Source organism: Paenibacillus sp. YSY-4.3, assembly GCF_054767475.1.
Genome location: NZ_BAABMC010000009.1, coordinates 57,672 through 115,342, shown reverse-complemented (window position 1 = coordinate 115,342; position 57,671 = coordinate 57,672). Strand labels below are relative to the sequence as shown.

General features: G+C 48.7%; 43 protein-coding genes (1 of these 43 only partly in view). 39 read left to right on the top strand and 4 right to left on the bottom strand.

Annotated elements, in window-relative coordinates; genetic code table 11:
* The 32 genes from ACYUJT_RS22095 to ACYUJT_RS21940 form a co-directional block, all read left to right on the top strand.
* A protein-coding gene (locus ACYUJT_RS22095) for a flagellin N-terminal helical domain-containing protein (protein ID WP_460326398.1) crosses the window boundary here: on the top strand, nt 1–329 show its end. 514 nt of this gene lie to the left of the window's left edge; 329 of the gene's 843 nt are visible here — the last part of the coding sequence; its start codon lies off the left edge, out of view; its stop codon occupies nt 327–329.
* 83 nt (nt 330–412) lie between these two features.
* Nucleotides 413–760, top strand: a complete 348-nt coding sequence (locus ACYUJT_RS22090) for a flagellar protein FlaG (RefSeq protein ID WP_460326396.1) — start codon at nt 413–415, stop codon at nt 758–760.
* A 12-nt stretch (nt 761–772) separates the two neighbouring features.
* Nucleotides 773–2,209 (top strand): flagellar filament capping protein FliD, encoded by a 1,437-nt coding sequence (fliD, locus tag ACYUJT_RS22085; RefSeq protein WP_460326393.1) that lies wholly within the window; start codon nt 773–775, stop codon nt 2,207–2,209.
* A 30-nt stretch (nt 2,210–2,239) separates the two neighbouring features.
* Entirely contained in the window at nt 2,240–2,623 is a 384-nt protein-coding gene (fliS, locus tag ACYUJT_RS22080) for a flagellar export chaperone FliS (RefSeq protein ID WP_460326391.1), read from the top strand.
* On the top strand, nt 2,623–2,940 hold the full coding sequence (locus ACYUJT_RS22075) for a hypothetical protein (RefSeq protein WP_460326388.1): 318 nt from the start codon (nt 2,623–2,625) through the stop codon (nt 2,938–2,940). The genes fliS and ACYUJT_RS22075 overlap by 1 nt, the downstream gene beginning before the upstream one ends.
* 27 nt (nt 2,941–2,967) lie before the next feature.
* Entirely contained in the window at nt 2,968–6,123 is a 3,156-nt protein-coding gene (locus ACYUJT_RS22070) for an IPT/TIG domain-containing protein (protein WP_460326385.1), read from the top strand.
* Nucleotides 6,124–6,238: 115 nt separating this feature from the next.
* Nucleotides 6,239–7,495 (top strand): flagellin lysine-N-methylase, encoded by a 1,257-nt coding sequence (fliB, locus tag ACYUJT_RS22065; protein WP_460326383.1) that lies wholly within the window; start codon nt 6,239–6,241, stop codon nt 7,493–7,495.
* Nucleotides 7,476–8,594 (top strand): glycosyltransferase, encoded by a 1,119-nt coding sequence (locus tag ACYUJT_RS22060; RefSeq protein WP_460326381.1) that lies wholly within the window; start codon nt 7,476–7,478, stop codon nt 8,592–8,594. The genes fliB and ACYUJT_RS22060 overlap by 20 nt, the downstream gene beginning before the upstream one ends.
* A 252-nt stretch (nt 8,595–8,846) precedes the next feature.
* A complete protein-coding gene (locus ACYUJT_RS22055) occupies nt 8,847–10,178 on the top strand; it encodes a glycosyltransferase (protein ID WP_460326379.1) in 1,332 nt (443 codons plus the stop codon).
* Between the two features lie 7 nt (nt 10,179–10,185).
* Complete coding sequence (locus tag ACYUJT_RS22050) at nt 10,186–11,265, top strand: DegT/DnrJ/EryC1/StrS family aminotransferase (RefSeq protein WP_460326377.1); 1,080 nt, start codon at nt 10,186–10,188, stop codon at nt 11,263–11,265.
* Between the two features lie 288 nt (nt 11,266–11,553).
* Complete coding sequence (locus ACYUJT_RS22045; RefSeq protein ID WP_019635628.1) at nt 11,554–11,751, top strand: cold shock domain-containing protein; 198 nt, start codon at nt 11,554–11,556, stop codon at nt 11,749–11,751.
* Between the two features lie 277 nt (nt 11,752–12,028).
* Nucleotides 12,029–12,577, top strand: coding sequence for a ribosome hibernation-promoting factor, HPF/YfiA family (gene hpf / locus ACYUJT_RS22040; RefSeq protein WP_460326374.1), 549 nt, complete (start codon nt 12,029–12,031; stop codon nt 12,575–12,577).
* Nucleotides 12,578–12,783: 206 nt separating this feature from the next.
* Complete coding sequence (gene secA, locus ACYUJT_RS22035) at nt 12,784–15,291, top strand: preprotein translocase subunit SecA (RefSeq protein WP_460326372.1); 2,508 nt, start codon at nt 12,784–12,786, stop codon at nt 15,289–15,291.
* A 77-nt stretch (nt 15,292–15,368) separates the two neighbouring features.
* A protein-coding gene (gene prfB / locus ACYUJT_RS22030) for a peptide chain release factor 2 (RefSeq protein WP_460326370.1) occupies nt 15,369–16,485 on the top strand; the annotation gives its coding sequence in 2 pieces (ribosomal slippage) (nt 15,369–15,440 and nt 15,442–16,485; 1,116 coding nt in all).
* A gap of 80 nt (nt 16,486–16,565) precedes the next feature.
* Complete coding sequence (locus ACYUJT_RS22025) at nt 16,566–17,486, top strand: YitT family protein (RefSeq protein WP_460326368.1); 921 nt, start codon at nt 16,566–16,568, stop codon at nt 17,484–17,486.
* 139 nt (nt 17,487–17,625) lie between these two features.
* Nucleotides 17,626–18,405, top strand: a complete 780-nt coding sequence (locus ACYUJT_RS22020) for a hypothetical protein (protein ID WP_460326366.1) — start codon at nt 17,626–17,628, stop codon at nt 18,403–18,405.
* 199 nt (nt 18,406–18,604) lie between these two features.
* Nucleotides 18,605–19,669, top strand: a complete 1,065-nt coding sequence (gene argC / locus ACYUJT_RS22015; RefSeq protein WP_460326364.1) for an N-acetyl-gamma-glutamyl-phosphate reductase — start codon at nt 18,605–18,607, stop codon at nt 19,667–19,669.
* Nucleotides 19,670–19,687: 18 nt separating this feature from the next.
* The gene (gene argJ / locus ACYUJT_RS22010; RefSeq protein WP_460326362.1) at nt 19,688–20,923 is read left to right on the top strand and encodes a bifunctional glutamate N-acetyltransferase/amino-acid acetyltransferase ArgJ; all 1,236 of its coding nucleotides are present in this window, start codon (nt 19,688–19,690) and stop codon (nt 20,921–20,923) included.
* Between the two features lie 59 nt (nt 20,924–20,982).
* Nucleotides 20,983–21,810: an acetylglutamate kinase gene (argB, locus tag ACYUJT_RS22005; RefSeq protein ID WP_460326360.1), complete on the top strand. Its 828-nt coding sequence runs from the start codon at nt 20,983–20,985 to the stop codon at nt 21,808–21,810.
* A 76-nt stretch (nt 21,811–21,886) separates the two neighbouring features.
* Nucleotides 21,887–23,119: an acetylornithine transaminase gene (locus ACYUJT_RS22000; RefSeq protein WP_460326358.1), complete on the top strand. Its 1,233-nt coding sequence runs from the start codon at nt 21,887–21,889 to the stop codon at nt 23,117–23,119.
* 1 nt (nt 23,120) lies between these two features.
* A complete protein-coding gene (gene argF, locus ACYUJT_RS21995; RefSeq protein WP_460326356.1) occupies nt 23,121–24,086 on the top strand; it encodes an ornithine carbamoyltransferase in 966 nt (321 codons plus the stop codon).
* 44 nt (nt 24,087–24,130) lie between these two features.
* The gene (locus ACYUJT_RS21990; RefSeq protein ID WP_460326354.1) at nt 24,131–25,366 is read left to right on the top strand and encodes an argininosuccinate synthase; all 1,236 of its coding nucleotides are present in this window, start codon (nt 24,131–24,133) and stop codon (nt 25,364–25,366) included.
* A gap of 37 nt (nt 25,367–25,403) precedes the next feature.
* Nucleotides 25,404–26,819 carry an argininosuccinate lyase gene (gene argH, locus ACYUJT_RS21985; protein WP_460326352.1) on the top strand — a complete coding sequence of 472 codons (1,416 nt, stop codon included), beginning with the start codon at nt 25,404–25,406 and terminating at the stop codon, nt 26,817–26,819.
* A 331-nt stretch (nt 26,820–27,150) separates the two neighbouring features.
* A complete protein-coding gene (locus ACYUJT_RS21980) occupies nt 27,151–29,148 on the top strand; it encodes a methyl-accepting chemotaxis protein (protein WP_460326350.1) in 1,998 nt (665 codons plus the stop codon).
* Nucleotides 29,149–29,341: 193 nt separating this feature from the next.
* Nucleotides 29,342–29,905: a hypothetical protein gene (locus tag ACYUJT_RS21975; RefSeq protein WP_460326348.1), complete on the top strand. Its 564-nt coding sequence runs from the start codon at nt 29,342–29,344 to the stop codon at nt 29,903–29,905.
* A gap of 36 nt (nt 29,906–29,941) precedes the next feature.
* A complete protein-coding gene (locus tag ACYUJT_RS21970; RefSeq protein WP_460326346.1) occupies nt 29,942–30,742 on the top strand; it encodes a DUF6612 family protein in 801 nt (266 codons plus the stop codon).
* 585 nt (nt 30,743–31,327) lie between these two features.
* A complete protein-coding gene (locus tag ACYUJT_RS21965) occupies nt 31,328–32,284 on the top strand; it encodes a carbohydrate ABC transporter permease (protein WP_460326344.1) in 957 nt (318 codons plus the stop codon).
* The gene (locus ACYUJT_RS21960; protein ID WP_460326342.1) at nt 32,281–33,126 is read left to right on the top strand and encodes a carbohydrate ABC transporter permease; all 846 of its coding nucleotides are present in this window, start codon (nt 32,281–32,283) and stop codon (nt 33,124–33,126) included. The genes ACYUJT_RS21965 and ACYUJT_RS21960 overlap by 4 nt, the downstream gene beginning before the upstream one ends.
* Before the next feature lie 102 nt (nt 33,127–33,228).
* Nucleotides 33,229–34,983, top strand: a complete 1,755-nt coding sequence (locus ACYUJT_RS21955; RefSeq protein ID WP_460326340.1) for a cache domain-containing sensor histidine kinase — start codon at nt 33,229–33,231, stop codon at nt 34,981–34,983.
* A gap of 92 nt (nt 34,984–35,075) precedes the next feature.
* Complete coding sequence (locus tag ACYUJT_RS21950; protein WP_460326338.1) at nt 35,076–36,383, top strand: ABC transporter substrate-binding protein; 1,308 nt, start codon at nt 35,076–35,078, stop codon at nt 36,381–36,383.
* Between the two features lie 173 nt (nt 36,384–36,556).
* A complete protein-coding gene (locus ACYUJT_RS21945) occupies nt 36,557–38,173 on the top strand; it encodes a response regulator transcription factor (RefSeq protein ID WP_460326336.1) in 1,617 nt (538 codons plus the stop codon).
* A 15-nt stretch (nt 38,174–38,188) separates the two neighbouring features.
* Entirely contained in the window at nt 38,189–40,270 is a 2,082-nt protein-coding gene (locus ACYUJT_RS21940) for an alpha-glucuronidase family glycosyl hydrolase (protein WP_460326333.1), read from the top strand.
* A 69-nt stretch (nt 40,271–40,339) separates the two neighbouring features.
* Here ACYUJT_RS21940 and ACYUJT_RS21935 read toward each other — a convergent pair whose 3' ends face one another.
* Both ACYUJT_RS21935 and ACYUJT_RS21930 read right to left on the bottom strand, forming a co-directional pair.
* Nucleotides 40,340–41,638 carry a CynX/NimT family MFS transporter gene (locus ACYUJT_RS21935; RefSeq protein ID WP_460326331.1) on the bottom strand — a complete coding sequence of 433 codons (1,299 nt, stop codon included), beginning with the start codon at nt 41,636–41,638 and terminating at the stop codon, nt 40,340–40,342.
* Nucleotides 41,639–41,780: 142 nt separating this feature from the next.
* Entirely contained in the window at nt 41,781–43,202 is a 1,422-nt protein-coding gene (locus tag ACYUJT_RS21930) for a VanW family protein (RefSeq protein ID WP_460326329.1), read from the bottom strand.
* A gap of 265 nt (nt 43,203–43,467) precedes the next feature.
* Here ACYUJT_RS21930 and ftsE point away from each other — a divergent pair, with 265 nt between their 5' ends.
* The 5 genes from ftsE (at nt 43,468) to ACYUJT_RS21905 (ending at nt 49,750) form a co-directional block, all read left to right on the top strand.
* Nucleotides 43,468–44,154 carry a cell division ATP-binding protein FtsE gene (gene ftsE, locus ACYUJT_RS21925; RefSeq protein WP_460326327.1) on the top strand — a complete coding sequence of 229 codons (687 nt, stop codon included), beginning with the start codon at nt 43,468–43,470 and terminating at the stop codon, nt 44,152–44,154.
* Nucleotides 44,144–45,058 (top strand): permease-like cell division protein FtsX, encoded by a 915-nt coding sequence (ftsX, locus tag ACYUJT_RS21920; RefSeq protein ID WP_460326325.1) that lies wholly within the window; start codon nt 44,144–44,146, stop codon nt 45,056–45,058. The genes ftsE and ftsX overlap by 11 nt, the downstream gene beginning before the upstream one ends.
* Nucleotides 45,059–45,189: 131 nt before the next feature.
* Entirely contained in the window at nt 45,190–46,410 is a 1,221-nt protein-coding gene (locus ACYUJT_RS21915; RefSeq protein ID WP_460326535.1) for a murein hydrolase activator EnvC family protein, read from the top strand.
* A 202-nt stretch (nt 46,411–46,612) separates the two neighbouring features.
* A complete protein-coding gene (locus ACYUJT_RS21910; protein WP_460326323.1) occupies nt 46,613–48,076 on the top strand; it encodes a S41 family peptidase in 1,464 nt (487 codons plus the stop codon).
* Nucleotides 48,077–48,388: 312 nt separating this feature from the next.
* Complete coding sequence (locus ACYUJT_RS21905; protein ID WP_460326321.1) at nt 48,389–49,750, top strand: PDZ domain-containing protein; 1,362 nt, start codon at nt 48,389–48,391, stop codon at nt 49,748–49,750.
* 975 nt (nt 49,751–50,725) lie between these two features.
* On the opposite strand, the gene ACYUJT_RS21900 is transcribed toward ACYUJT_RS21905, so the two are convergent.
* Together ACYUJT_RS21900 and ACYUJT_RS21895 are read right to left on the bottom strand one after the other, a co-directional pair.
* Nucleotides 50,726–51,592: a flagellar motor protein MotB gene (locus tag ACYUJT_RS21900; protein ID WP_460326319.1), complete on the bottom strand. Its 867-nt coding sequence runs from the start codon at nt 51,590–51,592 to the stop codon at nt 50,726–50,728.
* Nucleotides 51,589–52,419 (bottom strand): flagellar motor protein, encoded by an 831-nt coding sequence (locus ACYUJT_RS21895; RefSeq protein ID WP_460326317.1) that lies wholly within the window; start codon nt 52,417–52,419, stop codon nt 51,589–51,591. Before ACYUJT_RS21895 ends, ACYUJT_RS21900 begins: the two co-directional genes overlap by 4 nt.
* Before the next feature lie 274 nt (nt 52,420–52,693).
* Between ACYUJT_RS21895 and uvrB the strand changes: the two genes are divergently transcribed.
* A complete protein-coding gene (gene uvrB, locus ACYUJT_RS21890) occupies nt 52,694–54,688 on the top strand; it encodes an excinuclease ABC subunit UvrB (RefSeq protein ID WP_460326315.1) in 1,995 nt (664 codons plus the stop codon).
* A 35-nt stretch (nt 54,689–54,723) separates the two neighbouring features.
* Complete coding sequence (gene uvrA / locus ACYUJT_RS21885; protein ID WP_460326313.1) at nt 54,724–57,582, top strand: excinuclease ABC subunit UvrA; 2,859 nt, start codon at nt 54,724–54,726, stop codon at nt 57,580–57,582.
* Nucleotides 57,583–57,671 lie beyond the last annotated feature (89 nt).

Sequence of the window (57,671 nt, the reverse complement as noted above, 5' to 3'; positions counted from 1 at the left end):
AAGACTTGAAGGATCTTACAACTATTGCTGATGCAGATAATTTGAACGAAGAAGTTAAACTGAACTTGACTAAGGTACAGAAGGCAATTGACGAAGTATCTGAAATTCGTTCTGGCCTGGGTGCTGTTCAAAACCGTCTCGAGCATACTGTAAACAACTTGGGAACTACGGCTGAGAACCTCCAAGCTGCTGAATCCCGGATCCGTGACGTAGACATGGCTAAGGAAATGAGCGATTTCACGAAAAATAACATTCTTACTCAAGCTGCTACTGCAATGTTGGCTCAGGCTAACCAACAACCACAAGGTATCCTGCAACTGCTTAGATAATTTCAGTAGAATGAGGCCGGCCGGGTTTTCCGGCCGGTTTTTGCTATAACAGTAGAACTTTAATTAAATAAGGGGAATCGATGATGAAAGTAAGTAGTGATATATCTACACTTCCTTTCATTAGACAGGGGCAGCTGCCTTCAGTGGTCGGAGAATATTCTTCATCTTTGTTTAAAACTCAACAGCAAGATCATGCGCTGCCAGTTGATGACAAGGGATTAGAGAATCTTGTTAATAGAGCGAATAAGACCTTAAATGATCTTGATACGGAAGTAAAGGTATCTTTCCATGAAGGTACTAATCAGATGATGATTAAGGTAGTAAACTCTAAAACTCATGAGGTATTAAAAGAAATTCCACCCGAGAAATTGATTGATCTAGTTTACAATCTTTGTGAACTAGCAGGGTTATTTACAGATCGTAGAATTTAAGGGGTGATAATTATGACTATCAGAATTAGTGGTATGGCCTCAGGTATGGACATTGATAAACTCGTATCTGACTTAATGAGGGCAGAGAAATTACCCTCTAAAAAGGTATACCAGCAAAAGCAAACTGTTATTTGGACAAGAGATCAATATCGTAACCTGAATACAACATTGTCAAAATTGACGAATGCTGCAGATAAACTAAGGTTTGATTCTAACTTTACGAAACTTAAAGCGAATTCAAGTAATTCATCTGTAGTAGAGGCGACCATGAAATCTGGAGCTAAGGAAGCTTCTTACAGCATTCAGGTTAACAGAATGGCTACATCTGCTACAATGATCGGAGATGAGCTTTCTAACGGGGGCTTATCTGGTACAATTACTATTTCCAATGGGACCGATAGTAAGGACATTACTCTGGACTCCAAAACTCCTCAAAATGTAATTGATGAGATTAATAAGTCTGGTTTAGGAATTCGGGCAAACTATGATACCGTGAATAATCGGATTTCATTAGTTTCGAGTTCCATCGGGGAGAAGTCACAAATTACGTTAGCTGGAGACACTCAACAATTAGGCTTCCAAGCAGGAACGATTCGTGGTGATAATGCCGAGGTATTGGTGAATGGGCAACAGATTGAAATCTCGAACAATAGCCTAGAATTGGATGGGGTTTCCCTAAAGTTAAAGGGGGTCTCATCAGGTTCAATACTTGTAAATGTAACTAAGGACATAACCTCTGTCAAAGACACGATAATGAATCTTGTTAATTTGTATAATGAAACCATTGATACTCTTCGTGCTAAATCATCAGAACCGGTATTTCGAGATTATAAACCCCTGCTCGATGAAGAAAAGGAAGCAATGAACGAGAAGCAAGTTGAGTTGTGGGAAAATAAAGCGAAAAGCGGTCTTTTGAGAAATGATAGCATCATTGAAGATACTATTAACTCCCTTAGAAATGGATTGGCTAAAGCATTTAATACTACTGGAGCTTTTAAATCTTTAAGTGATATTGGTATTAGCTTTAAGTCATTTATGGACGGCGGGGTTAGTGAGCTTGGGAAATTAAAGATAGATGAAGCTAAACTAGAACGAGCAATAAATGATCATCCTGAAGATGTAATTAACTTATTTACCCAGGTGCCTACTGCAGATAAAAATTCAAGTGAATACTTTGAACAGATGGGATTTGCAGACCGAATCTACCAGGCGCTTCAAAAACAAAGCGCAAAAATTACAAAAAAAATCGGTAACGGCATAAATAGTGAGACTATCGATGACAGCTACTATGGAAACCTATTGAAGAACTTGAATTCAAAGATTCTTACACTGGATGATCGGCTACAAAGAACTGAAAATCGTTACTACAAGCAATTTACTGCCATGGAAAAAGCGCTGCAACAGCTAAACAGTCAAGGTTCGTGGCTAGCACAGCAATTAGGTATGTAACAAATACGTAAAATATTGAGGAGAATAACTATGATGAAGCAGAATTATCAACTTCACTATCAAAAGGTCAGAGTAGAGACTGCGGGTCCAGGGGAGCTTACGCTTATTTTGTATGAGGAGTTGTATAAAAGGCTTAATTTAGCCAGGAGTCAATTTGAGAATGGTGATATTGAGCAATGCAGGCATAATATTTACCGTTCCCGTGATATCCTCCAGGAACTTCTAGTTACCCTCAATATGGATTACGATATTTCAAAACAGCTTTACCAACTGTATGATTATTATTTAAGACGGTTGAGTGACTTTATCGTGAAGAAAGATATTGAAATATTGAATGAGGTGATTGACTTCGCAAAAGGAATGGTAGAAACCTGGAAACAGGCATTACAAATCGTAAAAAGTGGTAATGAGTAATGAATCAAAATGAAGCAACAATTATTTTGCATGAAATTATCGGGCTGTATGACAAACACCTCCGCCATTTTGATGTGTCTTCTTACTTAGAAGAGGCGGAGGAGATTGATTCTCTTTACCAAAAGTTACTCGGCATAAATACCAATAATTTCAATGACTTGGAAAAATGGAAGATGCAGTGTGAACAGGTGTATAAAATGCATAATACAATAAAAACACTAGTAAGTCAAAAGATGGCAGAAATGCGTCGTGCTAGGAAGTTAAACTACGGAAACCAAGTGAATCCTGAGGGCTTTTATATTGACCGTAAAGGATAAAAACATTTTAGAAAGAGAGGAAAAAGTATGAGTATTAAGCGTTTATTGGTTAGCTTTATGGCAATGATTGTTATCCTTGCTGGTTTGCAACTGGCTCCAAATTCAGCGTCAGCGAACACTAACTATTTGACAGTTAAGAAAACAGCTTCTCCGTCAACTATTCTTGAAGGGGAAGAGGTTGAAGTTAAACTTGATATAACAGGTAACCCGCCTGTTAATGTTGTGTTGCCGAATGATGTAGTCTTGATTATTGACAGATCAGGAAGTATGGGCACGCAAAAGATGGAAGATGCCAAGAACTCGGCAAAAGGGTTTATAGATTTAATGGATTTTTCAAAACACCGTGTCGGAATTGTTGATTACAGCGATTCCTCAAAAACTTTCGATTTAACAACAGATACGGCTGCGGCTAAGAACTATATTTCTAATCTTAGATCAGGTGGGGGAACTGCAACAGGGGATGCCATTTTAAAGGCAAAGGAAATGCTTCAAAATCACAGAGACAATGCTCAACCAGTTATTGTACTTCTAACGGATGGCGATGCAACGATTCCGAATGATAACCCTTATCAATTTGCCTTGGATACAGCAAATGAAGCTAAAGAGGCAGGCATTGTTTTCTACACGATCGCTTTGCTTGAGGCAAACGCTAATCCAGAAACTAGCGGTCCTAACATATTAATGAAAGAGATGGCTACGACAGCGCATCACCATCACTTTGTTTTAGGATCCGTTGGACTATCGGATATTTATGCTGCGATTGTTCAAGAGATTGGACTAGCAAGTGCTTATGATGTAGTTGTGAATGATGTGATCTCTGATAAGTTCGAAATAGTTCCAGGTTCATATGATAACAACATACCTCGTCCTACCGTTGATGGGAATAAGTTGGTATGGAATTTCCTGGAAATGAAAAAAGATACCCTTACGTTCACATATAAAATTAGACATAAGAAAGATAGTGGGGTAGGGAGTCTCCCTGTGAATGCTAGTGGTTCAACCATTACATATAAAGATTACACGGGAGCTTCGAAACAGGCAGCTATTCCTAATCCGCTTGTTACGGTTAAATATCCTGCTCCGGTTATTACTTCCGTCACTCCAGGAGAGGGTAAAGTTACTGGTGGCGATACAGTAACTATCACGGGTGAATTTTTTAGAGATAAAGCTAGAGTGTCATTTGCTGGAACCTACTCATCTAAGGTTGACTATATAAGTCCAACAGAAGTAAAGGCGCTTGTGCCAGCAGGATATCAAGGTACAGCCGAGCTTAAACTTATAAATACAGACGGACAAGCAGCCGTTGCGACTTATGTTTATTATGATGACCCGATAATTACATCTGTATCACCTAATAATGGGGCATTAGAAGGAAATACTTTAGTACAAGTCAGGGGAAGTGCCTTCATGAGGGGGGCAAAGGTTAAGTTCGGCGACACATATGCTACTAATGTGACATTTAGTCATAGTGGCTACGTTTCCGCGACAACACCAGCAGGAATCGCTCCGGGAACAGTAGATGTAACTGTTGAAAATCCGGACGAAAGAACAGCTACTCTGCCTCAATCGTTTACTTACAATGAACCACCTAAAATGACCATCAGCTCTATCTCGCCGGCGACGGGGCTTGTAACGGGCGGCGAAACAATCACGGTTAATGGTACATTGATACAGCCTGGCACCAAAGTGTTCTTTGGTGATATAGAGGGTACCAACTATAAATATTCAAGCCTTACTTATATACTGGTTAATGCTCCGGCGAATCCGAATGCAGGTCCGGTTGATGTAAGGGTTGAAGGGCCTAATGGATATTCTGTAATACTGCCATTGGCATATACTTATGAAACTCCACCTCCACCACCTGCACCGACTATTAAAAGTGTAACCCCTGCAGAAGGAAAACTTGCTGGTGGAGATTCAATTTATGTCGATGGAAGCGGATTTCAGTCGGGAGTAAAGGTTTTCTTCGATGACATCGAAGTTACTCAAGCAACACTTGTAAATCCTTCTAGAATTCGAGTTATCACGCCTCCTTGGGCTGTTCCAGGAAAAGTAAGTATTACAGTTACTAATCCTGATCAGCAGACTGTAAGTTTATCTGATGCATTTGAATATCTTGCGCCACCTCCACCGCCAATGCCGTCAATAAAATCTTTAACTCCGGCGAGTGGACCTTTCGATGGTGGAAATAGAGTATATGTTGATGGCCAGAACTTTGTAAATGGTGCTCAGGTTTATTTTAATGATCAAGCAATCGCCACAACATTTGTTAATGCTACTCGACTATCGATTACAGCCCCACCAGCAACGGTTGCGGGGTATGTGAATGTGAAAGTTGTAAATCCTGATGCTCAATCAGTTGAAAAAGCAAATGCATACTTATATGATCCACCGATTGTTATTCCTGCCCCTGAAATTACCTCCATTTCTCCAAATTCGGGGCTAACGACAGGAAATTACATCATTGATATAAATGGGCAAAATTTCCAGAGGAATGCTACGGTTACTATAGGTGCAAACCAATTGAATCTGTATTCTTTTATGAGTTCTAGCAGGGTTAGAGTTATGGTTCCAGCTTCATCAATCGTTGGGGCTGTGGATGTAACAATCACGAATCCAGATGGCCAGAATCATACTGTACAGAACGGGTTCAACTATGAAGAGCCGAAACTCACGATAACTAAATTAATTCCTGGAAACGGGCCCTTAGCCGGAAATACATCTATATATGTTGATGGAGCAAATTATGATCCAGGTTTAACTGTTACCTTTAATGGACAGCCTATAAGCTTCACGTACATTAATAGTACGAGAATTCGCATTATTACTCCTGCAGGTACAGTTCCCGGTCCTGTTCCGATCGTATTGACAAATCCAACGGGAACATCAGCCACGATCGATTTTGTTTATGATGCTCCACCTGAGATACCAGCTCCTACTATTACAAGATTAACGGTTTCTAGTAGCTCTATAGCTGGCGGGTATACGATGTATGTAGATGGTTCAGGATACCAGAATGGTGGTATTATCGATTTTGGTGGAACTATTATTATTCCGCAGTTTGTTAATAGTACTCGGTTTAAAATTACTGTTCCTCCAGCTGCAGGACCAGGTGTAATCTCAGTTAAAGTAATAAATCCAGATGGTAAAGAAAGTAACACGAAAGATTTCGAGTATAAATAATAGTTTGATTGAATGATTTGGAAGGGACCTAGGAGGTCCTTTCCTTTTTTATCTTATTCATTTTTTGTTGTTTTTAGTCGATATATATCTTGAGATGAGCATAGGAGGCAGAAAGATGAAAGAAATTGTACTAACACCAACCTACATGAATTCATTTTCCTGTATAGGCAGTGATTGTGAAGATAGCTGCTGTATAGGATGGCAGGTTACTTTAAATAAGAAAACTTATCAAAAATACAAAAAAATAAAGCATGCAGAATTAACAGGGAAGCTAAATAAGGGTTTGAAACGAATAAAAAACCAAACCGCATCCGATTCAAAATATGCCTACTTTTCTATGGATAGCAAGACTCGTTGTCCTATGTTAAATGAGAAAAACCTATGCGGATTACAATTAAACTTTGGCGAAGATATGCTGTCCCCCGTATGTACAACGTATCCGAGAATGCTTAATAAAATTGATCAAGAATACGAACTGTCCGCTAAATTATCATGCCCGGAAATTGCCAGATTAGCTCTTTTAAACCCTGATGGAATTGATTTCGACAAAAAGGAATACGAAGTGAATAAAAACTGGTCTACAATGATTAGTTTAAAAACGGATGGCGTAAACAACGGAAATTTCTTTTTTTGGGAGGTTCGGGAATTTGCCATTGACATTGTTCAAAATAGAAAACTAGGAATAAGTGATCGACTCATTTTCTTAGGTCTGTTTATGAATAGGCTTCAAGAACTATTAGACAGGAAAAATTATCAAGAAATAATCAATTTGATTAATGAATATCAGCAAAAGATTAATGATTCGGATTATTTGCGCAGTCTTGAAAATATAAATGATAGTTTATCTTTGCAAATTGAAACGATTTTAGAACTCGTTGCTGTCCGGAAGAGATCGGGGATTACTAGCAGCAGATATTTAGATTGCTTTAATGATATGATTCGTGGCTTGAATCTTGAGGGAAAAGAAGACATTTCAAAGAGCGAACTGGAAGATACTTATTTATATAACTATACAAACTACTATCTGCCCTTTTTGAATGAGCATGAATATATTTTTGAAAACTATGTCGTGAATTACATGTTCGAAAGCATGTTTCCCAATATGGCGTCTGGTAAAGTTTTTAAAGACTATATTCAATTATCGACAATTTTTGCTATGTTAAAGGTGCACTTTGTGGGAATCTCAGGTTACTCCAAAGGACTTAGTACAGACCAAGCGATTAAGATTATCCAGCCTTTTGTACGTGCCATTGAACATAATAGTGGCTACTTGAGCGGCATGATGTTACTTCTAGAGGAGAATGGTTTTACCACACTAGCTCATATCGCATCTTTGTTGAAGGATAGAAAGAGTGAGAAAATCAATGCTTAGTAAAGCGCCGGTATCAGCGTGCATCATTGTGAAAAATGAAGAGGAAAACATAGAGGCTTGCGTTAGCCAATTAGAACGAATCGTTGAAGAAATCATTATTGTGGATACTGGGTCAACGGATCGTACAAAAGAAATAGTAGAGCAGAGGTCCATCAAAGTATATGCATATGAGTGGATGAATGATTTTGCAGCTGCGAGAAATTATTCTATTTCATTAGCTTCTCAACCATTTATTCTTATTATAGATGCAGATGAGCAAATGGATCTCGACTCAGCGCAGAGTTTGTTTGAATATACTGCAAATCAAAGCGAGAAGTATCCTGCGACAGTAGTTCTTAAGAATCATATGGATCAAGGAAAATGCGTTTCGTCGGAGATCACCCGATTGTTTCCAAACCATAAGGGGTACAAATATGAGGGACTTATCCATGAGCAGCTTACCTTGGAAGATAAAGAACTAGAACAAGTTGGATCAACTAATGTGGTAATTCATCACTATGGTTATCAGACTAGTGAAATGACAAGAAAACAAAAAATAGAGCGTAATTTAGCTCTCATAGAGCAACAGCTATTATTAAAGCCTAACTCAGCCTATACAAGATTTCAAATGGGCCAAACCTTATATACGAATGGAGATTACGAGAATGCAATAGTTTATTTTGATGAAACTATTAAGTTGCTTTCTAAGAAAAAGGGCGGCGTCCCTAGTTATACGCCGACTGTATTTCTTTCGTATGGATACTGTTTATTGCATGAGAAACAATTTGCAACTTTAGAATTATTGCTTGGAGATGCGATTGAGTTATTCCCTGATTATACCGATTTATACTTTTTATACGGAACCTCGCTAATAGAGAAAAAATCAGTGAATCAGTTTAATGAAATAAAGGAAATTTTTGAACATTGCCTTGCTTTAGGCGAGGTTAGTCCCAATAAATATGAAACCGTAGAAGGCGTTGGGTCTTATAGGGCAGCATACAATTTAGGCTTGTATTATGAGGTGACAGGCGACAAATCAAGTGCCATAAAATATTATAGATACAGTGCTAAGTTCGACTTTAAACCATCATTGATTCGGCTTAAAGAGCTGGAGACTTGAATTAATAAATAAGAGATTCATTTAAGGAAGTGACCTAAGGAGGTACCTTAGGTCTATTTTTGTTGTTCAATATAATATAAAGTTCCTAGCGCCGCATTTACAGTTAACACGGTTCCGGGCAAGCTGGTAAATAAAGCTTCATTATTTAGTTCATAGTTAGATGAAAACAAACCGATATAATTATTAAACTATAATACATCGATACTATTAATTAGTTGGTGAAGTACTAACTTCTAGAAAAGGAAGATTCAAATGAACAATGAAGCAGATCTTAAATCAGTTTTGAAATCAGATATTTATAAAAAAATACAGTCAGCAGATTTTCTAAATGCTGAACAGTTAATTAAGCAATATAAAAGACTCCACCAAGAAGATCCAGATATTTTTATTTTTCAATCTTTAATTCATTATGAGCAGAATAATTTAGAACATGCTATTAATGTATTACAAAAAGGTATTGAAATTTTTTCTCTCCACGAAGAACTGCGTTATAATCTAGGGTTTCTCTTTGAGAAAGCGGGGGAACCGGAAAAGTCCTCTTATCATTACTTAATAGCTTCATTAATAACGGAAGACCCATTACTTAAAGATGAACTTATCTTCAAGATAAAGGGGGCATGTTCGCAATTAAATTTATCTGAATCCGATATTATTAAAAAATATAGAAACGATCTTCCTAAAATTAGCGTTATCATACCAACGTACAATCAAGAGGCCTACTTGAAGCAAGCCATCCATTCATTGCTGGATCAAAGCTATCCTAATTTAGAGATCGTAGTAGCCGATGACTGTTCTACAGATGGTACCTTATCAATGATGCAGCAATTTGAAAAAGAATACAGAGTACTCTACAAACGAAACGATAAAAATCTTGGGCCTGGTATAAATAGTTGCCACGCTTTCTACGAATATGCTGATGGTGAATATGTTTTGTTTTTAGATCACGATGATTATCTAACTGATTCCGGGTACATATTGAAAGCAATCTGTTTACTTGAAAGAAATAAATCTTTATCATTTGTTTTTGCTAACTGCACTAAACTAATAACCAAGACGGGGGAAACTTATCAAACGCAGTTAAGCTTGAATGAGGAAGTGAATGGTAAATATTATTTTATGTTCTATGAAACTAAAGAATATCCTCATATTACAAGTCTACTTACAAGCGTTTTTAGAAGAGAACTGGCAGTACAAATGAAATGTCTTACTGAGGAAACTCAAATTAAGGATTTATTTTTATATCTAAGGCTGATGTTAGTAGGTAATGTAGGATTTATACCTGATAACGTAGGGGTTTATCGTATACATGATGAGAGTTTTAGTTATAATCTGACGTCAGAATTGGACTACTTGTCGATTAAAGAAATGGTCAAATTAAGAGATCTAGCTGCTAAGGATTACTTTTCCTCTGATGAATTGTTAGATAAATGGCTGGGCTTCAGGCTATATGCGTATTTTAAATGGAGATTTGAAGTTTTGAGAGCACAGCAAAATACGGGTGATATTTTCAACATAATGAACTATCTTCGCCAAAATTATCATGATGCTTATCTATTGTTAGAAAAAGACCTCGGGGAAGTGTGAAGAACTTATGATCCAGGTTACGAAAACACATTTGCCAAATATCGACAAATACCAGGGTTATGTTAGAGAAATTTTTCAATCTAATCAGCTAACAAATAATGGGGTACTAGTTCGGGAGTTAGAAAACAGACTTTGCAGTTATTTGAATGTTCCATATGTTGTTCTGGTGTCAAACGGAACGCTTGCTCTTCAATTGGCATATAAATTATTGGATTTAAAGGGAGAAGTGCTAACAACACCATTTTCGTTTGTAGCTACCACTAGTAGTTTGGTTTGGGAAGGGTTAAAACCAGCTTTTGTGGATATAGATCCTGAAACTTTTAATTTGGATTATTCAAGAATCGCAAAGAAAATTACTAATCAGACGTCATGTATTTTACCAGTACATGTATTTGGGAATCCATGTGAAGTTGAAGAAATTAATAAAATTGCTGAAGAAAATGGGTTAAAAGTAATCTATGACGCAGCGCATGCCTTCGGAACAACTTATAAAGATAACAGTATACTAAACTATGGAGATGTTTCTATACTAAGTTTCCACTCTACCAAGATTTTTCACACCATTGAAGGTGGAGCTCTTATTGTCCAAGATGAAGAGCTGTATCAGAGAGCAAAAAGATTAATAAATTTTGGATTTGGTATGCACGGGATTCCCGAAGAGTTAGGTATCAACGCAAAGATGAATGAATTTCAAGCGGCTATGGGCTTATGTTTGTTGGATGACATCGATGAAATTATAAAACAGAGGGCTAATATTCATGATTGTTACATGGAGAGATTAAGTGGTGTGCCTGGGATTTCTTTTGTTTACTTTAATGAATTTGGTACAAGGAATTATTCGTATTTTCCAATACTTTTGGACTCTGAGAACACAGTGCTATCAGTGAAATCAGCAATGGAGAGTCAGAACATTTATCCTAGAAGGTACTTCTATCCTTCGCTTGATAAACTACCTTATATAGATTCTTCCGAAATGAAGAATTCCGGAGATATAGCGAAACGGATTCTATGTCTCCCTATGTATGGTGAGCTTAAGGAAGCCGAAATTGATTTAATATGTAACATTCTAATTAATCAACTCAACTAGTTGTTCCCTTATAGAGGTAGTGCTATAACCTTGGATAAAAATGATTTTGTTATTGTGAAATAGTTCATTATAAATGTTTCACTCCCCCCTTTCCGGGTTAATAAAACATGAGCGCATTTCTGCTGCTGCTAGCTAAATGGGTCATTCCGCTTTTTGTGACAAGATTTTACAATAAATTTACAGTAAAACCTTTTCTTTTCCAATTGACACGATTTAAGCTGGAGTGGTATAGTCAGAAATGTGAGCTTGGTTCACACTCTTATTTGATAATGAAGGGAATGTTAGTGCATGCAAGGTAAAGTTAAATGGTTTAACGCAGAAAAAGGTTACGGTTTCATCGAAACTGAAGATGGCGCAGACGTATTCGTACACTTCTCAGCTATTCAAACAGATGGTTTCAAAACTTTGGAAGAAGGACAATCTGTAGAGTTCGAGATCGTTGAAGGCGCTCGCGGACCGCAAGCGGCTAACGTAATCAAATTATAATCATCCGGCAGAGCCGACCTACATATAACGGTACGATGGTTAACAATTGAAGATTCGCTAGCACAGACCTGGGGCAACCCGGGTCTTTTATTTTTTCTTGGCAAGCGGTTACATATCAGACTTGTTACTCAAATTTGGCACAGATCATATAGGCCAGCTCTGGCGGCTTACGCTAGAGGCTTGGTCTTTTTTTTAGGCATTAATCCTGCGTTTACACTTTTTACATTGCCTTAACACCGTGGTATAATAAAGGTGCAAAGCAAAGGAGGAGTGCCCTATGAATTTTAGTATTCGTGGACAGCAAATTGAAGTGACTGACGCACTGCGAGATTACGTAGACAAGAAGCTCAGTCGACTTGACAAGTACTTTGAAGCACCCCCTACCTCAGAAGGCTACGTCACTTTAAGTGTCGTACGCGGTTTGCATACGGTGGAGGTTACGATTCCTCTAACCGGAGTAGTGCTTCGCGCTGAGGATCGCAGTGATGACATGTATGCATCGATTGATGCTGTCGTGGACAAGCTCGAGCGCCAAATACGCAAGCATAAGACGAAGATCAATCGCAAGTTCCGTCAGGAAGGCAGCTTGAAGAGCCTGTTCGTTGAGAATGGCGCTTCAGTAGCCGTGGATGAAACGGATAGCGATGAATTGGAAGTCGTCCGCACGAAGCGGTTTACAATGAAACCAATGGACGTGGAAGAAGCCATACTGCAAATGAATATGGTTGGCCATAATTTCTTTGTTTTCTCCAACATTGATAGTAAAGAATTGAACGTCGTCTACAGACGGAATGACGGGAAATATGGTTTGATCGAGCAGGATTAGTATAACGTATCCAATCATGACGATTGTATGAATGGCATGGTAATTCTTGCAATTGAACTTAAGGAAACGAGCCTTGTCCGCCCGCGGATGGGGCTCTTTTTAGATATCGGAATGCCGTAGGAAACGTGACGGCGCGTGTTGCGGCATGCCTTACAAACTGTTACAATTTAGGTAAATCATTTGTTTAGCCGTGAAAGGGGTTAACTATGCTAGGAATAGTGAAGAAGATATTTGGCGACACGAATGAACGTGATGTCAAACGTCTTATGAAGACGGTGGACTTAATCAATACATTAGAACCGAAATTTGAGGCGCTGACGGACGAGCAGCTGCAGGGCAAAACGGCCGAGTTCCGCGAACGGATCGAGAAGGGCGAGACATTGGATGAGCTGCTCCCCGAAGCGTTTGCAACGGTTAGGGAAGCTTCGCGCAGAACGCTGGGCATGCGTCATTTTGACGTACAGTTGCTCGGGGGGATGGCTCTCCATGAAGGTCGTATTTCCGAGATGAAAACCGGTGAAGGTAAAACATTGGTAGGTACCTTGCCGGTTTATTTGAATGCGCTCCTTGGTAAAGGCGTGCACGTCGTTACGGTCAACGACTATCTGGCTCAACGCGACAGCGAACAGATGGGACAGATCTATAATTTTCTCGGCATGACTGTTGGGGTTAACCTGAGCGGGATGGAGCATGCCGACAAGCAAGAGGCTTACGCCTGCGACATTACTTACGGAACGAACAATGAGTTCGGCTTCGACTATTTGCGCGACAATATGGTTCTCTACAAGGAGCAGATGGTTCAGCGTCCGCTTTATTTCTGTATCATTGACGAAGTGGACTCCATTCTGATTGACGAGGCGCGTACGCCGCTGATCATTTCTGGACAAGCTCAGAAATCGACGGAGCTGTATTATGCAGCGGACCGTTTTATTAAGAAGCTTGTGCCTGAAGAGGACTTCACAGTTGATATTAAAGTTAAAGCTGTGTCCTTGACGGAGAAAGGGGTTGCTAAAGCTGAGCGTGCTTTTGGCATTGACAACCTCTATGACCACACCCATGTCACGTTGAATCACCATATCGTTCAAGCGCTCAAAGCGAATGTCATTATGCGCCGTGACGTAGACTACGTCGTAACCGAAGACGAGGTTATGATCGTCGACGAGTTTACGGGCCGCTTGATGGCTGGACGCCGGTACAGCGAAGGGTTGCACCAGGCAATCGAAGCGAAGGAAGGCATCGAGGTACAGAATGAGAGCATGACGCTGGCGACGATTACGTTCCAGAACTATTTCCGTATGTATCGCAAATTGGCAGGTATGACCGGTACGGCGAAGACCGAGGAAGAGGAGTTCAAGAAAATCTACGGCCTTGAAGTGCTGCAGGTGCCTACGAACCGTCCGAACCGCCGGGACGATATGCCGGATGTCGTGTATAAGAGCGAAGAAGGAAAATTCCGTGCCGTCGTTGAGGAAATTGTAAAACGGCATAAAGAGAAGCAGCCGATTCTGGTGGGTACGGTATCCATCGAGAACTCCGAGCGCCTCTCTGAAATGCTGAAGCGCAAAGGCATTCAGCATAAAGTGCTTAACGCGAAATACCATGCCGAAGAAGCGGAGATCATTTCGCGTGCAGGGGAGCCGAACTCCGTGACGATCGCTACGAACATGGCGGGCCGTGGTACGGACATTCTGCTTGGCGAAGGGGTATCTGAAGTCGGGGGATTGCATATTATCGGTACCGAGCGTCATGAATCACGCCGGATCGATAATCAGCTTCGCGGACGTGCGGGGCGCCAGGGTGACCCAGGCTCCACACAATTCTATCTGTCGCTCGGCGATGAACTGATGAAGCGTTTCGGTGCGGATAACGTGCTCAACATGATGGAGCGCCTCGGGTTCGAAGAGGATCAGCCGATCGAGAGCAAAATGATTACACGTGCCGTCGAATCCGCCCAGAAACGGGTCGAAGGCAATAACTTTGATGTGCGCAAAATCGTCCTGCAATATGACGATGTTATGAACCAACAGCGCGAAATCATCTATAAACAGCGCCGTGAGCTGCTCGAATCCGATAACATCAAGCAAATCATTATCGATATGATCAAAGCCGTTATCGAGCGGGTGGTCGAAGCGCATACGGCTGACGAAATTCCAGAGAACTGGGAGCTGCAGGACGTAGCTGACTTTATGAACGCCAAGATGCTAGATGAAGGTTCGATTACAAAAGACGAGCTATGGGGCAAAGAGCCGAGTGAGATGGTCGAACATATCTACTCCAAAGTGATGGCCAAGTACGACACGCGCGAGGAAGCGCTTGGGCCGGAAATGGTACGCGAATTCGAGAAGGTTATTGCGCTCCGTGCCGTGGACAGCAAGTGGATGGATCACATCGACGCTATGGATCAGTTGCGCCAAGGCATCCACTTGCGGGCATACGGCGGTACCGATCCGCTTCGCGAATATCAATTTGAGGGCTTCGAAATGTTCAACCAGATGGTGGCCAGCATCCAGGAAGAGGTTTCGACATATATTATGAAGTCACATGTCGAGAGCAACCAAGAGCGCCAAGCGGTTGTGGACGAGAGCAAAATCTCCACCAGCGGCGAGCCGGCGGAGAAGCGTCCGGTTCAGCGCGGCGATCAAATTGGACGCAATGATCCATGCCCATGCGGCAGCGGCAAGAAATACAAACATTGCCACGGACAGAACGCGTAAAAGTACGCAAAGGACTCTCGCAGCAGGCTGGAGCATCCTTAATCCTTAAGTACATTTGGGAAGGTGAATGAACAACGATGATCGACCCGAGCATTAAGCAGGATATGCGTGAAATCGCCAAGAAATTATCCAATCTTAGGGGGTCTCTTTGACTTAGATCTCAAGCATGAAATGATTGCCAACTACGAGGACAAGATGGCAGCCCCGGATTTCTGGGACGATAACGACAGTGCGCAAGGCATCATTGCCGAGATGAATGCCATCAAGTCCTCGGTAGACCAATACGAAGCACTGCAGCAGGAATACGACGATACGGCGTTGATGGCCGAGCTCGCCGAGGAAGAGGGCGACGAAGAGCTCGCGGCCGATATCGGTGGCTCCGTTGAAGTGCTGCTGAAGAAGCTGGAGGATTTCGAGCTCCAGCTGCTGCTCAGCTCGCCGTACGATAAGATGAATGCCATTCTGGAGCTGCATCCGGGAGCGGGCGGCACCGAGTCGCAGGACTGGGGCCAAATGCTGCTGCGGATGTATACCCGCTGGGCGGAGAAGCACGGCTTCAAGGTCGAGACGCTGGACTATCTTCCAGGTGATGAGGCAGGAATCAAGAGCGTTACGCTGCTGATCAAAGGATACAATGCCTACGGCTACCTGAAGGCAGAGAAAGGGGTACATCGCTTGGTGCGAATTTCCCCGTTCGATTCCTCGGGAAGAAGACATACCTCATTCGTATCCTGTGACGTCGTACCGGAGATTACGGAGGATGCGAATATCGAAATCCGGTCAGAGGATTTGAAGATCGATACGTACCGGGCAAGCGGGGCTGGAGGACAGCACATCAATACGACGGACTCCGCCGTACGGATTACTCACCTGCCGACAGGCATCGTGGTGACGTGTCAGAATGAACGTTCTCAGATTAAGAACAGGGAGCGGGCTATGACGATGCTCCGTTCCAAATTGGTCGAGCGCAAGCTGGAGGAGCAGCAGAAGGAATTGGACGAAATCCGCGGCGAACAGTCGGACATCGCCTGGGGCAGCCAAATTCGTTCTTACGTGTTCCATCCTTACAGCATGGTGAAGGATCACCGCACATCGGTGGAGTCCGGAAACGTGGGCGCCGTCATGGACGGGGAGCTTGATCCGTTTATAGATGGATATTTGCGCAGCCAAATTAAGAGCGAATCCAAAAATTGAGTTATAGATTCAGAAAAGAATTCCTACACTAGCCTTAGCGTGTAGGAATTTTTTTGGAGTCAAGTAAGGAGGATTTAACCGTGTCATCAAAGTCACGCAAACGCAGGCCGGGAGTTTACATCCCCCTTAATGGCCCGTTTCGGCATGCGCTCGATACGTTCATGATCTTGATCGGATCATTCATTACGGCAATGGCCTTTAACCTGTTCCTCGTACCAAGCGATATCGCTTCCGGCGGCGTTTCCGGGTTATCGATTATTGCCAAATCACTTTTTAATATTGAACCGGCATATACCCAGTGGGCGCTGAACATCCCGTTGTTTGCTGCAGGATATCTTTTGCTAGGCAGATATTACGCGCTTCGTTCGCTGCTGGGGACGGTAGTCCTGCCGTTGTTTGTGTTCTTGACCAAGGATTGGACGGCGCCCACGACGGACCCGCTGCTGGCCTCCTTATATGGTGGGATTGGCGTCGGCCTGGGGCTGGGGCTCGTCTTTCGGGGACGGGGCTCTACCGGAGGGTTATCCATCGCGGCGCAGATTATTCAGAAATACAGCGGGCTAAGCCTGTCCCTTTGCGTGGTGCTGATGGATGGGCTAGTCATTGTCCTGGCTGGCTTTATCTTGTCGCCGGAGCGGGCGCTGTACGCCTTAATCGGCCTTTATATTACAGGGAAGTTCATCGATGTGGTGGAGCTCGGCTTCAACTATACGAAGGTCGCCTACATTATCGCCGACAAAACGGATGAAATTACGGATGCGATATTGCATCATCTAGACCGGGGACTCACCAAGCTCTCAGCTCAGGGCGGCTACACTGGAGATGACCGGACCGTGCTAATGGTTGTGGTCGGACAAAGTGAAGTGACGAGCCTGAAAACGCTGGTGCAGACGATCGAGCCGACGGCATTTGTTATCATTACGAATGCCCATGAGGTACTGGGCGAGGGATTTTCTCTAGGGAGAGGCAGTAAATACAATAAATCAAAGGATCCGAGTTAAGGCTCGGGTTCTTTTTTTTGTCTGCACTCCATTCGGACATTCTAAGTTACCTTTAAGTGCACGTTCAGAGAAGATTCAGTTTAGGCGGATATTATAGTTCCAGCAGTACAAATTCATGCAAGAAAGGTGGAACAAGTAGATGAGAACACAAAAAGCCATTTTGGCCGGCAGTTTGGCCGCAGCGTTAGCTTTGACAGGAGGTGTGTGGTCATCCGGCCTCGCTAGCGCCGCATCCAATACGAATAGCACGGATCAGCAGCAGACGCAGCAGCAAGAGCTGCGGCAGAAACGTGGACAAGCGATTGGCGAGAGAGGGACGGGTAAGCGCTTGGTTCCTTTTAAAGAGATACAGAGTAATCTGCTGGAGTATTTGAACCTGGATGGAGCAGCCCTACGGGAGAAGCTGGAACAGAGTACGCTGGCGGAAGTAGCGGAAAGCCAAGGCATTGCTCGAGCAGAGTTGAAGGCTCAAATCTTGAAGTGGCTGGAAAGCAGCGAAGCAGCGAACGAGGATGCGGCTGATTTATCGGCTAAGGTGGATCAGTGGCTGGATTCTAATCATGCCGCAGCAGGCAAAGACGGTTTTGCCGGACCCCGTGGACATGGCTTTGGCCATGGGGGCATCTTCGGTAGCCATGAAGCCCTGACGGAGGTACTGGGCCTAAGCGAGGACGGGCTCAAAGAGGCGATCCAATCCGCAACATCGCTAGCTGATCTGGCTTCAAAGCAAGGAGTCGATGTTAATCAAGTCATCGATGCATTAGTGAATGCCGAGACAGAGCATTTGAAGGAGCAATTGTCAGCAGGCAAAATTACGCAGGACAAGTACGATGCCCGAATTGCTGAGCTGCGGGATGCCGTAACGAAGCAGGTAAATGGAGAATTTCCTGCGAAACCGGAGCGCAAAACGCAAAATTAAAAATATCAGTCTTAAAAAGAATCTCATCAGAGATTCTTTTTTTGCATATAGCTCCAGTTAGCAGCATAAATAATTATGCATTACGGTTGTATTTATATTAGTATAATCGTATAATAATACATATTTTCTATTCGGATCGCAAGTGAACAGGGAACGTCTAGAGACACATCGAAATTATTAGGGAGAGGAAAGAGAGGTTATGACTGTGACTGGAAATGCAAACAAAGTGAAGGTAGCTATTGTCGGTTCCACGGGGTATGGCGGCGTGGAGCTGATTCGCTTTTTATTGGGCCATCCGATGGTGGAGATCACCTCCGTCATTTCAGCTTCAAGTGCCGGGGTACCGATTACGGATGGATTTCCGCATTTATCGGAAATTCTGGTTCAGGACTTGGACGGAGTAGATCCAGCGGAAATTGCTAAGAAGGCGGATATCGTATTTACGGCAACGCCGTCCGGAGTAAGCAGCAAGCTTGTGCCACAATTGCTGGAGGTGGGACTTAAGGTCATCGATCTCTCCGGGGATTTTCGTATCAAGGACGGCTCGGTCTATGAAGCCTGGTACAAACACGATGCTCCGGATGCGGACATCTTGAAGCAGGCAGTTTACGGCTTGAGCGAAATTAACGGCGACGATGTCGGCGGCTCGGAATTCATCTCGAATCCCGGGTGCTACCCGACGGCGACGCTGCTGGGATTAATTCCGGCGTTGAGCGCGGGTTGGATTGATCCATCCACGATCATTATCGATGCGAAGTCTGGTGTTTCTGGCGCAGGCCGCGGCACTAGCCTGATGACGCATTATGCGGAGATCAATGAGAATTTTAAGGCCTATAAAGTCAACAAGCACCAGCACATTCCGGAAATCGAGCAAAGCCTGTCGCATATTGCGGGAGAGCAGGTGACCGTCACGTTTACGACCCAATTGGTGCCGATGACGCGGGGCATTATGTGCACGATGTACGCTCAGCTCCAAGGAGCTTATACCGATGAAGATTTAACTGAGCTGTATCGCCAGTATTATGAGGGCAGACCGTTCGTACGCATTCGGGAGGCGGGCAAATGGCCAGCGACGAAAGAAGTATTCGGCTCGAACTATTGCGATATCGGCTTCGCCGCTGATCCTCGCACGGGAAGATTAACGATCATATCGGTCATCGATAACGTTGTAAAAGGTGCAGCAGGCCAGGCCATTCAGAATATGAATCTAATGATGGGTTGGGATGAAACGACGGGACTTAAGCTCAGTCCGGTTTATCCGTAATCGTGAGGGGAGAACGCCATGGGAGAGGTTAGCAAGTTTACGGTAGTTACAGAGGGAACAGTTACGACGCCGCAGGGTTTCCGGGCAGGGGGACTGCATTGCGGCTTGAAAAAAACATCGCGCAACGATCTTGGCGCGATCGTATGTGAAGTGCCTGCCGTAGCAGCCGCTGTGTATACATTGAATGTATTCCAGGCTGCACCGCTCAAAGTGACGCGTGACAGCCTCGCCTCCAGCAGCCAGCGGCTGCGGGCGGTCGTCGTGAATAGCGGCAACGCCAACGCCTGCACAGGCAAGCAGGGCGAGGACGATGCCTACGCGATGCGCGCAGCAGCGGCGGAAGCCTTCGGGCTGCGGCCGGAGGAAGTTGCCGTGGCGTCGACGGGCGTTATCGGCGAGCTCCTGCCGATGGAGCGAGTTGACGCCGGGATTAACGGACTCCCGGCAGTGGTATCGGTGGGAGCCGACGGGGCGGAGGAGTTCTGCCAAGCGATCCTGACCACGGACCTCGTGAAGAAAGAGGTGTGCGTGAAGCTGAACGTGGATGGACGGGAAATCAGCATCGCCGGAGCCGCCAAAGGCTCGGGCATGATCCATCCGAATATGGCGACTATGCTTGGCTTTGTAACGACCGACGCGGCTATCGAGGCCGAAGCGCTGCAGGCGCTGCTCCGCAAGGTGACCGATGCCACCTTCAATATGATTACGGTGGACGGCGATACGAGCACGAACGACATGCTGCTTGCGATGTCGAGCGGGCTAGCAGGGAATGAGTCCCTGACACCGGAGCATCCGGCATGGGAGAACTTTGCGGCGGGCTTCGGCTATGTGTGCGAGGTGCTTGCCAAGGCGATTGCCCGCGATGGCGAGGGCGCTTCACGGCTCGTGGAAGTGAACGTGGAAGGTGCAGTCAGCGATCTGTCGGCCCGGGCCATTGCCAAGACGATCATCGGCTCTAGCCTGGTGAAATCGGCCGTTTTCGGCGCCGATGCGAACTGGGGCCGTATCATCGCAGCGGTTGGCCGCGCCGGAGAGCCGGTGAACCCGGAGACGGTGGATATTTCACTTGGCAGCATCAATGTGCTGACGGGCTCCCGGCCGATTCCATTCGATGAGGATGAGGCGCTCACTTACCTGCAGGGGGATACGGTTGTTATCCATGTCCATCTGCATAACGGGGAAGGCCGGGCTACGGCTTGGGGCTGCGATTTGACCTATGACTATGTACGGATAAATGCGGCATATCGCACTTAACTGTGAGGTTCAATCACATAATGATACATTCATGAGAATTGGAGAGGGGTTTTGGAGCGATGAGAACAGCGCTGGATACAGGCGATCAGCTTGCGGCAAACGGGACGTTTGTAATGAAATGTGGAGGCAGCACGCTCGCAGAGCTCCCGGATTCCTTTTTCGAGGATCTAGTGAAGCTGCAGGAGAGCGGAGTGCAGCCGGTCATCGTCCACGGGGGCGGTCCGGCTATTTCTGACAATCTGAATAAGCTCGGGATAGAAACGAAGTTCGTGAACGGGCTGCGATATACGTCAGAGGAAGTGCTGGACGTCGTGGAAATGGTATTGGCCGGAAGCATCAATAAAGGCATCGTGCGCCGCATCGGGCAATCCGGAGGCAAAGCGCTGGGCATGTCCGGCATAGACGGCCAGCTGATTACCGCGCAGCCGGCAGCCGCTAGTGCCGAAGTCGGGCTTGTCGGCGACGTTACCAAAGTCGACGCCCATTTGATCGAAGGCGTAATCCAGCTTGGATTTATGCCGATCATCGCACCGCTCGGCGTGGATGGGGATGGCCAGCGTTACAATATTAATGCGGACACAGCAGCCGGGGCGGTAGCATCCGAACTCGGCGTGGAGCGAATGATCGTCGTGACGGATGTGCCGGGCATTCTGAAGACGGTAAATGGTGAGAAAAGAGTGCTGCCGACCGTGACGGTACAGGAAATCGAAGACATGATTCAGACCGGCGAAATCTACGGCGGTATGATCCCCAAAGTGCGGGCAGCCATTGCCTGCATTCACGGCAAAGTGCAGGAGGTCGTCATCGTGGACGGCAGTGAGCCAGGGATCCTGAGCCGTGTGCTGTCCGGCGAGGAAATCGGGACGAAAATTGTACGGATGCAGTAGCATGGCATTTTAGACTGCGTTATAGTTAATAGAGCGAAATCAAGAGATTTTATCCAATAGATAGGAGTGACAAGCGATGGCACAAAGTGATCTTAAAGAAGCGAAGGCATCCAAGGCGGCGGACGCGGCGAAGAGTGCGCTATTTCCAAGCTATGCCCGCTATCCGATCAGTCTCGTCAAGGGGCATGGCAGCTGGCTGTGGGATGACCAGGGGAATCGTTATCTTGATTTTATGAGCGGGCTTGCGGTCACGAATCTGGGGCATGCTCCTGAGAAGGTTACGGCCAAGGTCAAGGCTCAGCTGGATAAGCTGTGGCATGTATCGAATTTGTTTCAAATTCCACAGCAGGAGAAGGCTGCGCAGCTGCTGACGGAGGTCACTTGTGCCGATGTCGTGTTTTTCTGCAACAGCGGGGCCGAGGCGAACGAAGCAGCCATCAAGCTGGCGCGCCGTTATCATCAGAAGATCAAAGGAACCGGCCGCTATGAGGTGATTACTTTCCAGCAATCGTTCCATGGGCGGACGCTGGCGACGCTGACGGCTACAGGACAGGATAAGGTGAAGGACGGCTTCCTGCCGCTGCCGGAAGGGTTCAAGACCGTGCCGCTGCATGATATGGGCGCGCTGAAGGAGGCCATCGGGCCGAATACGGCGGCGGTCATGCTGGAGATGATCCAGGCGGAGGGTGGCGTATATCCGGTCGATCCTGACTTCGTTCAGGAGCTTGCCGCGCTTTGCAAAAAAGAAGGACTCCTGCTGATCGTGGACGAGGTGCAAACCGGCATGGGCCGTACGGGCAAATGGTTTGCGCACGAGCACTACGGCATTGAGCCGGACATCTTCACCTCCGCGAAAGGCATTGCGAGCGGACTGTCCGTCGGGGCAATGCTCGCCAAGGAATACCTCCGCGAAGCATTCACGCCGGGCAGCCATGCGACCACGTTCGGCGGCAACCCGGTAGCGGCTGCTGCGGTTATCGCGACGATCGAGACGATGCTGGAGGATAGCATTCCACAGCGTGCGGACGAGATGGGCAAATATTTGCACGAACGTCTTCAAGAGGCATTCAAGGATGAACCGTTCGTGAAGGCCATCCGCGGCAAAGGCCTGCTGATCGGCATCGAATGCGCCGAGTCTGTGGCGGACTTCGTCACCGAGGGCCAGAAGAACAAATTGCTGTTCGTGACTGCCGGTCCGAACGTCATCCGCCTGCTGCCGAACCTGAACGTGAGCCGGGAGGAAATCGATCAAGCCGTCGATACGCTGGCAGCGATCATTTCCGCCCATACATCCAAGGAGGAAGCGTAGTATGAGTCTAATAGAGGGAACGAAGAAAAATGCATTTAATCTGAAGGGCCGCGATTTCATCGAGCTTAGCGATTATACAACGGAAGAAATTCAGTATTTGCTCGACCTCGCGATCGAGATCAAGGATAAGCAGAAAAAGGGTGAGGTCTATCATCCGCTGAAGGGGAAAACCGTCGGGCTTATTTTCGAGAAGTCCTCCACACGGACTCGGGTATCCTTCGAGGTTGGCACCTATCAGCTGGGCGGGCATGCCTTGTTTCTGAGCAAGAATGATATCCAGCTTGGCCGCGGTGAGACGATCGCCGATACGGCGGCTGTGATGTCGAGATATCTGGACGGCATCATGATCCGTACCTTCGGTCACGAGAATGTCGTCGATTTGGCTCGTTATTCGTCTGTTCCGGTCATCAACGGGCTCAGCGATTTGGCGCACCCTTGCCAAGTATTGGCGGACTTGCAAACTATTTATGAGCATAAGGGAACCCTGAAGGGCCTGAAGCTGGCCTACATCGGCGACGGCAACAATATGGCCCACTCCCTGATGATCGGCTGCGCGAAGCTTGGGGTTCACATTTCCGTGGCTAGCCCGGAGGGCTACGAGCCAGATGCGCAAATTACGGAGCAAGCGCAGCAGATCGCAAAGGAGACTGGAGCGGTCGTCGAGGCCGTCCGCGATCCGAAAGCGGCGGTAACGCAGGCGGACGTCATTTATACGGATGTCTGGGCGAGCATGGGCTTCGAGGAAGAGCAGAAGGCGCGTGAGACGGCCTTTGCTGCGTATCAGGTCAATGAAGAACTGGCGCGACATGCGAAGCCGGATTACTTGTTCATGCATTGCTTGCCAGCCCATCGCGGCGAGGAAGTGAGCGAAGGAGTTATCGACGGCAAGAACTCGATTATTTTCGATCAAGCGGAGAACCGTCTTCATGCCCAAAAAGCGTTGATGGCAGCGCTAATCGGATCATAATCATTATTCAGGGCTATTAAAAGTAACAGGAGGATCAATCAATTATGGCAAAAAATAAAATCGTGCTTGCCTACTCTGGCGGCTTGGATACATCAATCATTCTCAAATGGCTTAAGGAAACATACGATGCCGAAATCATCGCCTTCACGGCGGATATCGGCCAGAAAGAGGAACTGGACGGCCTAGAAGCCAAAGCGTTGGCTACCGGAGCTTCCAAAGTATATATCGACGATCTGCGTGAGGAATTCGCCAAGGATTTCATTTACCCGATGTTTCAGGCTGGCGCAATGTACGAAGGGCAATATTTGCTCGGTACGAGCATCGCCCGCCCGCTGATCGCCAAGCGCATGGTTGAAATCGCCCGTGCGGAAGGCGCAATAGCTATCGCCCATGGCGCTACAGGCAAAGGGAACGACCAGGTAAGATTTGAGCTGGCCGCTGCTGGTCTCGCTCCGGAAATCCAAGTGATCGCTCCATGGCGTCTCAGCGAGTTCCGCGACCGCTTCCCGGGGCGAGCGGAAATGATCGCTTATGCCGAGGAGAACGGCATTCCAGTTACCGCGTCCGCCGCGAAATCCTATTCGATGGACCGCAACCTGCTGCATATCAGCTATGAGAGCGGCGTGCTCGAGGATCCTTGGTTCGATGCGAGCAGCGAGGAGAGCAAGGATATGTACCTGCTCAGCGTATCTCCAGAGGATGCTCCGGATCAGCCGGAATATTTGGAGCTGGAATTCGAGCAAGGCGACTGCGTCGGCCTGAATGGTCAGCGTCTTGACCCGCTTGGCGTAATGGAGAAGCTGAATGAGCTTGGCGGCAAGCACGGTATCGGCCGGGTGGATATGGTCGAGAACCGCTTTGTCGGCATGAAGAGCCGCGGCGTATATGAGACACCGGGGGGCACGATTCTGTTTACGGCCCATCGGAAAATGGAATCCATCACGATGGACCGCGAAGTGATGAATTTGCGCGATAGCCTGATTACCCGTTACAGTACACTCGTGTACAATGGCTTCTGGTTCGCGCCGGAACGTCTTGCTTTGCAGGCGCTTGTGACGGAAAGCCAGAAGAATGTGACCGGAACGGTACGCGTGAAGCTGTACAAAGGCAACATTATCGGGGCCGGCGTTAAGAGCCCGGTCAGCCTTTACAATCCGGACATCGCTACGATGGAGGCTGATCCAACTGAAGCTTACGACCAAGGGGATGCGACTGGCTTTATCCGCCTGAACGCGCTGCGCCTCAAAGTCAGCTCCGGCGTGGAGCAAAGCAGCAAGTAATTTAAGCTAGGTTTGAAACAGATAAGGAGTGAATCAGGTGAGCAAGCTGTGGGGAGGCCGCTTTACGAAGCAGACCAACAAACTAGTTGAAGAATATACCGCGTCCATTGGGTTTGACAAGGCGCTGGCAGAAGAAGATGTGCAGGGAAGTCTGGCGCATGTGACGATGTTGGCCAAGTGCGGGATCGTTCCTGAAGAGGATGCGGCGAAGATTAAGGAAGGATTGCAATCCGTACTTGAAAAAATCCGCCGCGGAGAGCTCGAGTATTCCGTCTCGGACGAGGATATTCACATGAATATCGAGAAGAACCTGATCGAGGAGATCGGTCCGGTCGGCGGCAAGCTGCATACGGGCCGCAGCCGAAACGATCAGGTGGCGACGGACATGCACCTGTATTTGCGCAAGCGGGTCGTTGAATTCGTGGGACTCTTGCATGACCTGCAGGAGGCCTTGATTGGGCAAGCGAAGGCCAATCTGGATACGATTGTTCCAGGCTATACCCATTTGCAGCGGGCTCAGCCGATTCTGTTCGCTCACCATTTGCTCGCTTACGTCTCGATGTTCCAGCGTGATGTCGAGCGCCTGCAAGACAGCTACAAGCGGATTAATGTCCTGCCGCTTGGCGCGGGGGCCCTGGCGGGAACGACCTTCCCGATTGACCGCCATTTCGTGGCTGAGCAGCTGAATTTTGGCGCCGTCTACGAGAACAGTCTGGATGCGGTCAGCGACCGCGATTTCATCCTGGAGTTTCTGGCGGATGCGTCGATTCTGATGATGCACTTGTCTCGCTTGAGCGAAGAACTGGTCATGTGGAGCAGCACCGAATTCCGCTTTGTCGAGCTGGACGATGCTTTCTGCACAGGCAGCAGCATCATGCCGCAAAAGAAGAACCCGGACGTGCCCGAGCTTGTGCGCGGGAAGACGGGCCGCGTCTACGGCAATCTGATGGGCCTTCTGACCGTCCTGAAGTCTCTGCCGCTGGCTTACAATAAGGACATGCAGGAGGACAAGGAAGGCATGTTCGATACGGTGGCAACGCTGCAGGGAGCGCTGCAATTATTTGCCCCGATGATTGCTACAATGAAGGTCAACAAGGAGCAAATGCGCGAGGCCGTCAACACAGATTTCTCCAATGCGACCGACATCGCCGATTTCTTGGCGAACAAGGGATTACCGTTCCGCCAGGCTCATGAAGTCATCGGCAAGACGGTGCTGTACTGCATTCAGCACAATAAATATTTGCTGGATCTTTCCCTCGAGGAATTCAAGCAATTCTCGCCGCTGTTCGACGATAGCATTTACGAAGTGCTGCAGCCGGAGACGGTCGTTAACGCCCGCAATGTCTACGGCGGTACGGCGACTGGCCAAGTGAAGGCCGCGATCGGCCGGGCGGAGGAGAAATTGCAGGCCACGGGGCAATGGGTACAGGAATACTTGGAAAAAAGCAAATAACGAGATGCGCTTTAAGCATCCATAAAGTGATGAAGAGCAGGTCTTGCCTATGGGCAGATTCTGCTCTTTTTTTACCATAAAATGAATTTTGCAAAGAAAAACAAATGAATTTACTGTAAATTATCATTTATTTTCATGAAAGGTATAAAAAAATATTAAATTTTGTCGAAATATAGATATATAGAATCATTGACTAAGGTCAATGGAGGCAAGGCATCTAGTCATTACGAGCTATGAAAGAACAAAACAGGTATGCAACGCCCATTGAAGTGGAGAGTTGTTAGGGTAAAGGTACGGGTATCTGCATCATGGATTTTGAGAGGAGACAACGATGAAGAAAATTTGGTCGAACTTAAGGCGCGTATTCGAGATTTCCTCGCTGCGTAATCGTCTTCTGCTTGCGTTCACGGTCATGCTGGTCATTCCTAATATCGTGATTATCGCATCCAGTCTTACGAGCGCCAAGCATGAAATGGAAACGAAGATCGGGAATGCGGCCAAAACGAGCGTTGAGCTGATGAATGAAGCGCTGGATGCATATGTTGAAGCGCAGGTACAGAATGTTGAGCAACTGGTCATGCAGATGAATTCCAAGCAAATCGATGAAGGATCGCCGGAGGTACAGGCGATGCTGGAGCTGTTCATGGCGAAGCATCCTGGGCTTGAACTGCTGACCGTGGGCAACAATAACAAGGCTTTTATGAAGGCGCCGGACCCAGGGCCGCACGAATATGATCCGACGGAAAGGGACTGGTATAAGGCTGCGCTTGCCGATCCGAATAATACAGTCATTATCGATCCTTTCACATCGTCGACTTCGGGGCATCATAATCTGTACATCAGTCGAGCGCTTCCGGATGGCCAGGGAGCAATGACTGTATCCTTTAACATGGAAGCCATTAACGAATTCGCCCGGAAGGTAGAAATCGGCAGTGAAGGGTTCGTATACATATTCGACCGCAGTAACAAGATTACTTACCATCCGAACTACGAGCCCGGCGAAGATGCCGTGGGAGAGCATATTCCGTTAATTCAGGCGCAGGATTCAGGTTTTATTGATTACAAAAGCGAGCTGACGGGCAAGCCGCAGCGAGCCTACGTCCTGACGAACGAGCTGACGGGTCTTAAAATCGTCGGAGTTCTGGAAATTAGTGAATTCGATAAAGCGGTTGCCCCGATTGTATGGACATCCGTAATCGTGCTTTGTATCGCGCTCGTCGTTTCCGGCATCGCGCTATTCCTGATTATCCGCAGCGTAACGCGTCCGATCGAGCAGCTGAACGCTTCCGCGAAGCGTGTGGGAGAAGGCTATCTCAACGAAGAGGTCCGAATCAAGCGGAAGGATGAAGTCGGACAGCTCGCAGGGAACTATAACGAGATGGTCGCTTCGATCCGCGGAATGGTGATGGACGTCGCGGAAATTTCCAGCCAGCTTGCCGCTTCTAGCGAAGAGCTGACGGCTGGTACTGAGCAGAATGCGAAATCGGTCGAGCATGTCGTGGATCTGGTTCAGGTATCCTCCGATGGGGCCGAGAAACAGGCCAGCGTCTCGCTTGAGAGCGCCAATACGATGGAGGAAATGTCCCAAGGCATTTATAAAATCGCCGAAGCATCGGGAGCGATCGTCGACTCCTCGTCCCAGACGGTCGGAGATGTACGTTATGGCAGTGAGAAGGTTGAGCAGGTCGGCCTGCAAATGGAGGAAATCCGGCGCTCTACGGAGCAGTCGGCCGAGCTGATGCACAAGATGAATGAGCTTAGCAACCATATTGCTGGAATGAGTACAGCGATTTCGGATATCGCCGTCCAGACGAATCTGCTAGCACTGAATGCGGCGATTGAAGCGGCGCGCGCCGGCGAGGATGGCCGCGGCTTCTCCGTCGTGGCAGGCGAAGTGCGGAAGCTGGCTGAACAGTCCAGGGAGACGGCCGAGCAAATCGGCGAGGACATCGTACAGATGACGAACTTGGTAGAGAAGGCGTATGCGGTCATGAACGGTGAAGTTGCAGCTAATGTCGAACGCGGCATTAGCGTCACCACAGAGGCGCAGAATGCGTTCCGGCAAATTGAGCAATCGACGCGGCATATTACAGAGCAGGTTCACGATGTATCCGCGATTACGCAGCAAATGTCGGCGAGCGCCGAGGAGATTGCCAATTCCGTGAAGCATATTTCGGAAACCTCGAAGCAGAGCCTTGATTCCTTCCAAAGCGTAACAGCTGCGACACAGGAGCAGTTGGCCTCAATGGAGGAAATTTCGTCAGCGGCTGAGGGCTTGGCCCGCATGGCGGCAGATATGCAAACGAAGATCGAGCATTTCAAGGTATAAATTGAATTAGATCAGCCACCTGGGTAACTGAGTGCACCCTTTAGAACTTTATTGGATAAACCATCATGGTCTAACCGATGAGTTCTAGGGGTGCATTTTTTTATGGAGATCTGTATTAATTTTGTATTAAATTCCCTTATCGTCTTTCCGATAAAGATAGAATGTCAATTAAAACAAAGGAGAAAGGGGGCCTATGGAAGTGAAGATGAGAATTTTGGTCGTTTTGATGGTTCTAGTACTCATCAGTGGATGTGGCCAAGCGACTAAACTGGAGCCGGATGCTTTTCTGGACAGGGATATGTGTATTGAGTCGATTCACGAGCCAGGAACAAATATTTGTTTTGGCATGAGTCGAACAAAAGTGGAAAACATTTTGGGAGCAGGCGAAGGGGATGATATTGAGCAACGCTATGGTGCCGCAACGATTTATTATCGTAATGATAAAGTTGTGGGGATCGAGTTAACCGAGGAATTTTGGTTTCAGACACCAAGGGGGATTCATGTAGGTTCAACGAAGGAAGAAGCCGAGGAACGATACGGCAGCCGATATATGAATCCAGCCACGCCGAATGGAATGTTATACAGTTTTTATCAATTTAATAAAAATCCGCTAGGGCGTCAAGCCATTAAAAGCGAAAAGTCAGATGAAGAAATGGAGGGGATTTATGAAATATGGATTATGGCAGACAAACAGGATGTTGTTAATAACATTATGTTACTGGACCAACGATTGTCGGTGGAAATGTGGTATTGGTAAATGATCATTTTAAAGTTTGAGATGAGGAGAAAAGGTATGCGTAAATACATAATGTTTTTTTTATCCAGTATTCTACTGGTGGTACTTAGCGGTTGTGGAACAGAAATTCATCTTACTAAGGATGAAGATGGACTTCCTTATGCGGAGGAATTAGTCGAAAAATCTTCGGAACAAATCGAAAGCTTAAAAAGCTTCTCCGTAGAGTCTAAACATACATATAGAAATCCGAGTGTAAAAGAAGCTGATGGAAGCAGTTATTCAACCAGCAAGCTCGATTATGTTAAAGAGCCTTTCTCCATGTATGAGCAACACGAAATGTCGGATCTTGAGGCACAGACCAAAGAATACGTCACCGAGCAATATGGGGTTTCTACATTTAGAAACGGTCAATGGGAATTGGGCCCCGAGCTTGAAGGTTATACGTCTGGTTTGATAGAGAGCAAAAAAAAATATGCTGATCCTTACTACGATTTAAAAAGCTTGACCATTCAAGATATGCAAGTAGATCAGAAGGATAAAAACTATATTCTTACCGTCACTGGGACCCAGCACGAAGAAAGTTCTCATGAAGGTTATCATGATGCTAAGACCGGAAAAGAATATACCTTAATAGTGACGATCGACCGCAAATCGAAACTTACTTACACGATTAATAAAAAGACCTTATTGCCTGTCGAGCTTATAAAAGAAACGGAAACGACTCTCGACTATTCAGGAGATAAAAAATATAGTGAGGTAAAGGTTGTTCATTCGTATCAAGATTTTAACGGTGTTAATGAAAAGAAATTATTAGAAGGAGCTTACAAAGCCTCTGACCCAAGGTTTAGTGAATGGTAGTAGTCGTTGTTCAACTTATAATAAATGGATTACTCGCAGTTAGTTTCTGCGGCAAGAAGGAGAAAATCAATTTAAGTGGATTTCATGCTGTTAGAGAGAGGGAATTGCTAAGGATGGATTGGAAGCTTGATTTTAGGTGCATAAAATCCATCTAATCCCCGTAAACATCCGCTTAGAGCATCATTAGATGCATGGATTCCATTTAGTGTACGACACAATATAGTGAACAACAGCAGCTTATATAAAATGAACTAAAGATGGGGTGCAAACAAGGAAGAAATATGACTCTGAAGAAACGCAAAGCATTGTTGCAGAAAGCTGATCCGGAAGCATAAGCTTGTGGTGAACTTTGTGACTGGATTCCTCACTTATGATGTACCTAAATCATTCAAGAAATCCGGGAGCAGCTGCGCGCACCCTCAGAATTCATTGGAAACCTCTCCGGTTATCCAATGAATTCTGAGGGTGCGTTTTTTTTGCAAAATTAGATATTCTGAAAATATTGAATGATTTTGAGCAATTGTCTCCTGTAGCTCTATGGGACTCTCCATCTATACTAAAAGTACAGAAAAGGAGAGTGAACACATGGAACGAACAACACCTTTAGCTAACGGGAAATCTGAGCGTAAACGACCATTTCTCAAACGTTGGGACTCTCCCATTGCAGGTTATTTGTTTATTTCCCCGTGGCTGATCGGGTTTTTGGCGTTGACGGCCTACCCGATGCTGTTGTCCCTATATTATTCCTTCACCAACTATACTTTAATGAAACCGATCGAATGGGTCGGTATGGAAAACTACAACCGCATCTTTACGGCAGACGAGAAATTCGTCCAATCGGTCAAAATCACGTTTTATTACGTGCTGGCTTCGGTGCCGCTGAAGCTCATTGCCGCGCTGCTTGTGGCCATGCTGCTGAATAAGGCGGTACGCGGGATTTCGGTTTACCGAACGGCCATTTACTTTCCGTCCTTGATCGGGGGAAGTATCGCAGTTTCCCTGCTGTGGAAAAACATCTTTGGTGTGGACGGCTTCTTCAACAAAGTCCTCGGCATTTTCGGCATTCCAGGTACAGGCTGGGTAACGAATCCGGATACGGCGCTCTGGTCGCTGATTGTATTGTCCGTATGGCAGTTCGGCTCTTCGATGGTTATTTTCCTCGCCGGTCTGAAGCAGATTCCGACGGATCTTTACGAAGCTTCCTCGGTGGACGGAGCGGGCAAGGTCAGACAATTTTTCAATATTACGCTGCCGATGCTGTCGCCAACCTTGTACTTTAACCTGATTATGGGGGTCATTAACTCCTTCCAGGTGTTTACGCCAGCGTACGTTATTACGGCCGGAGGCCCAATGAACTCCACTTATGTGTATGCGCTTTACTTGTATGAGCGGGCGTTCAGCCGTTATCAGCTCGGATATTCCTCCTCCTTGGCATGGATTATGCTGCTGATGATTGTTGCTGCCGCTGTAGCTATTAACGTGACATCGAAATACTGGGTGTTCTACGAATCCGACAGCCAAGGAGGGAAAAAGAGAAAATGACCCAAACAAAATGGAAAAGCTTAATTCGTCACGGGATGCTCATCATATTCAGCTTGTTTATGGTCTATCCGGTCATTTGGTGGATCGGCGCTTCTTTGAAAAGCAACCAGGAGCTGAGCTCCCCGTCGCTATTCCCGACTGTACCCCAGTGGTCCAACTACGTTAAAGGCTGGCATTCGGTTCCCGGCTTTACGTTTACCGATTTCTATATTAATACTTTCTATTTGATTATCGCGGTTATTATCGTGACGGTCATTTCCAGTACGCTGGTTGCTTTTGGCTTCGCCAGACTGGACTTTCCGCTGAAGGGCTTCTGGTTCTCGCTGCTCATGCTCACGCTGATGCTGCCGGGACAGGTGCTTATTATTCCGCAGTATGCCATGTTCCACCAATTCGGCTGGGTCAATACGTATTTGCCATTTATCGTCCCCCACGCTTTAGCCGGGGGAGCGGGAGGAACCTTCTTCGTATTCCTGCTGATCCAATTCATTCGCGGCATTCCGCGGGAACTGGATGAATCGGCCAAAATCGACGGCTGCAACTGGTTCGGAATCTATTGGAGAATCATCATGCCGCTGATGAAGCCGTCGATCGTTACCGTCATCATCTTCTGCTTCCTCTGGAACTGGGATGACTTCCTCGGTCACCTGCTGTACATTAACTCTGTAGATAAATACACGGTAGGCCTGGCTCTGCGGATGATTAACGACTCTCAGGGCGGCGCAGAATGGGGACAATTGCTAGCTATGTCGCTTGTGTCCATCTTGCCGGCAACGCTGCTGTTCAGCTCCGCTCAGAAATACTTCGTCGAGGGCGTTGCTACGACTGGAATTAAAGGCTAGTCAGTAGGGAACATAATAGTTTACAATGAAAAAACATTGAGGCTTATACAGCCTCAATGTTTTTTAGGATCTATGAACGCATATGGCAAAGGGGACGTCCTTATGACTAATCCATTTAAAAGATACCGAATCGATCTCCTGTTCATCCTTTGCTTCGCCGGCCTGATCACGCTCGTGCTGGCCAGCACAGTATGGATCAGTTATGCCATCTCCTCTCGCGAGCTGGCCGACAATACATCCTATTACCAGAAACGGCTGCTGGAGGAGCTGAATAATGAAATTACGGGCAGGCTTACATCGATTGAGCAAGTCTCTCTGACCACTTCCAGGGATAGCGATTTGCTTACATTCCTGTCTGGTAAGGACGACATGTTCGACCGCTACCGCAGATCGATGGGCATTAAGCAGGCCTTGGCCCATCTGACCTATTCGATTCCGCAAATCCAGGCGATCGATTTATACCTGGAGCAGCCGCAATGGGGCGACAGCCAGAGCTATATCCAGTTTCACCAATTAGAAGCGGCCGCGGAGCAGCCTTGGTATGCGGCTCTGGAGAAGAACGATTTCTCTTGGTCGGAGGAACACCAGATTTCGACTTTTAAGGGAGAGGCGTCCGTGCTGAGCTTTTCACGGAAAATATATTACAATACGCGGTTTATGGGCATTCTTGTCGTCCATGTGAAGGCTGATTGGATCCGGGGCATGCTCGAGGGATATTCCCAGGATTCGAACCGCATCTTATTGGATAGGAACGGCAGGGAACTGCTTAGCGTCGGGGTGTCTATGAAGGAAGCCGGACTGCTGGAGTCCGACTCACGGTTTACAGGTGAATCCGGCGTGTTTCGTCTTCATACGCAGCCACATAGCGTCGAGAATCTTATCGTTTATTCCAAAGTAGCAGATTCCGACTGGATGATCGTTGAGATTACCCCATGGAAGCAAATTACGGCGGGGAGCGTGAAGCTGGCCGGGGCGATCATCTCGATCGGCATCGCCGCATTGCTGCTGGCCTTCCTGCTGACGCTCTGGCTGAGCCGGCAGTTCATGAAGCCGATCGCCCAACTCGTCAAGGCGATGAAGACTTATGTCGTCGGGGGGACTCAGCCGGAGCTGATGAGCGATTATACGAATGAGTTCGGCGTTCTGTTTGCGGGCTACCGCCGGCTGAATGAACGGATCGAGGCGCTCTATTTATCGCTTGCCGAGCGCTATGAGCAGCAGCGCAAGGCCGAAATTGAAGCGCTGCAGGCGAATATTAACCCGCATTTTCTCTATAATACGCTGGATCAGTTGAATTGGATGGCGATCGCGGAAGGCCAGGACAAGATGAGCCGTATCCTGGAACTGATGGGCCGGATGTTCCGCATAGGTTTGTCCCACGGTGAAAGCTTCATTACGATCGGCGAGGAGCTTACGCACGTCGGTTGTTATTTGGAAATCCAGCAGCTAAGATGGGAGGACGGCTTGGAATACGAGGTGCAAGTATCCCAAGAAGTACAGAAACTATTTATTCCCAAGATGACGCTCCAGCCCTTCGTGGAAAATTCGATCATCCACGGATTCAATTCCAGACAAAACGGCAGCATCGTCATCAAAGTTACAGAGGAGAGTGAACGCATCCGCATCATTATCGAGGACGATGGAATCGGACTTTCCTATAATCAAGATAAGGGGAATAATCGTCGCAAGGGCGGATATGGCATACGGAACGTAAGGGAAAGGTTCTCGGCGTATTTCGGTGAGTCCTTCGATATCACACTTGCGGACGGCGAGCATGGAGGGACAGTCGTGTCGATTGTGTTCCCGCGGTTGGAGGAGGCACCGGGCAAACGTGAAGATAATCGGACGATTTTATAATAAATTGTGCATCTCTCTTATATTCCACTTTATATGAAATTGGTAGTATAAATAGTGACTACAATATATTTATCTTTAGGGGGTAAGTCAACATGATGAAATGGAAGCGATTGCAGATTGTTGCAGCATTGCTGGTATGCTCCATGCTGCTGGCAGCTTGCGGCGGCAAAGGAGATAACACAGGGGCGACGGCTGGCAATACTCCGGCTGCATCCAATTCAGCTTCAGAGAAAGTAAAATTGCGGATTATGTGGTGGGGATCCCAACCGCGTCACGAAGCTACGCTGAAGGCGCTGGAATTGTACACTGAGAAGAATCCGAACGTGACTTTCGAGCCTGAATACTCGGGAATGGACGGGTATCTAGATAAACTGGCTACTCAGGCGGCAGCTCATAACGAGCCGGATATTATCCAAATGGATCCGGGCTGGATTTCCGACTGGACGTCCCGCAATCAATTGGAAGCGCTTGATGGCAAAGTCAATCTGACTGACTTGACGCCAAGCCTTCTGCCGATCGGCCAAAAAGACGGCCAGCAATACGGCGTACCGCTCGGCTCGGTAGCATTCGGCATGATTTACGACAAAGCTGCTTTGGAAAAAATGGGTGTAACTGCGCCACAATACGGCTGGTCGTGGGATGATTTCTTCGCCCTAGCAGAAGAAGTGAAGCCTAAATTGGCTAAAGGTCAATATTTCACGCTCGATTATGCCGGCAACTACTTCATGTTCAGCGCATATCACTACGCTAAAGGCAAAGGCACGCTGATCACTGAAGACGGCAAATTCAACATCGATGAAGCGACATTCCTAGAGTGGACGAAGAAGTTCGAACAACTGCGCAACGAAGGCCTGATCCCTCCAGCAGATTTGAACGCATCTGACAAAGAAATGGATCCGACAGCTGACCTGCTGGTCAACGGCAAAGTATTGTTCCGTTATTCTTTCTCCAACAACTACACGACTTGGGACAGCATGAAAGAAGGAGCATTCGATCTCATATCGATGCCACGTGCCGAGCAAGCGGGCGGCTGGCTGAAGCCATCCATGTTCCTCAGCTTGTCTCCGAACTCGAAGCATAAGGAAGAAGCAGCGAAATTCATCGACTGGTTCATCAACGATCCAGAAGCAGGAGCTGTCCTTGGAACGGCTCGCGGCGTACCTGCCAATGCGAAGATCGCAGAAAGCCTAATTCCGAACCTGCCTGAGGGCGAAAAAGTAGGTATGCAGCTGATCGACGCAACGACTCCGGACGGGCAAACCTTCACGACTGGGCCTGAAGGTTGGGTAAACTTTATTGATAAAGACTTCCCGCTTGTGCGCGACGAGCTGAGCTTCGGCAGAACGACACCAGAGAAAGCCTACGAGTCCTTGAAAAAGGCTGCGCAAGAATACGAGTAATCTTAATTTTAAATGGTTGTTCAAAAAGTAAGTCTTTCGGCAATGACTTTTTGAACAACCTCTAAAAAAACGTCATGCCTGAGGGGCTTAACAGCTTATCGGGCATGACGTATTATCATAATTAATGAACATCATGCTCGAACATCATGTTGCAAGAGGAGGGGGCCCTACAGATGTGGAAGATTGGAATCATCGACGATGACCGCGGAGTGCTTCAGGGAATCCGGAGAGCGATACCCTGGGACGAGCTCAATGCGGAATGGGCGGGAGAGGCGATGAATGGGGAAGAAGGGCTGGACATGATTCGGTCGGCTTCGCCGGATATTGTCATTACTGACTTATATATGCCCGTGATGAACGGACTCGACATGATCGAGCAGTTGCGGCAAAGCGGATATGCGGGCAAAGTCATCATTCTCAGCGGATATTCCGATTTTGAATATGCACGCCAGGCATTGCGTTTGAATGTCAGCGACTATTTGTCCAAGCCGGTCAGTGTTCCTACCTTGAAATCCGTGTTGGGCCAGGCCATCGACGATCTCGAAAAACAGGAAGAGAAGCGCATGGCGCAGGATGAGTTGCTTCAGAAGCTGCGCCTATACGAGCCATTCGTCGAGAAAGAATGGGTCAAGTCGGCTGCGGCAGGCAGCCTGCAGAACTCCCGCCTGGATACGGAGATTCCAACGCCATATCACTATTGGTCCGAATGCGATCATACCGTTCTCGGCATTGAATTGGTCCGCGATCAGCGGGCAACTAAGCTGAGTTTACCGGATTGGAGCCTCCTTCGTTTTGCAATCAGCAACATTATATGCGAGTTAACCCAGGAGGCTTTTGCCTCCTTCGAATATACCGATTTGCATACCAACCGCTCCGTCGTCATCGTCCACAGCGACCGCACGGAGTCGGCTGAGCGGCTGCGCCAGCGGCTGGAGCAGCTTGGCGTCCGCCTGATCGATTGTGTCCAAAGTTATTTGAAGCTGAAGCTCCGCATTGGAATCGGCGAGCGCAAGAGCAGCATCAGGGAGATCGGCAACTCGACGGAAGAAGCCTTCCGCGTCATCGATCTGAATCCCCAGCCGGCGGTTCCCGGTTATGATCTGTACGTCTATGCGCAGGAACTGCACAGCGAAGGTGCAGGAACGCCGATCAGGCCTGTGAAGCTATATTTGGAACTGGCCGGATCCATCCGGACATCGCAGGAGAACCAGGCGCGTAAAATTATTATGGACTATATGACGCGTTTAGAGAAAGAAGAAGGCATCACGAAGTCATATGTCGGCATGCTGGCAGGCGAACTGTGGGGAATTATCGCCTTTGCTTTTTATGAGATGGGCACGGTGCTGGACGATATTTTCTCGAATGATTCCATCACTCGGGAAATCGCCGATTTAAAGCGCCCTTCCGAGCTGGCCGAATGGCTTGGCGCCAAGATTGGCATCGTGTTCAGCAGCCGCGAGTGGGGCGGCAACGGCAAGCACCGGCAGGCCGTCGATTTCATGATGGAATATATCCATGAGCACTATGCTGAGGATATTACGCTGGCCGGGCTGGCAGACAAAGTGTATATTTCCCGCAACTACCTGTCGATGATCTTCAAGAACATTACGGGCGAGACGTTTAACAATTATTTGACGAGAGTGCGCATCGAGAAGGCCCGGGAGCTGTTAATGGAGAAGAAGGCATTAGTTTACGAAGTGGCCGAAATGGTTGGATACAAAAACGTTCCGTATTTCAGCACCGTGTTCAAGAAGATCACGGGGATGAACCCGACGGAAATCGTGAAATGAAGAAGAGGTGGCAAAATGAACAGCAATTATGATTTGGCATGGCTGCGCTATGATGGAGCGACAGCGGAACGCTCGGCAGCGATTAAGCCGTTCGAAGGGTACTTGAGCAATATCGTGGCAGCGGGAGAAGGGGCTTCAGAGGTGTTCCGCACAGCGATTCAAGAGTTGACGGAGGGCATCGCTAAGCTGACAGGCAAGCAGCCGGCGGTAGAGTCGAGTAAAACTGCAGACCGCTTTCTGACCGTAGGAACGATTGGCGGCTCAGACAATCCTTTCCTCAATAATTCGTTGGAAGCAGCGGAAGCGGCTCGCCTAGGGGAAGAAGGATATATCATCCGCAAGGTAGTCCGCGAAGGTAAGGAATTTATCGTTATTGCCGGCGGAACGGACAAAGGGCTGCTCTACGGCGTCTTTCATTTCCTGCGCCTGCTGCAGACGACAGGCCAATCCCCCGAAGGGCTGGACTTGGTTGAATCGCCGAAGTACCAACTGCGGATGGTCAACCAGTGGGATAATATGGACGGAAGCATCGAGCGCGGGTATGCGGGCTTATCGATTTTTTATCAGGACAGCAAAATCGTCTCCGATTTGACTCGCGTACGGGAGTATGCCAGATTGCTGGCCTCCGTTGGCATTAACGGTATCGCCATCAATAACGTGAACGTGCACGAGGTAGAAACGAAGCTGATCACGCCGGAACTGCTGCCTGACGTTGCACGGGTAGCATCTGCGTTCCGTGAATACGGCATTCGCCTCTATCTCAGCGTGAACTTTGCCGCACCGATCGAGCTTGGCGATCTGTCTACGGCTGACCCGCTGGAGCCAACGGTACAGGAATGGTGGAAGCAACGGGCGGCGGAGGTTTATCGCCATATTGCCGATTTTGGCGGATTCCTGGTCAAAGCGGATTCAGAGAACCGTCCGGGGCCGTTCACTTATGGACGGGATCATGCGGATGGAGCGAACATGTTGGCCGAGGCGCTGGAGCCTTATGGCGGACTCGTGCTGTGGAGATGCTTCGTCTATGATTGCCACCAGGACTGGCGGGATCGCAAAACCGACCGGGCCCGTGCGGCATACGATCACTTCAAGCCGCTGGACGGCAGATTTAAGGACAATGTCATCCTGCAAATCAAGAACGGCCCGATGGACTTCCAGGTCAAAGAGCCGGTATCGCCGTTGTTCGGAGCCATGAAGCAGACAAACCAGATGCTGGAGTTTCAAATTACCCAGGAATATACGGGGCAGCAAAGGCATGTATGCTATTTGATCCCGCAATGGAAAGAAGTGCTGGAGTTCGACACCCTCTGCCAAGGAGAAGGCAGCAAGGTGAAGGACATCGTCGCTGGACAGGTTCATCCGTATAAACACAGCGGGATAACGGCAGTTTCCAGCATTGGCAACGATTTTAACTGGACGGGTCACTATCTTGCCCAATCCAACTTGTACGGGTACGGCCGTCTGCTCTGGAATCCGGAGCTGAGCGCGGAAGAGATCGCCGAGGAATGGACGAGCATGACCTTTGGCGTGAACCAGGATGTGGCGGGTACGATCTTGGACATTCTGATGGAATCATGGCCGACTTATGAGAGCTATACTTCCCCGCTGGGCGTGGGCTGGATGGTCGTGCCGCATTATCACTACGGGCCTGACGTGGACGGCTACGAATACTCCAAATGGGGAACGTACCATTTCGCGGACCGGGACGGCATCGGCGTGGATCGAACACTGGCTACGGGTACGGGATATTCCCATCAGTACGTTGGCACTAATGCGGCCTTGTATGACAGCCTGGAGTCTTGCCCGGATGAGCTGTTGCTATTCTTCCATCATGTTCCTTATACTCATGTTTTGAAATCCGGCAAGACGGTCATTCAGCATATTTACGACACCCACTTTGCAGGGGTGGAGCAAGTTGAGCAGTGGATCGCACGCTGGGATGCATTGGAGCCTAAGCTTGATCAGCAGCGCTTCGCTCATGTTAAAGGGCGCCTGTTGGAGCAGCTCGAGAGCGCCAAGCACTGGCGGGATGTCATCAATACCTACTTCTACCGCAAATCGGGCATCAAGGACCAGCAAAATAGAGTGATTTACTAGAGAATGCGGCTATAGATTAAAAAATAACCCTGGGCTTCAGCTTGGCTGAGCCCAGGGTTATTTACATTGTCAGTCCGCTTCGATGTAGCCTTTGCGACCGGCGGCGTATCCGAAGAGGATCGTCAGCAGGGACAGCGAGGTAATTGTCGCCAGCGGCACCGTCCAGTTGCCGCTCCTGTCGTGGATAAAGCCGAACAGGGTCGGGCCGACGGCGGCCAGCAAGTAGCCGAGGGACTGCGCCATGCCGGACAGCTCGGCCGCCTGATCTGCGGTTCGTGATCGCAGGGCGAAGAACAGGATGACAAGGCTGAAGGTGGTGCCACAGCCGAGTCCGATCGCCATAATAAACAGCGGGGCCAAAGCTGGGGAACCGACCCATACTCCCCCGAAGCCGAGCAGGAACAGCGCGGAAGAGCCGGCAGCTAGTCCTTTCTGGCTTTGCGATCTTGAAGCGATGAGCGGCATAAGAAATGAGCCGGCCATACTGGCGATTTGCATCAGGGAGAGCATCCATCCGGCTGTCCCGGGAGCCATTCCCTGCTCATGGAGAATTTCCGGCAGCCATGAAATGCCTACGTAGAACATAATCGACTGGAAGCCCATAAAGATCGTCACCTGCCAGGCAATGGGCGACCTCCAGACGATTCCCGTTTTGCGGTACGAGCTGGCGCCTTGCGATTTGCTGTTATTGCTGCGGCGCAGCTGAGGAACCCATGCCACTGCGGTTATAGCAGACAGGATGACCCAATAGACAAGAGCGCCTCTCCAACCAGCGCCCCGAGAAAGCGGAATGCTGATTCCCGAGGCGATGGCCGCCCAGCCATTCATGGATGAAGTGTACAGGCTGGTCATGAGGCCGATGCGATGGGGAAAATCGCGTTTGATCAAGCCGGGCAGCAGTACGTTGCAGACCGCAATCCCGCTGCCGATCAGAGCGGTGCCGAGAAACAATGCCGGAATATTAGGCATGGAGCGCAGCAGGATTCCCGCAGTCATGATGATCATGCAGAAGAACATCGTTCGTTCCATACCGAACCGCCAGCCCAGCTTGGGAGCGGCAAGGGCAAAAATAGAAAAGGCGATAAGCGGCAGTGTGGTTAGCATTCCTGCTGCGGTATGGCTCAGTCCCGTACCGCTCTGGATCTCGCTGATCAGCGAGCCGACGCCGGTTAGAGGCGAACGGAGCGTCGCTGCCGTAAGCAGGATGGCTGCAATTAGCAGGGCCGCTGCACCAATCCGCCGTCCGGCCGGGCGGTTGCCGGATTTGGGGGTTGCGCCGGAATTGTAATTGGAGTTCGGGCCGGAGGAAGAGCATGCGTCAGCTTCAATTGCTGATAATACAGGTGCGTCGTTTTTTGTTTTTGTCATAGCTGTAGTACTCCTCCTGATCAATGATGCCGTACTTATTAAAATTGGCTTAACTTTAACATATGAAAACTTTTACAAGCAATAGTCAAGTTAGGGAAAAAGCTTAATATATATCCTCGAGTTCGCGTTAATATCTTTGCATTTAAAAGCGTGGTCCCTTTACGCCATCCTCCAGCAGGATCTTTGGAGCCGTTCCCTCAGGACCCGGCGTTGAGGGTACAGGAGTGTTTCCCATGTTTTCAGGTGCAATGGCGATGACGGTAGGTTGAGGCGGATAGGTGTCGCGGGATAGCTTGACTTTGCTAACGGGCTTGCCGGATATTTTCTTGATCCGATAGGATTCGACGATATAGCCGGGCTTGCCCTCGATGATCGTTTCTTGAGTTCCGGGAGCAAGGGAGGAATTGGCGACGTATTTCGTGGGGACGGAAATTGTCTCGGTAGTGAAGGATTCGACATCATAAGTGATGTCGCCGGGCGCATCGCCGAACAGCTTAACGGTTAGCTGGTCATCTGTAACCTTGGAATAAATGAGGAGATGGCGGCCGGTTGTATTTTTGAAGCGAAAATTGATGTAGCCCCTCGCAAACGTAGCATCCAGACCTTTTGATACGTAGCTGACAGGCAGCGTATGATTGCGCCTTTCCACGACATCCAATCCGGCCAGAATAACGGCGTTGTACAGGGTACTGGACACTTGGCAGATGCCTCCTCCAACGCCCGGGACGAGTTTGCCGCCAAAAATGACCGGAGCCTCCCGGAAGCCGTACTTGTCCTCTGCAGCTTTAATGACCTGCTCGTAATTAAAGATTTCCCCCGGGGCCAATACCATCCCGTCGATCGTGCGCGCCGCTGCCTCGATATTATGCCGCCGGCCTTCTCCGCTTCCTTGCAGACCGGTCGCGTATTGTGTGATCTTTCGCTCGATGCCCTGCCGCTGCAGGATCACTAGGGTCACCTTGGGCTGTAGGGTGTAGAGCGGTACTTCAAGAACCGGCTGCTTCTGTTCTGCCTGGCGAGTTCCCCTATATGGCTCTTGTTGCGAAACCTTGGGGCTGCGCTGCCGAATGATGGCTCCGAATGTGATCCAGTCGATTCGGTAGACAGAATGTCCAGGCAGATAGGTGATTGTGTCGTCTTGGGAAACGAGGCGCACAGCATCGGCCGGGCTGCCGAAACGAGACTGCTCCCACTGCGGCGTAAACAGTCTGCGTAACTTTTTTTCGTCCAAATTCATATGCAGCTCCCAGGGCTTGGGGAAATACCATCTGGCCTTCGCCCGTTCCCATGGGGAACCTTCAAACAATCGGTCAAGCGCGTCGTAGAAATGGGAGGCGTCATATTGCACGCCAAGCTCTTTCCATGTCGAATCGACTTTGGTTTGCTGCACTGTAACGACAACCTTCTCCAGCTCCATCTTCTGGATCATTTCCTCTACCAGGGCCACGGCTTTATCCCGTTTCAAATTGCCGATGTCCATTCCATTTATCGTGACGCCGGGCGGCACGGTATCCCGGATGGCATATACAAATATAGCTCCAAAGAAAACAGACCAAAGAAGCATCACGCAAGAAAACAAAATAGTTACAAGGTGTAATTTCTTCATGCGTATCTCCTTTCCAATTCGAGAAAATGGCAGCGTACAAACATATATATGATGAAATTCTGGAAACTTTCGGTGGTTCAGGGTACTCAAGAGGTAACATATTTGTTACAATAAAAAACGGGCTGATGAAATAACTCAGCTTTTAAAGGAATTGGCTGGAAAGTGTCGAAATGAAATACGAACAGCATACAGACTAAGGAATCAAGGTTTAGGACGTGATGAATTGATAGAAATGCAGGATGTTTATAAGACCTATCCGAATGGAACTCACGCCCTTCGCGGCGTCTCGGTTCAGATAGACCGCAACGAATTCGTATATGTCGTCGGTCCCTCCGGTGCGGGGAAATCGACTTTCATGAAGCTCATATATCGCGAGGAAGTACCCACGAAAGGACAAATTTCCGTCAACGGCTTCAATATCGGCAGGCTGAAACAGCGAAAGATCCCTTATGTCCGCCGCAATATCGGCGTGATTTTTCAGGACTTCCGGCTGCTGCCCAAACTGTCCGCTTATGAGAACGTAGCTTTTGCGTTAGAAGTCATCGAAGCGCCTAAGAAAGTCATCAAGAAACGCGTGATGGAAGTGCTTGACCTCGTCGGGCTCAAGAACAAGGCGAACCGCGATCCGTCGCAATTGTCGGGGGGAGAGCAGCAGCGTGTGGCCATCGCCAGGGCGATCGTAAACAATCCATCCGTGATCATCGCGGACGAGCCTACTGGAAATCTCGACCCGGAAACTTCCTGGGGGATCATGCAGCTGCTGGATGAGATTAATTTCAGGGGAACGACGATTGTGATGGCGACCCATAATAAAGAGATTGTTAACAGCATGCGCAAGCGCGTTATCGCGATTGAGGACGGGCAAATTGTTCGGGACGAACAGAGAGGGGAATATGGTTATGAGTTTTAATACCCTCCTTCGTCATTTTCGGGAAGGCTCGAAGAATGTTTTCCGCAACGGATGGATGTCGGTGGCTTCCGTTACGTCCATCGTTGTGTCGTTATTCATTTTAGGCGTGTTCATTTTGCTGGTACTTAACGTCAATGCGTTCGCGGATGACGCGGACAGCATGGTGCAGATCAAGACATACCTTAATTCCAACGTTGACGACAGCATGCGGGAGAAGCTGCATAACGATATCGCAGCGATGGAGGAAGTAAGCAAGGTGACCTTCATATCCAAGGCGGAGGGGCTTAAGGATTTCCGCGAACAGCTCGGGGAAGAGGGCAAAGATCTGCTCGAGGGATATGACGAAAATACGAATCCGATTCCGGATACGCTGCAGGTAGAGGTCATTGAACCGACGACGGTTCCGTTTGTCGCTTCAAAGATCGAGCAGCTCAACACGAAATATCCGGATGAACCGATATATAAAGTAAGATACGGGCAAGGAACGACGGAGAAGCTGTTCAAGATTACCCGTGCCGTTCGCAATATCGGCTTTGCTTTTGTTGCAGGCCTCGGCCTGATGGCTATGTTCCTGATTTCCAATACGATTCGCGTAACGATATTGGCCCGTCGCCGGGAAATCGGCATTATGAAACTGGTGGGTGCGACGAATATGTTCATTCGTTGGCCGTTTTTCGTGGAAGGCGCGCTGATCGGGCTGATTGGTTCAGTAATTACGGTTGGCGTTCTGTTCTTCGGATACAATCAGCTGGCAATTTCCGTTAAAGAGGACATAACATTGGCTTTCCATCTCGTTTCGCTGGATGAGGTCGGATTCCAGATCGGGGTACTGTTGATCGGCCTGGGTCTGCTCATCGGAATATGGGGAAGCACAGTTTCCATACGTAGATTTCTTAAAGTGTAATTGAATCGCTAGAAAAGCAGCCTTAATGAAAAATTGGACGACTACATCCGGGAATGGCAAGGGATCAGTGCTTTTCTTAAGCCAGAAATGATGAATACAAGAACAAAATGAAGAAGGATGGGGAAGCGAAGTTGAAAAAGTGGATTTCCGTTGTAGTCGTTGTCGCTTTAGCCATTATAATCTTTCAGCCTGACAATGGTTATGCTAAGAGCAAAACAATAAGCCAGATCGATAAAGAGCTGAAGCAGCTTCAGGAGCAGGCCAAGCAGGCGAAGCAGCAGCAGGAGAAGGCCGCCCAGCAGAAGCAGGAAGCTCAGCATTATGTCAACAAGAACACGAATTACCTTAAAGAAGTTCTTCAACAGATGGATGTCGTAAGCGCGGAGCTAGCCAATATCTCCATGCAGATTCATGATACAGAGGAGAACCTCAGAGAGACGGCGGTCAAACTGAGCGAGACGGAGACGCGAATCGAGGAGCGTTCCGGATTGCTGGACTCCCGCGTGCGCTTGATGTATACCGACGGGGCGGTATCGTACCTTGATGTGCTGCTGTCGTCGACCAGCTTCACGGATTTTCTTGAGCGTGCCGACTCGCTGCAGGCGATAGCGAACCAGGACCAGCTCTTGCTCAAGGAGCATAAGCAGGACAAGCTGCTGATCGAAGAGCAAAAGGCTCAGCTTGAGCAGAATTATGCGAAAGTAAAGCAGTTGTATGCAGATGCTGAAGTTCGCAGAAGCGAGCTGCAGCAGAAGGAAGTCGAAAAGCAGCAGCTGATTGCGAAGTATCATGCCGAGATCGAGGAATCGGATGACATCAGCGAAGAGCAGGAGCAGCTTCTCGTTGAGCTGGCCACGAAGCGCGCGGCACTGGAGAAGGAGAAGAACAAGCTCAAGGCTGCGCAAGTTTATACTTATAAGAAGAGCTCCTCTTCCAGCTCTAGCGGATTTAAAGGAAATGGCGGCTCGATGGCGCTGCCGGTTAGCGGGGCGCGTATGTCTTCCAACTATGGCACCCGGGTTCACCCGATCACGGGACAGGTGAAGAAGCATACGGGAGTAGACCTTGCGGCTCCGCAAGGAACGGAAATCCGGGCGGCCGAAGGCGGTGTGGTCATCGTTGCCGAGTGGTGGAGCGGCTATGGCAACACGGTGATCATCGACCACGGCGATAACGTCTGGACGCTGTATGGACATATCCGCAACGGCGGCATTAAGGTAGAGAAGGGCGATAAGGTCAAGCGAGGACAGAAGATTGCCGAAGTGGGCAGCACGGGCAACTCGACAGGCCCGCATCTGCATTTCGAAGTGCGAATCAACGGCAGTCCGGTGGATCCATCCCCTTATTTGTAGCATAATCGTTGGACATTTTTATACAGCACTTATAGAATAGAATTATGCGTTTATGAAACGGATACCGTCCATACAGGACGAATATCCGTTTTTCCTTCTTTAATCGTTGTATATATTCCGTACAAGCTAAACATATACTATGATGGTTATAACAGGTGGGCTTCGGGTCGGCCGGATTAAACAGAGGCGGTGAATTTTATTCATGTTCAAAGGACGCACAGTTACTTTACTCGTATTGGTTGCAATGGTGGTTAGTAGTTTGCTCACCGTGACTTTGACGGGCCAATGGAGCTTAGCTGGCTCGGGGCAGCTGTCCAGTGGATTGTTTGCGGATATCGGCGGACAGCCGAAGAGCGATATTAAGAAGATCGAGACGGCGCTTGACCTGGTATCTAAGAACTATGTGGAAAAAGTGGATCGTAGCAAGCTCGTGGACGGCGCTATCAATGGAATGATGAATGCGCTGGAAGATCCCTTCTCGTCATATATGGCCGGGGCAACGGCCCAGCAATTTTCCGAACAAATCGAAGGGTCCTTTACGGGAATCGGCGCCGAGGTGTCGATGGAGAACGGCAATGTTGTAGTCGTATCGCCGATCAAGGGCTCTCCGGCGGAGAAGGCCGGCATCAAGCCGAAGGACATTTTATTGTCCGTGAACGGCGAATCATTCGAAGGGCTTACCTTGAATGAGGCCGTAGCTAAAATCCGCGGCCCTAAAGGAACGGAAGCCAAAATCAAAGTGAAGCGTTCAGGAGCGGCAGAAGCTCTGGAATTCAAGATCGTCCGTGCCGATATCGCTCTCGAAACGGTGCATGCCCGGATGGAGCAGGACCATGTCGGCATTATCGAAATTACGGAATTCTCGATGAACACGGCGAACCGCTTCAAGAAAGAACTTGAGGCATTGGAGCAGCAAGGAATGAAAGGCCTGGTCATCGACGTGCGGAATAATCCGGGTGGCGTGCTGCCGATCGTTATTGAAATGTCGGAGCTATTTGTGCCGAAAGGCAAAGGAATCGTTCAGGTAGAAAATAAGAACGGACGCCGTGACGCTACATTGTCGGAAGGCTCCGGCAAATCTTATCCGATCGTTGTAGTGACGAATAAAGGCAGCGCCAGCGCTTCAGAGATTCTGGCAGGTGCGTTGCAGGAATCGGCGGGAGCGAAGCTGGTCGGGGAACCGACATATGGCAAAGGCACCGTACAGTCGAGCTACTCCCAGGAGATGGGCGACGGAAGCATGCTCAAGATTACGATCGCCAAGTGGCTGACGCCAAACGGGGAGTGGATTCATAAGAAAGGAATCCAGCCGGATATCAACGTCTCCCAACCGGATTATTTCTCGGTAGCTCCAATCAACAAGGAGAAGACGTTCAAATTCGACATGCTCGGCGAAGATGTGAAGAGCGCGCAAATTATGCTCAAAGGCCTCGGGTATGATCCAGGGCGGGTAGATGGCTATTTTGACAAAAATACGGAGCATGCGCTGAAGAAATTCCAGAACGACCAAGGGATCAGCACGGGCGGCGAACTGGATGCCAAGACGGCTGAGAAGCTCGAGGGCAAATTGATTGAACTGATCCGCGATCCGAAGAATGATGCACAATTGAACCGCGCGCTGGAGGAAATCCGGAAGGAAATGACCCAAGCGGCGTCGAAACCATAAGAGGGCTGATTTCAGCCTTCTTTTTTCTTAAGATGGATGTTTGCTTGCGTAACCTGCATTCTAATAACTGGATTTGTTGTATTTAAAAGCTGCGCTTTAACGTTCAACGTATAATTAGCTGGATTTTCTGTACTTAAAATGAGTCTTCTAGGAGAGTAAAGTTAAAAACAATACTTTAACTACTCAAAATACAGCTATTTTATCAAGTCGGCGCAAAAAGATAAAATAGACACAAGTAATCCAGCTACATGTTAGTCATGAATATTGGCGCCGAATGTACTTTTGTAAAACGGATGGGAGCGTGAATACCTTTTGGATACCGTGCTTGAAGTTCTGTGGATGCTGGCTGAAGCGGCAGGGCAGCTTCTCCTGCAGCCGTTCTATTATATTGCGATTATTCTATTGATGCTTATTTATAGACGCCAGGTGCTGCTAGAGCGCAAGCTGTTTCATGTCAGGCTGCACAGCTGGGGCGTCCAGACCTGGCGGACGGTTCTGGGAGGACTCTTGGCAGGAATCTTCGTTTCACTCGTCTCGCTGTTTACCGGGATGACTTTAACGGTAGAGGGCATTATCTGCGTCTGGGTCGTCACGCTGCTGCTGCTGTTGTTCCGAGTTCGTTATTTATGTCTGGCGTATGCTGTGGGGCTGCTTGGGGTAGTCCAGTTCATTGTAAATTTGATACCGGGCTTGCAAGGCGAGGGGTGGACTGCTGAGGTATTGCGCGTGATCCGGGAGCTTAATATCCCTGCACTCTTATGTTTGGTAGCCGTGCTGCATGTGGCGGAGGCTTTTCTGGTCCGCTGGCAGGGGGCATCCTTTGCGGGGCCATTATTCTTTGAGGGCAAGCGCGGCAAGCTGGTTGGCGGCTATCAATTGCAAAGCTTATGGCCGGTTCCGTTGTTCTTGATGATACCAGCGCATACGACGGGAGCCATGCTGCCATGGACTCCGTTGTTCGGCGGGGACGCCTGGCAGGAAGGCTTTCAATGGATTGCGTTTCCGATCATGATTGGGTTTTCGGAAATAACCACGGGGCTGCTCCCGCGGGCTAAAGCCAAGGTGTCTTCCGGCCGATTGCTTGGTTACGGGATTATAATGCTGGCGTTAGCGCTGCTCAGCGCCTGGTGGAGCCCGCTAACGATTGTCGCTGCGCTGGCAGGCATTGCTTTACACGAAGGGTTGGTCTGGCTCAGCCGTTTTGAGGAGCAAAAGCATAGTCCGCTGTTCGTTAATCCTATCGACGGACTCAGGGTGCTTGCGGTGCTGCCAGGAAGCCCGGCCGAGGAGCTTGGCATCCAGGCTGGCGAGACGATTATCAAGGTCAACGGCACTCCGGTTGCTACGAAGGAGGAGCTTCACGCCGGGCTGCGGATGAACCCTGCCTTCTGCAAGCTGGAGGTGCGCAACCTCGCAGGCGAGAGCAAGTATCTGCAGCGTGCGATCTACGCGGGCGAGCATCATCAGCTCGGCGCCATTCTAGCGCCGGACGATCAAGCCCCGGTTGCGGTGCGGATGCGGCCGATCTCGCTCTTTCATCTGCTCCGCCCGCGCCGCGAAGGAGAGCAGGTCAATAGCGGCGCGCGCCGCTCAGCCGGAAGGCATAAGGGCAAGCTGGCGGACAAGCCGCAGCCGTCCACGCAGCAGGAGCTGGGGGCCGAGACGGAAGGCTAGCATTAGAGTGTATGGCGGGAGTATTGGACTTGCAGTAGGTTCGCAGATTTTCAGGGCGGTAGAGGGCTTATAGGCGGTACAAGGCTACAGGGCTTAATCGGATTATGGGGACTTGGCTTGCAGGGCTTGTAGATTTGTAAGGTAAGGTAGAAATGGTAAAGGACAAGGGCGGTTCAGAGGTTCTCCTCTTGAACTGCCCTTTTATAGTGCATTTTACACGAGGAATGTATCCGCTTTTCGGTGTGACAGCCGCTATTTCCAATATGAGTCTCGCCTCGGGGGAAGGTCAAGATCGTTAGTAAGTGGCGAATTTTCAAATAAAACTGCGAAAATACAGGATTTTATTTGATGGAGGTTACGTATTAGACAAAAATGATGCAAAAACGATTGATGACTAGATGTTTAGGATAGGTGACTAGATGTATTGGTAACTAGATGTATTTCATGCAGTTAGTTCATCAGTTTTGACCGTGTTAGAGGGAACTAACTGCAAAACCTACATTTAGTTTTAAGCTATTTCGACGAATAAACTCCATTCAGGCAAACTAACTGCATGTTTTACATTTAGCGCAAGTATTTTTTTATAAAAGAGCTTAACTAGCTGTATAAAATACATTTAGTTTTTAAATGATTTAGTAAAACCAGGGGCTGGATGGCTGCCACCAACGACCTGGCAATATCTAACGAATCACCGTCCCAACAGCTGTAAGGCAGGATATCTCGAGGATAAAGTCATTATTAAAAATTTGGGAAGGAATGATGCATAAACGCAGTAATTTTCAAGATGAGGGACCTGAACAGTAAATAAAAATGTATTTTGCAGTATTCCCTTGCCGAGAGCCGCCTAACAGCATAGCAGCAAGGTCGTCATGTTAGCTCCCGATTGCTCAAGTTGGGCCGCAAACAAAAAACGCACCGCGAGCGATATGTTTGCAAGCGGTGCGAAGTAAAGACATATGAATTGGAAAGATCTGGTTATTGCTGAAGCTGGCGCAGCACGGTGATTTCGACGCGGCGATTTTTCTGGCGTCCGGCTTCGGTGGAGTTGTCGGCATCGGGACGGGTGTCCGCGTATCCGGCATATTGAAAACCATTCGGGTCGAGCTTCTCCGTATCGACGAAGTAGCGCAAGACCGATAAGGCTCTGGCTCCTGAGAGCTCCCAGTTATCCTTGTATTTCGAGGCATGGACGATCGGCAGATTATCCGTATGTCCTTCGATGCTGATCACCGTGTCGAGCGTACCGAACAGGCTGGCCAGCTTGGCCAGCGTCTTCGCCGAGCCTTCCTTGAGCTCGGCCTTTCCTACATCGAACAGGAAACGGTCGCTTAGGGTGATGGAAATGCCCTTGGGTAGATCGGCTACCGTGATTTGATCCTCCAGCCCGTTGTCTTTAATGTAAGCTTCGATCATTTTCATTAAATTGAGAAGTTCCTCCTCCTGCTTGCGGAAGGCGAGCTCCCGTTCCGTAAGCGGACCTTGCGAGGATGTTCCCAGCTTGGGGTCGCTGCCCTGGTTCTGATCTGGGCCCTGGGCGTCCTTGCCGTTGTTCCCCTTTTGATTCGTGCCGAGCTCTCCTCCGGAAGGAGGATTGCGGTGCGTGAAGCGGTCGGCAGAGCCGAGAACTCCGGTGCCATTTTCCAGGATCGAGTCCCCGCTTTTGAATGTCTGCTGCAGCGATGCGGTGACGACTTCATATTTTTCAATATCGAGACGGCTCATGGCATACATAATAACAAAGAAAATAAGCAGCAGCGTGATCAGGTCGGCATAAGTGATCAGCCAGCGGTCCTTGGTCTCTGCTCCTTCTCTTCGGCGTCGTCTGTTGTTGCGTTGCCTCATAGGTCATTCTCCATGAAGGAAGTTGACGATGAGGACGTAGATGTATACGAAGAAGAAGACGAAGTAGCAGGTTGTCCGGAGCTAATATCAGTGACGAAGGATTCCATCTTCCGCCGTACGAGCAAGGGATGATCTCCATTTTGAACGGACAATACGCCCTCTAGGATCATTTCCATGCGGCTGATATCATCTTCCCCGCGGGCCTTGATCTTGGAGGCTATCGGCAGAAAGATGAGGTTGGCGCTTGCGACCCCGTAAAGCGTAGCTGTAAAAGCCAAAGCGATCGAAGGGCCGAGTGCCGTAGGCTCCGTCAAGCTGCCCAGTACATGGATGAGTCCCATGACCGTGCCGATGATCCCCATTGTCGGGGCATAACCGCCGGCGGATTCGAATATTTTGGCATAGCTTTCGTATTTTTGCTGGGTTGCGTCCATTTCGTATTCCATGATCTGTTGGACCATTTCTCGATCGGTTCCGTCAACCACAAGCTGAATTCCTTCGCGCAAGTAGGCGTCGGAATGATCGAAGATTTTCTTCTCCAGGGAGAGAACGCCTTCGCGTCTTGCCGTCATAGCCATATCGACGATGTCTTCAACCATTTGCTCGGCGTTTGTGTCCGAGGATGTAAAAGCGAGCTTCAAAGCCCGAGGGATCGTCTTTAATCTACGCAGGGGGAAGCTGATCATGACCGCGGCAAACGTGCCGCCAAAAACGATCAAAGCGGCCGTAAGCTGCATAAGGCCACCGACCTCTCCGCCCTCCCATAAAAATCCGCCGATCAATGCGGCTAGTCCAATGATAATGCCAATAATCGTTGCGATATCCATAGATTTTTCGACAGCTCCTATCCTATACTTACCGATTGCATCCAGAGGATGAAAAAGGTATAATGACATGGGAACACCCATTCCTATTTTGCGTAATTGTGGAATTGGAATTCGCCTTTGGCGATCCCTTCGGTTTGTCATTTATGTATTCTTTTCTTAAGTATATAGATTTGGGTTAATATTATAAGGAGGCTTTTGTCCTCCTTTTTGGAAATAATGAAGATATTTTCATTCCCTAGTATTTCATTTTAGACGATAAGGGTGATGTTGGACAATGAGTGATATTGTCTTTAGCAACAATAAGTTCGAAATTGTTTCCGAATTCTCTCCCCAAGGCGACCAGCCGTCAGCCATCGACCAGCTGGTAGAGGGCATTAATCAAGGCAAGCGTCATCAGACGCTGCTTGGCGCGACGGGCACCGGGAAGACGTTCACGATTGCTCAAACGATCGCCAGACTCGGTCGTCCGACGCTAGTGATTGCCCATAACAAGACGCTGGCAGCTCAGCTTGCGAGCGAGTTTAAAGATTTTTTTCCGAACAACTCCGTAGATTACTTCGTCAGCTACTATGACTACTATCAGCCTGAAGCATATATCCCATCCTCCGATACTTACATCGAGAAAGACTCCAGCATTAACGAAGAGATCGACAAACTCAGACACTCGGCAACGAGCTCGTTGTTCGAACGGCGCGATGTCATCATCGTAGCCAGTGTGTCCTGCATATACGGTCTCGGTTCGCCGATGGAATATCGCGATTTGGTGCTCTCTTTGCGGATCGGTATGGAGCGGCCGCGCAATCAGATATTGAGCCGGCTGGTGGATATCCAGTATCAGCGGAACGACATCAACTTTGTGCGGGGCACGTTTCGCGTGCGTGGCGATGTACTGGAGATTTTCCCGGCATCCAAAGGGGAGCAGGCGGTGCGGATCGAGTTCTTCGGCGATGAGATCGAGCGGATTACGGAAATCGATGTGCTGACCGGAGAATTGGTGGGAGAACGCGATCATGTGGCTATTTTCCCGGCCTCTCACTTCGTTACCCAAGAAGAGACGATGCGCATTGCGATCAAGAATATCGAAAGAGAGCTGGAGGAACAGCTCGAGCTGTTCCGCTCACAGGGCAAGCTGCTGGAAGCGCAGCGGCTGGAACAGCGCACGCGTTACGATATCGAAATGATGAAGGAAGTCGGATTTTGCTCGGGGATCGAGAACTACTCCGGGCCGCTGACTTTCCGGGAACGGGGGGCTACCCCGTATACTTTGCTGGATTATTTTCCGGATGATTTGCTGATCGTGGTAGATGAGTCGCACGTTACCCTGCCACAGGTCAGAGCGATGTACAACGGTGACCAAGCGCGGAAAACGGTGCTTGTCGAGCATGGGTTCCGGCTGCCCTCGGCACTGGATAACCGTCCGCTGAAATTCGAGGAGTTCGAAGGGAAGGCGAATCAGCTGATTTACGTGTCAGCAACGCCAGGTCCTTACGAAATTGAACATACGGATAAAATGGTAGAGCAGATCATCCGCCCGACCGGGCTGCTTGATCCGATCATCGAGGTGCGTCCGACGAAGGGACAAATCGACGACTTGATCGGCGAGATCCAGGATCGCCTGGAAAAGGATGAGCGGGTACTGGTCACGACGCTCACGAAGAAAATGGCCGAAGATCTGACCGATTACTTGAAAGAGATCGGTATTAAGGTGCGTTATCTGCATTCCGACATCAAGACGCTGGAGCGGATGAGCATACTGCGGGATTTGCGGCTGGGTACCTTCCATGTGCTCATTGGCATCAACTTGCTGCGGGAAGGCCTCGACTTGCCGGAGGTGTCGCTGGTGGCGATACTGGATGCGGATAAGGAAGGCTTCCTGCGCTCGGAGCGCTCCTTGATCCAGACGATCGGCCGGGCTGCCCGGAACTCCGAAGGACGCGTGCTCATGTATGCCGACAAGATTACGGAGTCGATGGATAAAGCGATCAAGGAGACGGAGCGCCGCCGCGCGATTCAGATCGCCTACAACGAGAAGCACGGCATCACGCCGCAGACGATCCGCAAGAAGGTGCGTGACGTCATTGAGGCGACCCGAGTTGCCGAGAGCAAGAGCGAGTACCTGGCCGATGTGGGCAAGGGCAAGATGTCCAAGCGCGATCGCGAGGCGATGATCGGACGCCTGGAGGCCGAAATGAAGGAAGCGGCCAAGAACCTGCAATTCGAACGGGCCGCAGAGCTTCGCGACGCTATTCTCGAGCTCAAGGCGGAGTAATATATTCTAAGCTAGTATCAAGGAGATGAAATCTATTGGCCATTGAGAATATAGTCATTAAAGGCGCCAGAGCGCACAATTTAAAAAACATAGATATTACGATTCCACGCGACAAGTTCGTAGTGTTGACCGGGCTCAGCGGATCAGGAAAATCCTCACTGGCATTCGATACGATCTATGCGGAAGGGCAGCGCCGCTATGTAGAATCGCTTTCCGCCTATGCGCGTCAATTTTTGGGGCAGATGGAGAAGCCGGACGTGGATTCCATCGAAGGCTTGTCCCCGGCGATTTCGATCGACCAGAAGACAACGAGCCGGAATCCCCGTTCCACGGTAGGCACCGTGACGGAGATCTACGACTATTTACGCCTATTATTCGCTCGGGTCGGGCATCCCCATTGTCCTGAACACGGCATCGAGATTACTTCACAGACCGTAGAGCAAATGGTGGACCGGATTATGCAGTATCCGGAGAGAACGAGACTGCAAATTTTGTCGCCCGTCATTTCCGGTAAGAAGGGCGAGCATAAAAGCCTGTTCACCGAAATTGCCAAGCAGGGCTTCGTACGGGTACGGGTCGACGGTGAGCAGCGCGATCTGTCCGAGAATATCGAGCTGGAGAAGAACAAGAAGCATTCGATCGAAGTCATCGTGGACCGGATCGTCATCAAGGAGGATGTTCGCAGCCGGCTGGCGGATTCGATCGAGACGGCTCTGAAAATGTCCGGCGGGCAGCTGCTCGTCGACATTATCGGCCAGGAGGAGCTGCGGTTCAGTTCGAATTTTGCCTGCCCGATTTGCGGGTTCAGCATCGAGGAATTGTCACCGCGGATGTTCTCCTTTAACAGTCCGTTCGGCGCTTGCCCGGAATGTGACGGGCTTGGAGCGAAGATGATCATTGACCCCGAGCTGCTTATTCCCAATCCGAACAAGAGCATTGAAGAAGGCGCGTTCGAGGCTTGGGCGGGAAGTACGTCCAACTACTATCCGCAATTTCTGAAATCGGTGTGCGAGCATTACGATATCCCGCAGGACGTGCCGGTCAGCGAGCTGAATAAGGAACAGATGGATACGCTGCTGTATGGTACGGGCAGCACCAAAGTCCGCTTCCGTTATCAGAATGACTTCGGCATGAGCAAGGACGCTTATGTAACGTTTGAAGGAATCGTGCATAATTTGGAGCGCCGCTACCGGGAGACATCCTCTGACGGCATCCGCGAGTTCATTGAAGAATTCATGGGCTCCAAGCCATGCGGCACATGTAAAGGACATCGTTTGAAGAAAGAAAGCCTGGCGGTAACGATCAATGAGCGGAATATGGCGTATGTGACCAGCCTTTCGATTGGAGAGGCGCGGGATTTCTTTGATGGTCTAAGCTTAAGCGAGAAAGAGACGACCATTGCTCATATGATCCTCAAGGAAATTAACAGCCGCCTGGGCTTCCTCGTCAATGTCGGGCTCGACTATTTAACGATGAGCCGCGCAGCTGGAACGCTGTCCGGGGGCGAGGCCCAACGGATCAGGCTGGCTACGCAGATCGGATCGAGCTTGATGGGTGTTCTTTATATTCTGGACGAGCCTAGTATCGGGCTGCACCAGAGAGACAACGACCGGTTGATATCCACGCTGGCTCATATGCGCGATCTAGGTAACACACTGATCGTCGTGGAGCATGACGAGGACACGATGATGGCTGCCGATTACATTATCGATATCGGCCCTGGAGCCGGCATGCATGGCGGACAGGTCGTCTCGCAAGGCACGCCACAGGAAGTGATGGACGATTCGAACTCCCTGACCGGCCAATATTTGAGCGGCAAGAAATTCATTCCTGTCAATACGGAGCGCCGGAAGCCGAATGGTCGCTGGCTGGAGATTAAGGGTGCTAAGGAGAACAATCTTAAGAATATTAACGTGAAGTTTCCGATCGGCGTGTTCAGCGCTGTGACGGGCGTATCCGGATCGGGGAAATCGACGCTCGTAAATGAAATTTTATATAAAACGCTCGCCCGCGATTTGAATCGCGCCAAGGTGCGTCCAGGTCAGTACCGGGAAATCAAAGGGCTGGAGCATGTCGAGAAGGTCGTTGATATCGACCAGTCGCCGATTGGCCGCACGCCGCGGTCGAACCCGGCAACGTACACGGGCGTGTTTGACGATATTCGCGATCTCTTCTCCCAAACGACGGAAGCGAAGGTTCGCGGCTACAAGAAAGGGCGCTTCAGCTTCAACATTAAGGGAGGACGCTGTGAGGCGTGCCGTGGAGACGGGATTATCAAGATTGAGATGCACTTTCTGCCGGATGTATACGTTCCTTGCGAAGTATGTAAAGGCAAACGATACAACCGCGAGACGCTTGAAGTGAAATACAAAGGCAAGAGCATTGCCGACGTGCTGGAGATGACGGTTGAAGTAGCAACGGATTTCTTCCAGAACATTCCCCGCATTCACCGCAAACTGGAGACCCTGCTTGATGTAGGGCTTGGCTACATCAAATTGGGCCAGCCGGCCACGACGCTGTCCGGCGGGGAAGCACAGCGGGTGAAGCTGGCTTCCGAGCTGTATCGCCGGAGCACGGGCAAGACGATCTACATTTTGGACGAGCCGACGACCGGGTTGCACGTCGATGATATCGACCGCCTGCTCAAGGTGCTGCATCGTTTGGTTGACTCTGGGGAGACGGTGCTTGTGATCGAGCATAATCTCGACGTCATCAAGACGGCGGATTACCTTATCGATCTGGGTCCCGAAGGGGGCAGCGGCGGCGGCACCATTATCGGCACTGGCACGCCGGAAGAGCTTGCGAAGAATGAGCAATCCTATACAGGACGCTACTTGAAGCCGATCCTGGAGCGTGACACGAAGCGAACCCGGGAACTGCAGCTTCAAGGCTGATAAGCGAAAGTCGAAGAGATTGGCAGGAGTACAGCATATTGTTTAGCTTGAATGGCCCTCTGGATCACATTTTGTGGTTTAGGGGGCTG

What these genes read in the sequence shown, in the direction of transcription:
- ACYUJT_RS22050 (WP_460326377.1), top strand. Translation starts at nt 10,186, where the DNA reads ATGATCCAGGTTACGAAAACACATTTGCCAAATATCGACAAATACCAG.
- fliB (WP_460326383.1), top strand. Translation starts at nt 6,239, where the DNA reads ATGAAAGAAATTGTACTAACACCAACCTACATGAATTCATTTTCCTGT.
- ACYUJT_RS21970 (WP_460326346.1), top strand. Translation starts at nt 29,942, where the DNA reads ATGCGTAAATACATAATGTTTTTTTTATCCAGTATTCTACTGGTGGTA.
- ACYUJT_RS21940 (WP_460326333.1), top strand. Translation starts at nt 38,189, where the DNA reads ATGAACAGCAATTATGATTTGGCATGGCTGCGCTATGATGGAGCGACA.
- fliS (WP_460326391.1), top strand. Translation starts at nt 2,240, where the DNA reads ATGATGAAGCAGAATTATCAACTTCACTATCAAAAGGTCAGAGTAGAG.
- ACYUJT_RS21930 (WP_460326329.1), bottom strand. Translation starts at nt 43,202, where the DNA reads ATGCTTCTTTGGTCTGTTTTCTTTGGAGCTATATTTGTATATGCCATC.
- ACYUJT_RS21990 (WP_460326354.1), top strand. Translation starts at nt 24,131, where the DNA reads ATGGCAAAAAATAAAATCGTGCTTGCCTACTCTGGCGGCTTGGATACA.
- ACYUJT_RS22055 (WP_460326379.1), top strand. Translation starts at nt 8,847, where the DNA reads ATGAACAATGAAGCAGATCTTAAATCAGTTTTGAAATCAGATATTTAT.
- secA (WP_460326372.1), top strand. Translation starts at nt 12,784, where the DNA reads ATGCTAGGAATAGTGAAGAAGATATTTGGCGACACGAATGAACGTGAT.
- ACYUJT_RS21945 (WP_460326336.1), top strand. Translation starts at nt 36,557, where the DNA reads ATGTGGAAGATTGGAATCATCGACGATGACCGCGGAGTGCTTCAGGGA.
- ACYUJT_RS21965 (WP_460326344.1), top strand. Translation starts at nt 31,328, where the DNA reads ATGGAACGAACAACACCTTTAGCTAACGGGAAATCTGAGCGTAAACGA.
- ACYUJT_RS21955 (WP_460326340.1), top strand. Translation starts at nt 33,229, where the DNA reads ATGACTAATCCATTTAAAAGATACCGAATCGATCTCCTGTTCATCCTT.
- ACYUJT_RS22075 (WP_460326388.1), top strand. Translation starts at nt 2,623, where the DNA reads ATGAATCAAAATGAAGCAACAATTATTTTGCATGAAATTATCGGGCTG.
- ACYUJT_RS22020 (WP_460326366.1), top strand. Translation starts at nt 17,626, where the DNA reads ATGAGAACACAAAAAGCCATTTTGGCCGGCAGTTTGGCCGCAGCGTTA.
- ACYUJT_RS22045 (WP_019635628.1), top strand. Translation starts at nt 11,554, where the DNA reads ATGCAAGGTAAAGTTAAATGGTTTAACGCAGAAAAAGGTTACGGTTTC.
- ACYUJT_RS21975 (WP_460326348.1), top strand. Translation starts at nt 29,342, where the DNA reads ATGGAAGTGAAGATGAGAATTTTGGTCGTTTTGATGGTTCTAGTACTC.
- argB (WP_460326360.1), top strand. Translation starts at nt 20,983, where the DNA reads ATGAGAACAGCGCTGGATACAGGCGATCAGCTTGCGGCAAACGGGACG.
- uvrB (WP_460326315.1), top strand. Translation starts at nt 52,694, where the DNA reads ATGAGTGATATTGTCTTTAGCAACAATAAGTTCGAAATTGTTTCCGAA.
- ACYUJT_RS22070 (WP_460326385.1), top strand. Translation starts at nt 2,968, where the DNA reads ATGAGTATTAAGCGTTTATTGGTTAGCTTTATGGCAATGATTGTTATC.
- ACYUJT_RS21980 (WP_460326350.1), top strand. Translation starts at nt 27,151, where the DNA reads ATGAAGAAAATTTGGTCGAACTTAAGGCGCGTATTCGAGATTTCCTCG.
- ftsX (WP_460326325.1), top strand. Translation starts at nt 44,144, where the DNA reads ATGAGTTTTAATACCCTCCTTCGTCATTTTCGGGAAGGCTCGAAGAAT.
- ACYUJT_RS21950 (WP_460326338.1), top strand. Translation starts at nt 35,076, where the DNA reads ATGATGAAATGGAAGCGATTGCAGATTGTTGCAGCATTGCTGGTATGC.
- ACYUJT_RS22090 (WP_460326396.1), top strand. Translation starts at nt 413, where the DNA reads ATGAAAGTAAGTAGTGATATATCTACACTTCCTTTCATTAGACAGGGG.
- ACYUJT_RS21910 (WP_460326323.1), top strand. Translation starts at nt 46,613, where the DNA reads ATGTTCAAAGGACGCACAGTTACTTTACTCGTATTGGTTGCAATGGTG.
- ACYUJT_RS21900 (WP_460326319.1), bottom strand. Translation starts at nt 51,592, where the DNA reads ATGAGGCAACGCAACAACAGACGACGCCGAAGAGAAGGAGCAGAGACC.
- ACYUJT_RS21895 (WP_460326317.1), bottom strand. Translation starts at nt 52,419, where the DNA reads ATGGATATCGCAACGATTATTGGCATTATCATTGGACTAGCCGCATTG.
- ACYUJT_RS21935 (WP_460326331.1), bottom strand. Translation starts at nt 41,638, where the DNA reads ATGACAAAAACAAAAAACGACGCACCTGTATTATCAGCAATTGAAGCT.
- argJ (WP_460326362.1), top strand. Translation starts at nt 19,688, where the DNA reads ATGGGAGAGGTTAGCAAGTTTACGGTAGTTACAGAGGGAACAGTTACG.
- argC (WP_460326364.1), top strand. Translation starts at nt 18,605, where the DNA reads ATGACTGTGACTGGAAATGCAAACAAAGTGAAGGTAGCTATTGTCGGT.
- hpf (WP_460326374.1), top strand. Translation starts at nt 12,029, where the DNA reads ATGAATTTTAGTATTCGTGGACAGCAAATTGAAGTGACTGACGCACTG.
- ACYUJT_RS21960 (WP_460326342.1), top strand. Translation starts at nt 32,281, where the DNA reads ATGACCCAAACAAAATGGAAAAGCTTAATTCGTCACGGGATGCTCATC.
- fliD (WP_460326393.1), top strand. Translation starts at nt 773, where the DNA reads ATGACTATCAGAATTAGTGGTATGGCCTCAGGTATGGACATTGATAAA.
- ACYUJT_RS22000 (WP_460326358.1), top strand. Translation starts at nt 21,887, where the DNA reads ATGGCACAAAGTGATCTTAAAGAAGCGAAGGCATCCAAGGCGGCGGAC.
- argF (WP_460326356.1), top strand. Translation starts at nt 23,121, where the DNA reads ATGAGTCTAATAGAGGGAACGAAGAAAAATGCATTTAATCTGAAGGGC.